The sequence below is a fragment of the Herbaspirillum sp. CF444 genome, assembly GCF_000282135.1.
GTDB lineage: Bacteria > Pseudomonadota > Gammaproteobacteria > Burkholderiales > Burkholderiaceae_D > Herbaspirillum.
Genome location: NZ_AKJW01000007.1, coordinates 1 through 57,671, shown reverse-complemented (window position 1 = coordinate 57,671; position 57,671 = coordinate 1). Strand labels below are relative to the sequence as shown.

46 protein-coding genes (1 of these 46 running past the window's edge) are annotated in these 57,671 nt (G+C 60.4%); 30 read left to right on the top strand and 16 right to left on the bottom strand.

Annotated elements, in window-relative coordinates; genetic code table 11:
* The 5 genes from PMI16_RS00905 to PMI16_RS25120 form a co-directional block, all read left to right on the top strand.
* Window positions 1-135: the 3' portion of an aKG-HExxH-type peptide beta-hydroxylase gene (locus PMI16_RS00905; protein WP_007875443.1), read on the top strand. It extends 768 nt beyond the left edge of the window; the window shows 135 of its 903 coding nt (coding positions 769-903); the start codon falls outside the window, past its left edge; its stop codon occupies window positions 133-135.
* Window positions 136-185: 50 nt separating this feature from the next.
* Entirely contained in the window at window positions 186-1,544 is a 1,359-nt protein-coding gene (locus PMI16_RS00900) for an ATP-binding cassette domain-containing protein (protein WP_007875440.1), read from the top strand.
* A gap of 11 nt (window positions 1,545-1,555) precedes the next feature.
* Window positions 1,556-2,731: a Cupin superfamily protein gene (locus tag PMI16_RS24915; RefSeq protein WP_007875438.1), complete on the top strand. Its 1,176-nt coding sequence runs from the start codon at window positions 1,556-1,558 to the stop codon at window positions 2,729-2,731.
* Between the two features lie 173 nt (window positions 2,732-2,904).
* Window positions 2,905-3,798: a response regulator transcription factor gene (locus tag PMI16_RS25125; protein ID WP_081493341.1), complete on the top strand. Its 894-nt coding sequence runs from the start codon at window positions 2,905-2,907 to the stop codon at window positions 3,796-3,798.
* A 15-nt stretch (window positions 3,799-3,813) separates the two neighbouring features.
* Window positions 3,814-4,401: a thiamine phosphate synthase gene (locus tag PMI16_RS25120; RefSeq protein ID WP_007875434.1), complete on the top strand. Its 588-nt coding sequence runs from the start codon at window positions 3,814-3,816 to the stop codon at window positions 4,399-4,401.
* 18 nt (window positions 4,402-4,419) lie between these two features.
* Here PMI16_RS25120 and PMI16_RS00890 read toward each other — a convergent pair whose 3' ends face one another.
* Window positions 4,420-5,355 carry a LysR family transcriptional regulator gene (locus PMI16_RS00890; protein ID WP_007875431.1) on the bottom strand — a complete coding sequence of 312 codons (936 nt, stop codon included), beginning with the start codon at window positions 5,353-5,355 and terminating at the stop codon, window positions 4,420-4,422.
* A 136-nt stretch (window positions 5,356-5,491) separates the two neighbouring features.
* Here PMI16_RS00890 and PMI16_RS00885 point away from each other — a divergent pair, with 136 nt between their 5' ends.
* Window positions 5,492-6,088, top strand: coding sequence for an NADPH-dependent F420 reductase (locus PMI16_RS00885; protein ID WP_007875430.1), 597 nt, complete (start codon window positions 5,492-5,494; stop codon window positions 6,086-6,088).
* A gap of 180 nt (window positions 6,089-6,268) precedes the next feature.
* Window positions 6,269-6,676, top strand: coding sequence for an OsmC family protein (locus PMI16_RS00880; protein ID WP_007875429.1), 408 nt, complete (start codon window positions 6,269-6,271; stop codon window positions 6,674-6,676).
* A 6-nt stretch (window positions 6,677-6,682) separates the two neighbouring features.
* On the opposite strand, the gene PMI16_RS00875 is transcribed toward PMI16_RS00880, so the two are convergent.
* Window positions 6,683-7,591: a LysR family transcriptional regulator gene (locus PMI16_RS00875; protein ID WP_007875428.1), complete on the bottom strand. Its 909-nt coding sequence runs from the start codon at window positions 7,589-7,591 to the stop codon at window positions 6,683-6,685.
* A gap of 145 nt (window positions 7,592-7,736) precedes the next feature.
* Between PMI16_RS00875 and PMI16_RS00870 the strand changes: the two genes are divergently transcribed.
* Window positions 7,737-8,666, top strand: coding sequence for a DMT family transporter (locus PMI16_RS00870; RefSeq protein WP_007875427.1), 930 nt, complete (start codon window positions 7,737-7,739; stop codon window positions 8,664-8,666).
* A gap of 11 nt (window positions 8,667-8,677) precedes the next feature.
* Here PMI16_RS00870 and PMI16_RS00865 read toward each other — a convergent pair whose 3' ends face one another.
* Complete coding sequence (locus PMI16_RS00865) at window positions 8,678-9,538, bottom strand: NmrA family NAD(P)-binding protein (RefSeq protein ID WP_007875425.1); 861 nt, start codon at window positions 9,536-9,538, stop codon at window positions 8,678-8,680.
* Window positions 9,539-9,720: 182 nt separating this feature from the next.
* Here PMI16_RS00865 and PMI16_RS00860 point away from each other — a divergent pair, with 182 nt between their 5' ends.
* The 3 genes from PMI16_RS00860 to PMI16_RS00845 all read left to right on the top strand — a co-directional run bounded on the left by PMI16_RS00860 (window position 9,721) and on the right by PMI16_RS00845 (window position 14,180).
* Entirely contained in the window at window positions 9,721-10,677 is a 957-nt protein-coding gene (locus PMI16_RS00860; RefSeq protein WP_007875423.1) for a LysR family transcriptional regulator, read from the top strand.
* A 252-nt stretch (window positions 10,678-10,929) separates the two neighbouring features.
* Complete coding sequence (locus PMI16_RS00855) at window positions 10,930-12,558, top strand: EAL domain-containing protein (protein WP_007875421.1); 1,629 nt, start codon at window positions 10,930-10,932, stop codon at window positions 12,556-12,558.
* 257 nt (window positions 12,559-12,815) lie between these two features.
* On the top strand, window positions 12,816-14,180 hold the full coding sequence (locus tag PMI16_RS00845; RefSeq protein ID WP_007875419.1) for an MFS transporter: 1,365 nt from the start codon (window positions 12,816-12,818) through the stop codon (window positions 14,178-14,180).
* Window positions 14,181-14,537: 357 nt separating this feature from the next.
* On the opposite strand, the gene PMI16_RS00840 is transcribed toward PMI16_RS00845, so the two are convergent.
* Window positions 14,538-15,413 carry a DUF6216 family protein gene (locus tag PMI16_RS00840; RefSeq protein WP_007875418.1) on the bottom strand — a complete coding sequence of 292 codons (876 nt, stop codon included), beginning with the start codon at window positions 15,411-15,413 and terminating at the stop codon, window positions 14,538-14,540.
* A gap of 39 nt (window positions 15,414-15,452) precedes the next feature.
* Window positions 15,453-16,358, bottom strand: a complete 906-nt coding sequence (locus tag PMI16_RS00835; protein WP_007875416.1) for a LysR family transcriptional regulator — start codon at window positions 16,356-16,358, stop codon at window positions 15,453-15,455.
* A gap of 135 nt (window positions 16,359-16,493) precedes the next feature.
* On the opposite strand from PMI16_RS00835, the gene mdlC reads away from it, so the two are divergent.
* Together mdlC and PMI16_RS00825 are read left to right on the top strand one after the other, a co-directional pair.
* Entirely contained in the window at window positions 16,494-18,158 is a 1,665-nt protein-coding gene (mdlC, locus tag PMI16_RS00830) for a benzoylformate decarboxylase (RefSeq protein ID WP_007875415.1), read from the top strand.
* Window positions 18,159-18,178: 20 nt separating this feature from the next.
* Window positions 18,179-19,630 carry an aldehyde dehydrogenase gene (locus PMI16_RS00825; RefSeq protein ID WP_007875414.1) on the top strand — a complete coding sequence of 484 codons (1,452 nt, stop codon included), beginning with the start codon at window positions 18,179-18,181 and terminating at the stop codon, window positions 19,628-19,630.
* Between the two features lie 120 nt (window positions 19,631-19,750).
* Here the strand turns inward: PMI16_RS00825 and PMI16_RS00820 are convergent, their stop codons facing one another.
* The 5 genes from PMI16_RS00820 to PMI16_RS00800 all read right to left on the bottom strand — a co-directional run bounded on the left by PMI16_RS00820 (window position 19,751) and on the right by PMI16_RS00800 (window position 31,428).
* Complete coding sequence (locus PMI16_RS00820; protein WP_007875413.1) at window positions 19,751-26,572, bottom strand: LamG-like jellyroll fold domain-containing protein; 6,822 nt, start codon at window positions 26,570-26,572, stop codon at window positions 19,751-19,753.
* 124 nt (window positions 26,573-26,696) lie between these two features.
* A complete protein-coding gene (locus PMI16_RS00815; protein ID WP_007875412.1) occupies window positions 26,697-29,174 on the bottom strand; it encodes a hypothetical protein in 2,478 nt (825 codons plus the stop codon).
* Between the two features lie 521 nt (window positions 29,175-29,695).
* The gene (locus PMI16_RS00810) at window positions 29,696-30,259 is read right to left on the bottom strand and encodes a phage tail protein (protein WP_007875411.1); all 564 of its coding nucleotides are present in this window, start codon (window positions 30,257-30,259) and stop codon (window positions 29,696-29,698) included.
* A gap of 35 nt (window positions 30,260-30,294) precedes the next feature.
* Complete coding sequence (locus PMI16_RS00805; protein ID WP_007875410.1) at window positions 30,295-30,840, bottom strand: phage tail protein; 546 nt, start codon at window positions 30,838-30,840, stop codon at window positions 30,295-30,297.
* Window positions 30,841-30,882: 42 nt separating this feature from the next.
* Window positions 30,883-31,428, bottom strand: a complete 546-nt coding sequence (locus PMI16_RS00800) for a phage tail protein (protein ID WP_007875409.1) — start codon at window positions 31,426-31,428, stop codon at window positions 30,883-30,885.
* Here PMI16_RS00800 and PMI16_RS26230 point away from each other — a divergent pair.
* The 9 genes from PMI16_RS26230 (at window position 31,321) to PMI16_RS00760 (ending at window position 43,423) form a co-directional block, all read left to right on the top strand.
* Window positions 31,321-31,857, top strand: coding sequence for a hypothetical protein (locus PMI16_RS26230; protein ID WP_162131113.1), 537 nt, complete (start codon window positions 31,321-31,323; stop codon window positions 31,855-31,857). The two genes, PMI16_RS00800 and PMI16_RS26230, sit on opposite strands and share 108 nt — an antisense overlap.
* A gap of 132 nt (window positions 31,858-31,989) precedes the next feature.
* On the top strand, window positions 31,990-37,182 hold the full coding sequence (locus tag PMI16_RS00795; protein ID WP_007875408.1) for a putative Ig domain-containing protein: 5,193 nt from the start codon (window positions 31,990-31,992) through the stop codon (window positions 37,180-37,182).
* A 439-nt stretch (window positions 37,183-37,621) separates the two neighbouring features.
* The gene (locus PMI16_RS00790; RefSeq protein ID WP_007875407.1) at window positions 37,622-38,425 is read left to right on the top strand and encodes an ABC transporter ATP-binding protein; all 804 of its coding nucleotides are present in this window, start codon (window positions 37,622-37,624) and stop codon (window positions 38,423-38,425) included.
* A gap of 22 nt (window positions 38,426-38,447) precedes the next feature.
* Window positions 38,448-39,209, top strand: a complete 762-nt coding sequence (locus PMI16_RS00785) for an ABC transporter permease (RefSeq protein ID WP_007875406.1) — start codon at window positions 38,448-38,450, stop codon at window positions 39,207-39,209.
* Window positions 39,191-40,174: an ABC transporter substrate-binding protein gene (locus PMI16_RS00780; RefSeq protein ID WP_007875405.1), complete on the top strand. Its 984-nt coding sequence runs from the start codon at window positions 39,191-39,193 to the stop codon at window positions 40,172-40,174. Before PMI16_RS00785 ends, PMI16_RS00780 begins: the two co-directional genes overlap by 19 nt.
* Window positions 40,175-40,259: 85 nt before the next feature.
* The gene (locus tag PMI16_RS00775; RefSeq protein WP_034378700.1) at window positions 40,260-41,519 is read left to right on the top strand and encodes an amidase; all 1,260 of its coding nucleotides are present in this window, start codon (window positions 40,260-40,262) and stop codon (window positions 41,517-41,519) included.
* 66 nt (window positions 41,520-41,585) lie between these two features.
* Window positions 41,586-42,272, top strand: coding sequence for a GntR family transcriptional regulator (locus PMI16_RS00770; RefSeq protein ID WP_007875403.1), 687 nt, complete (start codon window positions 41,586-41,588; stop codon window positions 42,270-42,272).
* Window positions 42,273-42,546: 274 nt separating this feature from the next.
* Complete coding sequence (locus PMI16_RS00765; RefSeq protein ID WP_007875402.1) at window positions 42,547-42,978, top strand: YeeE/YedE family protein; 432 nt, start codon at window positions 42,547-42,549, stop codon at window positions 42,976-42,978.
* 10 nt (window positions 42,979-42,988) lie between these two features.
* Entirely contained in the window at window positions 42,989-43,423 is a 435-nt protein-coding gene (locus tag PMI16_RS00760) for a YeeE/YedE family protein (RefSeq protein WP_007875401.1), read from the top strand.
* 51 nt (window positions 43,424-43,474) lie between these two features.
* Here PMI16_RS00760 and PMI16_RS00755 read toward each other — a convergent pair whose 3' ends face one another.
* Complete coding sequence (locus PMI16_RS00755; protein WP_007875400.1) at window positions 43,475-44,446, bottom strand: LysR family transcriptional regulator; 972 nt, start codon at window positions 44,444-44,446, stop codon at window positions 43,475-43,477.
* Between the two features lie 149 nt (window positions 44,447-44,595).
* Between PMI16_RS00755 and PMI16_RS00750 the strand changes: the two genes are divergently transcribed.
* The 6 genes from PMI16_RS00750 (at window position 44,596) to PMI16_RS00725 (ending at window position 50,934) form a co-directional block, all read left to right on the top strand.
* The gene (locus PMI16_RS00750) at window positions 44,596-46,011 is read left to right on the top strand and encodes an MmgE/PrpD family protein (RefSeq protein ID WP_007875399.1); all 1,416 of its coding nucleotides are present in this window, start codon (window positions 44,596-44,598) and stop codon (window positions 46,009-46,011) included.
* An 83-nt stretch (window positions 46,012-46,094) separates the two neighbouring features.
* Window positions 46,095-47,471, top strand: coding sequence for an MFS transporter (locus PMI16_RS00745; protein WP_007875398.1), 1,377 nt, complete (start codon window positions 46,095-46,097; stop codon window positions 47,469-47,471).
* Between the two features lie 24 nt (window positions 47,472-47,495).
* Window positions 47,496-48,296 carry a methyltransferase domain-containing protein gene (locus PMI16_RS00740; protein WP_007875397.1) on the top strand — a complete coding sequence of 267 codons (801 nt, stop codon included), beginning with the start codon at window positions 47,496-47,498 and terminating at the stop codon, window positions 48,294-48,296.
* A gap of 185 nt (window positions 48,297-48,481) precedes the next feature.
* Window positions 48,482-49,204, top strand: coding sequence for a DUF4088 family protein (locus PMI16_RS00735; RefSeq protein WP_007875395.1), 723 nt, complete (start codon window positions 48,482-48,484; stop codon window positions 49,202-49,204).
* A gap of 197 nt (window positions 49,205-49,401) precedes the next feature.
* Entirely contained in the window at window positions 49,402-50,163 is a 762-nt protein-coding gene (locus PMI16_RS00730; RefSeq protein WP_051994553.1) for an ABC transporter substrate-binding protein, read from the top strand.
* A gap of 246 nt (window positions 50,164-50,409) precedes the next feature.
* Window positions 50,410-50,934 (top strand): GNAT family N-acetyltransferase, encoded by a 525-nt coding sequence (locus PMI16_RS00725; RefSeq protein ID WP_237719760.1) that lies wholly within the window; start codon window positions 50,410-50,412, stop codon window positions 50,932-50,934.
* Window positions 50,935-51,054: 120 nt separating this feature from the next.
* On the opposite strand, the gene PMI16_RS00720 is transcribed toward PMI16_RS00725, so the two are convergent.
* Window positions 51,055-51,858: a substrate-binding periplasmic protein gene (locus tag PMI16_RS00720; RefSeq protein WP_007875392.1), complete on the bottom strand. Its 804-nt coding sequence runs from the start codon at window positions 51,856-51,858 to the stop codon at window positions 51,055-51,057.
* Window positions 51,859-52,028: 170 nt separating this feature from the next.
* Window positions 52,029-52,379, bottom strand: coding sequence for a hypothetical protein (locus PMI16_RS00715; RefSeq protein WP_007875391.1), 351 nt, complete (start codon window positions 52,377-52,379; stop codon window positions 52,029-52,031).
* Between the two features lie 203 nt (window positions 52,380-52,582).
* Here PMI16_RS00715 and PMI16_RS00710 point away from each other — a divergent pair, with 203 nt between their 5' ends.
* Window positions 52,583-53,053, top strand: a complete 471-nt coding sequence (locus PMI16_RS00710; protein WP_007875390.1) for a cupin domain-containing protein — start codon at window positions 52,583-52,585, stop codon at window positions 53,051-53,053.
* A 96-nt stretch (window positions 53,054-53,149) separates the two neighbouring features.
* Here PMI16_RS00710 and PMI16_RS00705 read toward each other — a convergent pair whose 3' ends face one another.
* Complete coding sequence (locus PMI16_RS00705) at window positions 53,150-54,073, bottom strand: LysR family transcriptional regulator (RefSeq protein WP_007875389.1); 924 nt, start codon at window positions 54,071-54,073, stop codon at window positions 53,150-53,152.
* A gap of 121 nt (window positions 54,074-54,194) precedes the next feature.
* On the opposite strand from PMI16_RS00705, the gene metE reads away from it, so the two are divergent.
* Window positions 54,195-56,489: a 5-methyltetrahydropteroyltriglutamate--homocysteine S-methyltransferase gene (metE, locus tag PMI16_RS00700; protein ID WP_007875388.1), complete on the top strand. Its 2,295-nt coding sequence runs from the start codon at window positions 54,195-54,197 to the stop codon at window positions 56,487-56,489.
* 84 nt (window positions 56,490-56,573) lie between these two features.
* Here metE and PMI16_RS00695 read toward each other — a convergent pair whose 3' ends face one another.
* Together PMI16_RS00695 and PMI16_RS00690 are read right to left on the bottom strand one after the other, a co-directional pair.
* The gene (locus PMI16_RS00695) at window positions 56,574-56,864 is read right to left on the bottom strand and encodes a putative quinol monooxygenase (protein WP_007875387.1); all 291 of its coding nucleotides are present in this window, start codon (window positions 56,862-56,864) and stop codon (window positions 56,574-56,576) included.
* A gap of 139 nt (window positions 56,865-57,003) precedes the next feature.
* Window positions 57,004-57,669, bottom strand: coding sequence for an SDR family oxidoreductase (locus tag PMI16_RS00690; RefSeq protein ID WP_007875386.1), 666 nt, complete (start codon window positions 57,667-57,669; stop codon window positions 57,004-57,006).
* Window positions 57,670-57,671: the final 2 nt, after the last annotated feature.

Sequence of the window (57,671 nt, the reverse complement as noted above, 5' to 3'; positions counted from 1 at the left end):
AGCGCCATCTCATCCAATGATTTTATCTTTCATGAACGAGCTGCAGATTTGTTGAGGAATGCTCGCCAAATACTCGAAAACGAGTTTCTTCCCTTGCACAGGAATCTAACTCGCAACTTCAAACGTGTTAGCTGAAATAGCCTCTCGGCAAAGAGACGCGCCACGTAGACAACAACGGAGATCTTGTGAGCTTGAGAAAATGGAAATGGCAAATTTTATATGTCCATCCCAGCGCCTGGGTTGCCTTGGCACTCGTCCTTGTCCATCAATCAATTGTTGCCGGATCAACGGTTTTTTTGACCAAAATCATCGAGAGATTCCAGGCACATGAAGCATTTTCTGCTTATCTCTATTTGTATCTTCTTTCAATGACCGTTCCTTATATTCCCGGGACCATGTCGTTCGTCTTTCTCCAAAAATGGATCAATAGCGCGCATGCAAGTTTTGCTCGGAAATTGATTTTTTCAGTGTCGGGAAATGTTGAGCGGTATCGCAATCCAGAATTACGCGAGCGAACAAAGTCTGTTCTTGCTCGCAGTTCATATTTAATGATCAGAGATTATGTCTCTGCGGTACATGACCTCGCGAGTTTTTCGCTAAATAGTGCATTGAGCATGATCGTCATCGGCCTCCTTCTCCCGCCTCAACTACTATTCGGTTACGGTCTAAGTTTAGTACTTTGCTTTTTGATCGTTTTAGGATTGCGGCACCTTGTATCGACCGCATCCTCAATATATGAAAACAACTATGTCAGCTTCTCCGGAGTGTTGGATAAATGCTGGGAAAATCTCGCTCTAGGCAATAAACATAGCCAGCTTCTATGGCAAGAAAAAACTGCCAACGCAAGCAGAGATTTCTATTCCTCATCGAGTCGATTGCAATTGCTGAAGCAGGCCGGGAATATTCTTCTGGCAACGGCGTCATTGGGTCCAACCATATTCCTTATCGTATCGATCGTCAGAGACGGTCATTCAGCGCCTGCGATTCTTGCCGCCGTCATTGTTAGCTTGACTCGTGTATTTCTCATCCTGAATTCACTCAGCGCACTGGTGTATAAGGCGCTTGATTTTTTCTCCATGCAAGCAAGGCTGGCTGTTTTGTTTGAAGCCGAGATGATGATGTCGGACGAAAACACCATCCGTCGCGGAGAGATTAAAACAATAATCATGAACGGAGAGTCCGTGAATGACGCCACGGTCGCAGTGGAGATGGTTTCTCTCGCAAAAAACGGGCGATTCAAGATTAGTGGTGCGAATGGTAGTGGAAAATCTACCGTCCTATTGGCATTGAAAAACCGATACAAAGACGACAGCTTTCTCTTGCCCGCGAATCACGCCGATCTCACTTGGAAGACAAATGACGAGAGTATGTCTACTGGTCAGAAAACGGCCTCGTTAATTGCAGAGATACTGCAAATTGACGATATCAAATACTTACTGCTAGATGAGTGGGACGCCAACATAGATGCCAAAAATACTCAGTGCATCGATCTGATATTGGATGAAGTCAGCAAGACAAAAGTGGTGGTTGAAATACGTCATTAATGGAGGTAGCGATGAATGGAAGTAATTTTGCACAGCTCTTGTTGCGACGTAGTGATTTTCGAGATAGCCATGCTCAAAAAACATTCTGGAGTGGGCGTTTTGAAAAAGAGGAATTGGAGCAAGTATTTTCGTGGAGAGAATTAAACTCATGCTTGTCGTGCAATCGAATTACGAATGACAGATTTCGAATGTCTACCGCAAGTGAGCACGAAGAAGTTAACAGAAGAGCATTTCGACATGCCCGGGACCGATTTGGCCGTACGACGGATCATCTTCTAATTAACGAACTCCATGTCTTGATGAGGGAGGGTGTTACAGGAGTTCTTGAGGCTGTGAACGAATTAGTTCCCAGCGTAGGAAATCTAACTGAAACGCTGGGTGGAACGCTTGGCGCTCAGTCAACCGCGAATGCCTACGTCTCTTTTGGCAGCATCTCCGGCTTCGGTATCCACAATGATGATCATGACGTAATCGTCATTCAGCTTGAGGGACGAAAGAGATGGCAGTTCTTTGCTTCGTCTGTCGACGCAAAAAGAAAGGCGACTGTGAAAGACATCCAAGCGCCGTCAGCCTCAGATCGAGGTGTTGAACTGGTAATTTCGTCCGGAGATGTGATGTTTGTCCCGAAAGGAACATGGCACGATGTAATTGCATTAAATGAAAAGAGTCTTCACCTGACGATTAGTCTGGTCTATCCCACGATGATGGATTTTGTTCAATGGGGACTAGCGAGAGAGAAATATGGGCTCTCGTATCACGATATTCGCCAGTCCTGCACGAATCGAGAAGAACTACTAAAGGTTTGTGAAAATCATTTTCAGAGATTAATCACTTCCGAAAATCTAGAAAAATTTTCCAAAACATTCTATGCGGGCCACGCAAGCTCTCGCATCAGAGCAAACTTTCCTTCTCTGAATTTGGCTGGCGAGGAGGATAGCTTTCGTCGGATATCGTTCGATATAGCATCACTGGATACAACAACAAATACAAACGAAATTGACGTCTATGCGTTGGGACAGATCCACAGATTGACTGCAGTCGAATACAAGATTCTCTCTCAGCTCTCTTCTCAAACAATGACACGCGGCGCACAACTGATAACAAGCGAAAATCTGTGGGCAGATATTTCAAGAGCTTTAACAAGTTTGATGGATAAAGGCCTTGTCGGTAAACAGGCGTTCGTCTGAGACCAGGTAGCTATTCCGTTTGTGTAGCACAACAGACAATCATCGATACTTTTATTCAATAGAAATAAAAGTATTCCGAGAAATTGCTTCTTTTAGTTTTTCCGTAATCAGAAAGGAAGAAAAACATCAAATTCATTCAGTCTGCAAACTAATCTAGTGATGTCGCCATAACCATGGCGATCGAGAGGCGTTTCCGTTACCAGCGCCCCCATAGAGAAAAGGAAGCGGAAATTATGTCTTGCCTGAATATCTCATTCATTGCAGCAAACGACGTTACTTCAATTTGCCAGGATTTTTTCAGGAGATCTGGAATCAATTGTTTTTCTTACTCGCGCGTATATAAAGATGGATCACGATCTGAATTGTGGTCGGATGCACGTGCGCTAAATCATACCTTCTTCGAAAAAAAATACATTGTCGGTTCGTATACTCCTGATTATTACGGCCATAAAGAGCGCTATGCAATTCTTGAACACAAGGTCTGCTCATTTACCACCGAAACGCGAAATAGATATATTGCGCAAATTAATGATCAGCGAAATCTCTTTGATCACGCATTCCCATTCAAGATAATTAATTTTACCGATGAATATTGTGAGTATTTTCTTTTCTATTCGTCAGTATCGAATGTAAATGCCGTTGGCTTTTATTTGAACAATCTGGACATGTTGGAGAGTTTCGTCGCCTTCTTCAAGGTCGCTGCTTCCAAACTAATTGCCCAAGCAGATAAAGAACGTTTGATATCTGGGACAAGGCCTCATTCCGGCATGCCAGGAACGCCTGTTTCAACTAAAAATGTCCACCTTGGATCGTTAACAAACGAATGTGAACTCACTCCACGACAAACCCAGATCGCCCAATATGTCATTGCAGGGAAGACCGCGCGTGAAATTGCGACATTACTGATTGTCTCGCCTCGTACCATTGAGACTCATATTGATAATATGAAGTCGCGACTAGGCTGCATGAACAAAACAGAGCTGATCCTCAGACTATCGAATACCCACAAACGATCTGACTGTGACAGACCCCGTACGACGCAAGCGAAAACTCTCGATAACCTCTAAACATGTGCGGCCAAAATGACATTTGAAGAACCGGAACTCTACCTGATCACTCCAGAACCAGAAGCCCTTCCGTTCTTTTTGGAAGTACTGGGAAGGTCATTATCTAGCGGCGTGAAAATGGTTCAACTGCGATCCAAGAAATTGGATAAAGAAGTCTATTCAGAACTGGCGCAAAGCGCTCTCAAAGTCTGTCGCGAGTATGGAGCCCGGTTGATTTTAAATGGCCCGTTGCATGACTTGGAATGCGTAGATGCCGACGGAATACATCTCGACAGCTGCCGCCTGCTCGGTACTCAGACACATCCGCCTGGATACAACAAGTTGATCTCCGCATCGTGTCATTCTTTAGAAGAACTTATGCATGCCAAGCATATTGGCGTAGATTTTGTCACGCTTTCCCCAGTATTGGCGACAAAGTCCCATCCTGACGCAACGCCCATTGGTTGGAGGAAATTTTCAGAGATGGCCAATTCAGTCAGTCTTCCTGTATACGCCCTTGGCGGGATGACCCGTTTGCATGTTTCATTGGCAAAGTCTTTCGGAGCATGTGGAGTGGCAGCCATCCGTGGGCTCTGGGCAGATTTTGATGAGTTTGATTCTTGAACAACCTAACCTGGTCTTTTATTCAGGCAGGTTCACGGCGGAAAGCTGGTGCGCCAGTTTTTGTTCACGGAAGGCTTCGGTGACGAAATCGACGAAAGCGCGCGTCTTGCCCGGCAACAGTTTCTGGCTGGCGAAGTAAAGCGAGAGCGGACCGACGTCGCCATGCCAGTCCGGCAGCAGGCGCACCAGTGCGCCGCTGCGCAGATGCGGCAATGCATGCAGCACGCCGACCAGGCCGATGCCGACGCCCAGCAACGCGGCATGGCAGACCGCATCGGGATCGTTGAACAGCATCACCGGTTTTTGCACGGCCGCCATTTCGACGCCCTTGCCGTTGCGCATGATCAGCGTGCGCACCCGGCTGTTCAAGGGCGAACGCATGGCGACACCGTCGAATTCTCCCAAACCGGCAGGATCTTTCGGCAAGCGTTTGCCGCGCAAGAACGCCGGCGAGGCCGCCGCGATAACGTGCACCGGCGCCAGCTCGCGCGCGACCATGCCGGGCGGCAGATCGAAACCGCCGCCGATCGCCGCATCGAAGCCGCCGGCGATCAGGTCCAGCGGACGGTTGTCGAAAAACCAGTCGGGCGTCACCGCCGGGTAGCGTGCCAGGAACGCCGGCATGAGCGGCAGCAGATAGTCCATCCCCAACGCCTGCGAGGTGCTCAACTTGAGCACGCCGGCGGGTTGCCCCGCATTGACGGTGATGTCGGCAATGGCGCCCTGGATGCTGTCCAGACCGCCCTGCACCGATTGCAGGAAACGCGCGCCGGCTTCGCTCAGCGTCAGTCCGCGCGTGCTGCGCTGGAACAATCGCACACCCAGATTGCGCTCCAGCTGCGCCACGTTGCGGCTCACCGCCGCCGGCGTCAGCGCCAGCCGCCGCGCCGCCGACGAGAAGCTGCCGGTCTCGGCGCTGCGGACAAAGGATTCAAGATTGGCGAGGGTTTCCATGAGGTTTCACCTGCAAGCGACTTTCAAGCATTACTTGAAAGTGATTCTATCCGATCATGACTAACGCTAGGGAAATGAAAAGCCTAGAGTGGAACGCGACAAACCTTGCTTTTCAACCGTCCCGAAAGGAAACATCATGAACATCGCCATCATCGGCGCCGGCGCCATCGGCACTGCCATCGCCCGCCAATTCGCCCGCAACGGCATCGCAGCATCCATCGCCAACAGCCGCGGCCCGCAATCGCTGCAAGCGCTGACCGACGAACTCGGCCCGCACATCAAGGCCGTCAGCGTCAAGGAAGCGGCGCAAGCCGACCTGGTCTTCCTCGCCGTGAACTGGGGACGCATTCCCGACGCGCTCAAGGACGCCGGTCCATGGAACAAGCGCATCCTGATCGACGCCAACAACGCCATCGACGGCGCCACGTTCAAGGCGGTCGACCTGCGCGGCCGCGCTTCCAGCGAAGTGGTGGCGGAATTTGCGCCCGGCGCGCGCGTGGTCAAGTCCTTCAACCATTTGCTGGCCGCCGTGCTCGCCGGCGATCCGCAGGCCGAAGGCGGCCGTCGCGTGCTGTTCCTGTCCGGCGACGATGCCGACGCCAAGAAGACGGTCGGCGACCTGATCACGCGCCTGGGCTTTGCGCCCATCGACCTGGGCGGCGTCAACGAAGGCCGGGCGGCGCAATTCCCCGGCGGTCCGCTGCCGGCGCTGAATCTGGTGAAGTTTGGTTGATCCCGGATCACGCGGCGCTCGATCCGGAAATGGTCGGCGAGGTTTTGCAAGTGATGAAACAGCTTGCCCGCGCGCGCAAAAATTCCTGTCGGAGCTGCGTGCGCACTGATCCGCAGACGCACAGACGCGCACGGCAAAACGCGCTACATTGAGCGTTCTTTTCCACTGCAAGGAACGCTCATGTCCAGTCCAGCCATCGAAGTCAAGCGCGACCAGTCGCTCGCCATGCGTCACATCGTCCACGTGCGCAATCACCTGATCTCCGTCGACGGTTCGGTGGAAGAAGGCGGCGTCGACGCCGGCCCCAATCCGCATGACCTGTACGACGCCGCGCTCGGCGCCTGCAAGGCGCTGACGCTGGTGTGGTACGCCCAGCGCAAGAACATCCCGGTGGAAGACATCCAGGTCAGCATCACGCGCGACAACAGCGAAGAACGTCAGGGTACCTATCGCCTGGCGGCAGCGATCAGCCTCACCGGCGATCTCACCGAAGCGCAGCGCCTGGAGTTGTTGGCCGTCGCTGAAAAGTGCCCGGTGCAAAAACTCATGACCAGCGTCAAGACCGAAGTCACCACCACGCTGGCCTGAGCGTTCTCAATCCGGGCTGCTGCACAACTCCCGCACCAGCCCGCGCAACCATTTGTGCACCGGATCGGCGTGGCGGCGCGGGTGCCAGCTTTGCGAGACTTCCACCTCCGGCGTCGCCAGCGGCAGCGTGAAGATGTGCAAGTCCAGATGCTCTTTGGCCCAGCGCGCGAATGTTTCGGGGGCGGCGGCGATCATGTCGGAAGAAGCCGCCATCATCATGGCCGACTGAAATCCCGGCGCCACCAGCCTGACCTTGCGCTGCATGCCGCGCGCCGCCAGCGCATCGTCGATGGGGCCGCTGTGGTTGCCGTTGCGCGACGCTGAAATATGCGGCCAGGCGGTGAAGGCGGCGAGACTGACTTTCTTGCGCGCCAGCGGATGATCCGCGCGCACCACACCGACGAACGGCGTCCTGAACAAAACCTGGCTGTGCAGCTCTTCGGCCATGCTGTCGTCGCCCGGATGCAAAGCCCCCACCTCCAGATCCACCACGCCGTCGCGCAAGGCCCCGACGTATTTGTCGGTGCGCGGCGAAAAGCGCAGCGAGATGCCGGGCGCTTCCTGCGCGACGCGTTGCCCCAGCCGCGCGGCCCAGGCGCCGGCAAAGCCGTCATTGGTCCGCAACACCAGCGTGCGTTCCACCGTCGACAAATCGACCTGATCGGTCATGAAGACCTTGCGCATCTGTTCGGCCAGGGCGTCGATCTTTTCGCGCAACTCCAGCGCGCGCTGGGTCGGCACCAGGCCCCGGCCGGCCGGGACGAACAAGGGATCGCCGACCGCATTGCGCAGGTTGGCCAGGCGGCGGCTCATGGCCGGCGCGCTCAGGTGCAGTCGTTTGGCCGCGCCGACGACGCTGCCTTCGCGCAGCAACGCCTCCAGGTCGAGCACCATGTTGAAGTCGAGATCGCGCATGACGGCTTGCTCCTGCGGTGGGTTGTGGATGGATGAATGCTTCCTGAATTAATGCTGCATTAGTTGCATTGATGAATTGCAACAATATCACTTTATGCACGCATGAGAATACCGCAGGATAGCTGCAACACATCAAGGAGCGATCATGTCGAACACCACTTCTTCCCTTGCACAGCCTGCCGCCTCCGCACAAGGCGGTGCGGCCGACATCAGGTTCTATCTCTTTCCCGTACTCGCCGTCTGCATCTGGAGCGGCAACACCATCATCACCAAAGCCGCCTCCGGCGCCATCGAGCCGGCGGCGATCGCCTTCTATCGCTGGGTGCTGGCGGTGCTGGTGATGACGCCTTTCCTCGGGCGCGAAGCATGGCGGCAGCGCGCGGTCATCGCCGCCAACTGGCCGCGCCTGATGTTGCTCGGCGCGCTGGGCATGGCGATGTATCAGGGATTGGCCTACGAGGCGGCGCACACCACCTCGGCCGTCAACATGGGCGTGACGGTGGCGCTGATGCCGCTGATGTCGGCGTGCCTGAGCAGCCTGTTCGCCGGCGAGCGGCTGACGACGACGCGCATCGCCTGCGGCGTGCTGTCGCTGCTGGGACTGGTGGTGATCAGCGCGCGCGGCGACCTGGGCAAGCTGCTCGACGGCGGCCTGCACATCGGCGATGCGCTCATGCTGATTGCCGTCACGTCCAACGCCTTGTACGGCGTGCTGCTGAAGCGTTGGGCGCTGCCGCTGTCGACCTGGGCGCAGCTGTATGTGCAGGCGGCGTTCGGCAGCCTGATCCTGTTGCCGTTCTGGCTGGCGGCGCCGGCCTCGCCGTTGACGGCGCAGAACCTGCCGATGGTGATGTATGCCGGCCTGCTGGCCTCGATCGGCGCGCCCTTCCTGTGGATGAACGCCATCAAGCATCTGGGCGCCCCGCGCAGCGCCTTGTTCGCCAACCTGATCCCCTTGCTGGTGGCGCTGGCGGCATGGGCGCTGCTGGGCGAACAGCTGCATGCCTATCATGCGCTGGGCGGCGCGCTGGTCCTGACCGGCGTGGTGTGGGGCCAGCGCAGCGGGCGCAAGTAAAGATAAATGAATCAAGCCCGGCTGATCAGTCCCTGCAACACGGTTTCCAAACCGACCACGCCCTTGCGCGTGCCGTCGCGACCCGATTCGAAATTGATCCAGCCTTCGTTGAAGCCATCCAGCATCTGCATGCGCGGCAAGGGATTGCGCATGCCGTGCGAACGGAACACATCAGCCCAGGTGAAGCGCGGCACCGCTTCCGTCTTCACCTCGCGGCCGAGCAGCTTGCCGAAGCAGGCGGCGATGTCCAGCGGCGTGACGCGCTGCGGGCCTTCCAGTTCGACCACGCGCACGCCGCTCCATTCTTCCAGCAACAGTTCCGCCGCCACGCTGCCGACGTCGGCGGTCGCCACCATCGGCACCGGCTTGTCCAGCGGCTGCAGGTAGCTGGGGATCATGCCGTCGCGCGCCGGCGCCACATCCCAGATCGCGTTTTCCATGAACCAGCCGGCGCGCAGGAAGGCTACCGGCATGGGCAAATCGCTCAATGCTTCTTCCAGCAGGCCGAGCTGGTTGAGCAAATTGGCCTGCGTGGCGCGCGCGCCGATGGTCGACAGGCACACGACCTTGCCCGGTTTGGCGGCGAGCAAGGCGGTCCTGATGGACGCGATGGCGGCGCGTGCTTCCGGATAGCCGGCGCTGGGGTCGAAGGTCGGCGGCAGCAGGATGAATACGCCTTCCATGCCGGTGAAGGCGCGCTCCAGCGCGGCGCCGTCTTCCATCGTCGCCAGCGCCAGGTCGCATCCCTGCGCCGCCCACAAGGCGCCCTTGGCGGCGTCGCGCACGACGGCGCGCACCGATTTTTTCCGACCCAATAATTGACGGGCGACGACACCCCCGACCTGACCGGTAATTCCTGTGATGGCAAACATGGCTTTCTCCAGATGATTTCAGTGAAATGAGGACGCAGCAAAAAGCTGGCTGGAGTGGATTTTCGGCGTTGGCGGCAGGTTTTGCGATAGCATGAATGGCATTTCATTCATGCCGAAATATCATTAATGGCATCATCATGCATCGCCGACAATGACGGCTGGACATCAGGAGGAGAACCCGCATGAGCTTCGACGAACGCAGTCTGAACGGCATGAGCGTGCTGGTCGCCATCGTCGACGGCGGCAGCTTTGCCGCGGCGGCCGAGATCCTCAACATGTCGCCGCCGGGCGTGAGCCGCGCCGTGGCCCGGCTGGAGACGCGGCTCGGCATCCGCCTGTTCGACCGCACCACGCGCTCGGTGACCTTGACCGACGAAGGCCGCCGCTTTTACGAGCAGGTGCAGCCGCTGCTGGCCGGACTGGAAGACGCCGCCACCAGCGCCGCCGAAGGCGTCAAGACCGTGCGCGGGCGCTTGCGCATCAACATCGATCCCTTCTTTTCGCGGCTGTTGCTGGGACCGCAGCTGGGCAACTTCCTCGAACGCCATCCGCAGCTGGAACTCGACCTGGTCACGCGCGACCGCCTCGGCGACATGATCGGCGACGGCTTCGACCTGGCGCTGCGCTTCGGCCATCCAAAGCCGTCGACGCTGGTGGCGCGCAAGCTGTTCGACTCGCGCATCATCACGGTGGCCGCGCCGTCCTACCTCAAACGCCACGGCCGCCCGGCCGCGCCGCAGGATCTGGAAAACGGCCACGTCTGCATCCTGTTCCGCGAACCGGAAAGCGGCCGGCCGTTTTCCTGGGAATTCCACCGCGGCCGCAAGAAGATCGAACTGCACCCCGGCGGCCAGCTCACGCTCAACGACGCCGGCACGCTATGGAGCACCTGCCTGGCCGGCTACGGCATCGCGCAGATGATGGCGCTGGGATCGGAAGGTTTCCTCGCCGACGGCAGCATGGTCGACCTCTTCCCGGACTGGCCGGACGAGCGCTATCCGCTGTACGCGCTGTACCCGTCGCGCCATCACGTGCCGGCCAAGACGCGGGCGTTTCTGGAATTTTTGACGGAAATCGGCGCGGCGGAGACGACCTCTGTGCCCGCAAAGTCTGTGGCAAAATACCGCCGCGGCATGTAAAAACCGGACCCAGGCGCTAATGCCGTTCATTTAAGCCTATGTTCCTCAAGCAGTCGTCCCGGCGAACGCTGGAACCCGGTGTCGTGAAGACGGCCGATACGCCACTGGGTCCTGACTTTCGTCAGGACGACAGTCATAGCGAGTTGAGATTTTTAAGCTTGACTGAGCTGCATCAGGGCCCGATCGCGGCGTTTTTCATTACACTTGGCAGTACTGCATTTCCTCCAGACTATAAGAACAAGGAGAAGCAACATGAGCCGGTCCCGCGTCATCTTCGTCACCGTCCTGCTGGCCCTGGTCGGCGCCGCGCTGCCGCTGATCATCATGTTGTATTTCTCGTGGACGCGCGCGGTCAGCGAAGAGCAGAACCGCCTTGCCCTGTACGCCCAGCAAGCCATCCTGCGCGCCAATATTTCCTTCAGTGAAATCCGCTCGGCGCTGCACGCCATCGAGCCGCTCAACCTCAAGCCCTGTTCCGACGCCCACATCGCGCGCATGCGGCAGCTGACCGTCAACACGCGCTCCATCGAAGAGATCGGCTATTTCCGCAACGGCAAGCTGCAGTGCACCTCGTGGGGCCGCTCCGACAAATACATCGAGCAGACGCCGGTCGATTTCACGACGCCCGACGGACTCCAGGTCACCCTGCGCATGACGCCGGCCATCAGCCTGGGCAATTCCATGGTGGCGGTACAGTACGGCGCGCACAATGTCCTGACGATGCCGTCGCGCTTTGTCGACGTCATCGTCGACGCCGGCATCCAGATGGCGACGGCGACCGAACAAGGCTACGTGCTGGGCGACCAGAATGCGCCCGATCCCCTGCTGGTGCGCGACATCGTCGCCAACCCGGTCAACAGCGTCGACGAGAATTACCTGGTCGCCACCGTGCGCGCCTCGGGCCTGATCGCCACCGCCATCGAACCGCGCAGCTATCTGTTCAAGCGGCTGCGGCAGGAGCAACTGGTGCTGCTGCCGATCGGCGCCGTGATCGCCGCGCTCATCGTCGCCGCGATGGTCTGGGGCATGCGGCGACGGCTATCGTCGCTGGGCGAACTCAACGTCGCCATCAAGCGGCGCGAGTTCGTGGTGCACTACCAGCCCATCGTCGAGCTGCGCACCGGCCTGTGCATCGGCGCCGAGGCGCTGGTGCGCTGGCAACGCGCGGACGGCAGCATGGTGCGGCCCGACCTGTTCATCCCGCTGGCGGAAGAAAGCGGCCTGATCCTGCCCATCACCGACCAGGTCATCGACAACGTCGTCAAGGACCTCAAGCAGTTGCTGGCGTCCGACCGCAACCTGCACATCGCCATCAACCTCAGCGCCGACGACATCAAGACCGGGCGCGCGCTGACCTCGGTGCAGGCCGCCCTCAAGGGCAGCGGCATCGAAGCGCAGCAGATCTGGCTGGAAGCCACCGAGCGCGGCTTCATGGACGTCAACTCCGCGCGCGTGACGCTGACCAGGGCCCGCGTCGCGGGACACGCGGTCGCCATCGACGACTTCGGCACCGGCTATTCCAGCCTGTCCTACCTGCAAAGCCTGCCGCTGGATGCGCTCAAGATCGACAAGTCCTTCATCGACACCATCGGCACCGATTCCGCCACCAGCAGCGTGACGCCGCACATCATCGGCATGGCCAAGACGCTCAGGCTCAAGATCGTCGCCGAAGGCGTCGAAACGCAAGAGCAGGCCGACTACCTGCTCAGACACGAAGTCGAGTTCGTGCAGGGCTGGCTCTACGCCAAGGCCATGCCGGCGGCGGAGTTCATCGCCTACTGCCGGCACAACCTTGCCCTGCATCAAGGCATCGCTCCGGCCCACGCCATGCAGCCGGCGACGCCGGTATCGATCGACGACGACCCGCCGACGTCGGCCTGAACCGCCGGCCGGCGCCGGCAAGCAAGTCATGCATCGCGGTAATGCCTTTTACCCCAAAAGGTAATTCCAAATCGGGCCACCCTCTTCCATACTTGGCCGCACAAAAATCGCGTCGGCACGGTCTGCACGCGCGATGTCAGATACGTATAAAAATACCGACAAGCAATTCAAGGAGACAAGGCCATGCTGCAAGACAGAATGGAAACACCCGGCGCTGCCGGCGCATTCCTTCATCATCCCCATCCGGAGACGGCGGCATGAGCGCCTCCATCGACATCGGCAAGACCCTCGACGACGGCGTCTTCACCGCGATGCAAAAGTTCGTGGTCTGCCTGGCCGCGCTGTCCATCGTCATGGACGGCTTCGACGGCCAGCTGATCGGCTTCGCGATCCCGGTGCTGATCAAGGAATGGGGCATCACCCGCAGCGCCTTCGCGCCCGCGGTCGCCGCCGGGCTGATCGGCATGGGCCTGGGCAGCGCCTGCGCCGGCTTGTTCGCCGATCGCTTCGGCCGCCGCTGGGCCATCATCGGCAGCGTATTGATTTTCGGCGCGGCCACCTGCGCCATCGGCCTGGCGCCCGACGTGCCGACCATCGCCATCCTGCGCCTGATCGCCGGCTTCGGCATCGGCGGCGCCCTGCCCAGCTCCACCACCATGACCGCGGAATTCACACCCGCCAAACACCGCACCGTCGCCGTCACCGCCACCATCGTCTGCGTGCCGCTGGGCGGCATGCTGGCAGGTTTGTTCGCCGGCGCGGTGATGCCGTTGTACGGCTGGCGCGGCCTGTTCTTCATCGGCGGCGCGCTGCCGCTGGTGCTGGCCGTGCTGCTGATCCTCGCGCTGCCCGAATCGCCGCGCTACCTGGCCCGCCGCGAACAGCGCTGGCCCGAACTGCGCAAGCTGCTCGCGCGCATGGCCCGCAACGTCAACGCCGCCACCGGCTTCACCGACATGAGCGAACAGAAGGCAGAGCAGCGCCTGGGCTTCCGCGCTCTCTTCAGCGACGGCCGCGCACGCGACACCATCGCCATCTGGTGCGCCTTCTTCATGTGTCTGCTCGCGGTGTACAGCGCCTTCAGCTGGCTGCCCACCATGCTCGCCGCCGAAGGCCTCAACGTCGCCATCGCCGGCGCCGGACTGACAGCCTACAATCTGGGCGGCGTCATCGGTGCCCTGGTCTGCGCCGTCGCCATCACCCGCTACGGCTCACGCGGCCCGCTGCTCCTGTGCAGTATCGGCGGCGTCGCCAGCGCCTTGCTGCTGTTGGGTGTGGATGCCTCGCACGCCACCGGCCTCTTCATCTTCGGATTGGGTCTGCATGGCCTGTTCGTCAACGCGGTGCAATCCACCATGTTCGCGCTGTGCGCCTACATCTACCCCACCGGAGTGCGCGCCACCGGCACCGCATCCGCCCTGGCCTTCGGTCGGCTCGGTGCGATTCTCAGTGCATTTGCGGGAGCGATAGTGATTACCGGCGCGGGCGCCAATGGTTATCTGGTGATGCTCGGGACGGCGATGGTGTTCGTGTTGGGGGCGTTGCTGGTGGTGCGGGGGCATATTCCGAGGTTGGTTAGGTCCGGAAGTCCAGTAACCAAGGAAATATTATCTAAAGGATAAAAATTGAATTGAAGAGGACCACTGCCTTGGGCCAAGTGGCCCTCAGATAAACCTAGCAAGTCAGTGCGTTGATGAGATAAATCTGTATTGGATCCGTCAATTTGTAATAGACCACATGAGCAAGTAAAAATCCGATTATCAGGATTATAGAAACTATTTCTAACGGCAACCTATCTGATGTAATAGGCGCTTCTCAAGAAATAAATAGACATCCTCGAACCGGGAAGCTACATCTTTGTATTTTTTTATTTGATCATGCTGCATACGTTGTCTGCATCTAACGCAGACAACGTATGCCCTCGAGTCTATGGGATGTCCAGCCTCATTTAATAACAGGAGCTAGAGTTTAAATGCACATCAAAGATCAAGCTCTAGTTGCATGAATGCTCCTTCTGCATCCAGTTGAGCTAGTAGTTTCAACATATCGCGCGCGGCAATACTTCTAGTGAATAATGTGATGGAGATATAGGTTAAGACTAGAAAAAGCACCGCAAAAACAGAGGATGCCGCTCGCTGCCCAATCAACATATCAGCCACATCTTTATCCAAACTAGGATCTTTGAGAATCTCGCACATGGTTTTTATATCTTCACTGTTCCACCCCGATTTGACTGAAATATCGTTCTGATTTTTTGCGCAATCGGAGATCGTAAAGCGACTATCCTTAGTAAGGGTCTTTACCGCCCCTTTTTCGCTTATAAAAAACCAACGCTGTTCGCCTGTTTTGAGCTGAACAAGCACGTTCGGGGCAAGAGCCAATATTCCAAGTCCAATGCAGCCATAGCCAAGAACAATCCCTATTAGCAACGCTATTATTTGCTGGTATGAGCGCCATATTTTCTCTTTTCTAATTTCCAATTTTCTTAAATCGAAAAAATGGCCGCATTTTCGGATCTCGCGCATGGGTATCTCTCTTTTGTCTGCCCATTGGATTATTCGATGCACATTAGCTAGAGTTGGCATAGGGAGCGTTGTATGAAATGTGAATTTCATCAAGGCATCCCTATCTGCAAAATAGGAATTCACAGCTTGATCTGTGATCGGGCGCTTACCTTGCAAAAGCCTCCATATTCTGGCCATCAGCAAATGATCAGACTGCGTACGAAAGCAGCCAAACAATACTATGGCTCCGATCAATACCGTCGGATAGACAATAACCCACAGCGCCGCTGGAGTTATTCCGAAGAAACTGAATACTTGCTGCACCACCTGAACTGGACTCGAAAACTCCATCACCTATCCTTTTAATATTTTTCGAATAATCACCAAGCGCTAACCTCGCACCGTCAACACCCTCAACTCCTCCAACAACCTAACCGCCGGCCCCGGCAAAATCCCATGCCGGCGACGAAACGCAGTCAGCGTTCTCGTCCCCGTCGCGCCTTCGATCTCCAGCGCGGTAATCAGCTGCGCCTTGCGGTCCACTTCGAACATCGGGGCGGGCATCCAGCTCAGGAATCCTGAGCGTGTCACCAGGCTTTTCAACACCATGACCGAGCGCGTTTCTACCGCGCTGTCGGGCATGGGCAGGCCGTGGTCGTGGAAGACTTGTTGCATCTGCTCATAGGGGCCGGTGCCTTGCGGCGGCAGCGCCCAGGGTTGCGACAAGGTGTCGCTGAGGCTGAGGTTTTTCTTCTGGTGCAGCGGGTGGTCGGCGGCGGCGACGACGTAGCTGGTGTCTTCCCAGCGGCAGTCGCCGATGGCGCAAATATCCTCGGTATCGTCGACGGCCATGCCGAGGGCGAGGTCGACTTCGTGGGTGATGAGGGCGTCAGTGAGTCGATCCCACACGCCTTCGATAACTTGCACTTGCAGGGTTGGATGCTTCTTGAGGACTTCGCCGATGGCCAGCGGCAGGACCATGCTGGCGATGCTGCCGACGGCGCCGACGCGGATGGTGCCTTTGACGAGGCCGCGCATGGCGTCGATCTCTTCGGCGGCGTGTTGGGCTTCGCGCAGCAAGAGCGTGGCGTGCGGCAACAGGGCCTTGCCGATGGCGGTGAGCTGCATGCCTTTGGAGTGGCGTTCGAAGAGCGGCGCGCCGACTTGTTCTTCGAGGCGCTTGATGGTGCGGCTCAGCGCCGGTTGCGTCACGTGCAGGGCATCGGCGCTGCGGCCGAGACTGCCGGTGGCGACGATGGTGGTGAAAGCGGTGAGCTGGCGCAGGTCGAAAGTCATGCGAAAGAGTAATGTCTTTTATCCCAAAAGGCAATTTCAAAACAAGGCTTGCGCTTTCATACTTGTGCAACTGTCGTGCGGCCAGGCCTCGCCACGCTGCACTGCAATCCCCACATTGAATACAGGAGAACCAGGGTGAGCATTTCCCAATCCACGCAGGCCTGTTCGGCCGCCTCGGCTGCCTCGGCTGCATCAAGCACATCGTCTTCAACCATCACCGTGCGCGATGCCGTACTGGACTTCATGCGGAGGGTCGGCATGACCTCGGTGTTCGGCAATCCGGGGTCGACCGAGCTGCCGATGTTCCGCGATTTCCCCGAGGACTTTCGCTATGTGCTGGGCTTGCAGGAGGCTGTGGTGGTGGGCATGGCCGACGGCTACGCGCAGGCCACGCGCAATGCGGCGATGGTGAACCTGCATTCGGCGGCGGGCGTGGGCAATGCGATGGGCAACATCTTCACGGCCTTCAAGAACCGCACGCCGATGGTGATCACGGCGGGCCAGCAGGCGCGTTCGATTCTGCCGTTCGATCCTTTCCTCTTTTCTGCGCAGGCGACCGAGTTGCCCAAGCCCTACGTGAAGTGGAGCGTGGAGCCGGCGCGCGCGGCCGACGTGCCGCTGGCGATTGCGCGCGCGTATTACATCGCGATGATGCCGCCGCGCGGGCCGGTGCTGGTGTCGATTCCGGCGGACGACTGGGATCAGCCGGCGGAGTTGCTGGCGCCGCGCACGGTGAGCACCGAGCTGCGCGCCGAGCCGTTGGTGCTGGATCAGATCGGCGCGATGCTGGACGCGAGCCGGCGCCCTGTTTTCGTGGTCGGCGCGGCGGTGGATCGCGACAATGCCTGGGACACGGTGGTGCAACTGGCCGAGCGCCACAACGCGCGCGTGTTTGCGGCGCCGATGTCGGGGCGTTGCAGCTTTCCGGAAGACCATCGCTTGTTCGCCGGTTTCTTGCCGGCGATGCGCGAAAAGATCGTCGGCCTGCTCGACGGTCACGATTGCATCTTCGCACTCGGTGCGCCGGCGTTCACGTATCACGTGGAAGGCACGGGTCCGCATCTGCCGCCCGGCGCGGTGCTGTGCCAGCTGACCGACGATCCGACCACGGCGGCGTGGACGCCGTCGGGTACGGCCGCAGTCGGCAGCATCCGCCTGAGCGTGCTGGATCTGCTGGCGCGCGCAGCGCCGCCGGCGCGTGCGCTGCCTGCGCCGCGCGCGCCGCGTCCGCGGGCGGAGCCGACCTCGCCGTTGTCGGTGGCGTATGTGATGCAGACGCTGACGGAATTGCGCAAGCCGTCCGACATCATCGTGGAAGAAGCGCCGAGCGCGCGCTCGGTGATGCAGAACTATCTGCCGATCACGCAGAGCGAGGGATTTTTTACGATGGACAGCGGCGGGCTGGGCTACGGCATGCCGGCGGCATTGGGTGTCGCCCTCGGGGTCGCATCCACTAAGCCGGATGCTCGACTCATTGGCATCTTCGGCGACGGCTCCAGCATGTATTCGATCCAATCGCTGTGGAGCGCGGCGCAGATGCAGTTACCGATCACCTTCGTGATCCTCAACAACGGCCGCTATGCGGCGCTGCAGGATTTTGCGCCGGTGTTCGGCTTCAGCGCGACGGATGTGGTGCAAGGCACGGAGTTGCCGGCGATCGACTTTGTCGGGCTGGCGCAGGCCCAGGGCTGCACCGCGTTGCGCGTGGCCGATGCGTCGGCCTTGCGCGATGCCTTGCAACTGGCGCTGAGCCGCAAGGACACGCACCAGCCGATGCTGATCGATGTCGAAGTCGCATAACTATTTTCAATGGAGACAACATGAACACAATCTCGATGCTGGTAGGCGGCGAACAAACCCAGGCCAAGAACGGCGCGACCTTTGAGCGGCGCAACCCGCTCGACGGCACAGTCGCCACCGTCGCACCGGCAGCCGGCGTGGCCGATGCGGTGCAGGCGGTGGAAGCTGCTGCAGCGGCTTTCCCGGCATGGGCGGCGACCGGTCCCGGCGAACGCCGCGCCTTGCTGATGAAGGCGGCGCATGCGCTGGAGGCGAAGGCCGATGCCTTCGTCCAGGCGATGGCGAGTGAGACCGGGGCGTCGGCGATCTGGGCCGGCTTCAACGTCCATCTGGCGGCCAACACCTTGCTCGAAGCCGCCGCGCTGACGACGCAGATCGGCGGCGAAGTGATTCCTTCCGACCTGCCCGGCAACCTGGCGATGGCCGTGCGCCAGCCGGCCGGCGTGGTGCTGGGCATGGCGCCGTGGAACGCGCCGGTCATCCTCGGCGTGCGCGCGATCGCGGCGCCGCTGGCTTGCGGCAATACGGTGGTGCTCAAGGGATCGGAGTTGTGCCCGGCGACGCACGGCCTGATCATCGAGGCCTTGCAGGAAGCCGGCCTGCCCAGGGGCGTGGTCAACTTCGTCACCAACGCGCCGGCCGATGCCGCCGCCGTGGTGGAAGCGATGGTCGCGCACAAGGCGGTGCGCCGCGTCAACTTCACCGGCTCGACGCACGTCGGCAAGATCATCGCGATGCTGTGCGCAACATATCTCAAACCCGTGGTGCTGGAGTTGGGCGGCAAGGCGCCGGCGCTGGTGCTGGACGACGCCGACCTGGAGGTCGCGGTCAACGGCGTGGCCTTCGGCGCCTTCGCCAACTCGGGCCAGATCTGCATGTCGACCGAACGCATCATCGTCGATCACAAGATCGCCGATGATTTCGTCGCGCGTCTGGCGGCAAAAGCGAAGAACCTGCCGCTGGGCGATCCGCGCCAGGGGCCGGTGGTGCTCGGATCGGTGGTGGACCGGAAAACCGTCGATCGCTGCAATGCGCTGATCGACGACGCGCTGGCCAAGGGCGCAACATTGGTGTGCGGCGGCAAGGCCGACTCGACGCTGATCCCGGCGACGCTGCTGGACCACGTGACGCCGGCGATGGACATCTACAGCGAAGAATCCTTCGGCCCGGTCAAGGGCATCGTGCGGGTGGACGGCGAAGATGCGGCGATCGCCTGCGCCAACGACAACGACTACGGCTTGTCGTCGGCGGTGTTCAGCAAGGACACGGCGCGCGCCCTGCGCGTGGCGGCGCGGATTGAATCGGGCATCTGCCACATCAACGGCGCGACCGTGCATGACGAACCGCAGATGCCTTTCGGCGGCGTCAAGAGCAGCGGCATCGGCCGCTTCGGCGGCAAGGCGGGGATCGAGGCGTTTACCGATTTGCGCTGGGTGACGCTGCAGACGTCGGCGCGGGCTTATCCGTTTTAATCCGTTTTAATCCGTTTTAATCCGTATCAGCCGGGATGCCGGGATGCCGCTTGCACATTGCGGCGTCCAATAAAAAAAGGCCCCGCTGCAAATACGCGGGGCCGGCATCAGGCGTCGTCTTCAGTCCATATCGCCGTAACCGTACACCGCCGCGCAATGCAGGCCCAATGCGGACGCATTGGCGGCGCCCCGGACCACTGCGAGAACCATATACATGCCGGAAGCTGCTTCGATGCCGGGAGCCTGTGGCTGGATGGCGTTCATTCCCATGTCCGTGTACATCCATTCCGCCAGCAAGGGCACCATTCCCATAATGTCGCGGATGGCAAAAAGCTCATACTCCTTGGTGACGTTGTAGTTGCCCTTTTCCTCCAGCTTTGCCTTCAGTTCAAGCAATTGCATGATCTGTATGACGATGAGCCAGAGGCTGGCGTAGGACACGATCCGCGATACAAGATATTCGCACTTGTCCAGTTTGCTGAACTTGGTTCCGGAAAACTCTCCCGGACTGACCAAGCCGTAGACGCCTGCGCCGATTTTTACCAGCCGCAACAGCGCCTGGATGGAGAACACGGCATACGGCACCCATTCAAATGGCGGCAGGAACTTCGCGGCATCGGGGCCGGCGACATGTTTTATCCGCTCCCAATAACGCATCTGCGAACCGAACAGTTGCAGCGCGCATGCGGTGACGCCGAAGATGCCCTGGAATATCTTCACGACGGAGAGTATCTTTTTGTATTTCATGGACTCCGTCGTGCGGTATTCGTAGTAGACGATGTCGGCGATGACATCGCTGACGATAGTCAACGTCCGGAACACGCAAAGCAGCGTCTCGAGTGCTCTTGATGTCTCCGGCAAACCGTCGTCCGCTGCCAGCTTGCCGGCGTGATAGGCCGGCTCCAGGCCGCTCGCCCTGCGCAGCTGCGCCGGCAGGCCCTTGGCATCGTCGGCGAAGGATCGGACGTCTCCGGTCAGCAGCGTCGCGACGGCATAGGCGATATTGACCATCACGGCCAGGCCGAGGCAGAGCAAACTGAGAATGGACAGTTCTTCACCAGTGACCCATTTGTACAGCTCGCTGACAAACGGGATGTTGATGGTCGTATCCAGCAGTGCAAGAAAGGTATCGGTGACGCTGGAGAAATCGGCCGCCAGAGTACTCACACCGGACAGCAGGGACGACAAATCTCCCGAACCGGCTTTCTTCAGCATTGCCTCGATCTGAGAAACCATGGTGGCAGGCGTCAGATCCAGCAAATTCCCGATCATTGCCGGAATCCCCTGCAAGGCGCTGTCGTTCAGATTGAGAGAATTTTTCGGATCCGGAACCGGACCGACATTTCCGCCGCTTGCGGCCGTATTCGTCGAGGTTCCGCCCGACTTCTGCAGAATGGACTTCGACTGCACGCTATCGGCACTGGAAACGATCTGAGACTTGTTGTCCCCGGATTTTTTCGACACCTGGTTGAAGCTCTCGTGCGGGGAAACTGCGCCACGCGGCGCGGCATCCAAGGCCTTGAGCACTTTCCCGAGTTTAGCCTGGTCGCGTATCGCCTTGCGACTGCTCTCAAAAACCGTGCGCATGATCTGGTGCAGGATTCTTTGGGTTTCGATGATCTTGCCCCAGTCGAACAAGGCGCGCAGGAAAGCGATCACTTTCATGATGCCCACCATCAATTGCTTGAAGAAACCTGCGACGGCATCGAGCGCATCGGCAATGCTGTCGACCACTTTGTGAATGACGCCGTCGATGGTGCTGATGGCGAGGTTCACCGTATCGGTGATGGTAATGACGATCTTGGTGGCGGCATCGTAGATGTCGTTGGCGGTGTCGACGACGGCGTCCCACGCATCCTCCCAGAACCATCCCAGCAGCGGTGTGCGCAAGACTGGCGTGGCGACGCCGCGTGCTTCATCGACTTCTGCCTGGGTATGCAAGGATCGGTACACCGGCGCACCGTTGCCTGTGTGTTCAAACACGAAGCCAAGCGCGCCGTCATCCAGCGCTTCCAGGAAAGCATCCGGATTGACGGCGGCATTGCAGGTCATGCCGTGCAAGGTACGTCGTGCGGTAACCCGGTCGCTCGGCACCACCACCTGCGGTTGTCGCATGGCTCTGATGGTCGGCATGTAGGACGCATTGTTGCCGGCGGCAAGCAGCTTCCCGCATTCCGGATCGCCCTGCTCCGCGCGCATGGCAATGAGCCGGCGGCGGGCCGGCGACATGCGGCCGGCGCGCAGCAAGGCCCTTTTGTCCGAAGGCTTGGCCACGGCGGTGACCTGTCTGACCGCCTTGGCGATGTTCGGCGCGTGCGTTGCGTACCCCGGTTCCAGCATTGCCGCTTTTTCTTCTTTTTCTCCGGGCTTGTTCTTTTTCCAATTGGTGACGCGGGGCGTGGTCAGATCGCTCTCTTTCAGATCCGTCAATTGCGCATGGGTGTCTTCGTCGGCGTTGATGACAACACGGTCGTTGCGATGCATGAAGCCGGCACGCGCGTACAGCACCGGCGCAGTCAGCTCTTCGGCCGCCATGACGACCGTCAGTTCGCCATTGAAATCAGCCGGCAACGTGGTGAAATTCTCGCTGTTGATGCGGTAGCTCACGTGGTCCACTTCTATGGTGACCGGCTCCGCTGACCATAAAGTGATCGGTTCCCTGATGCGCGGCGTGCCGTCGGCGGTACGGGCACGCAATACGACACGCCAGGTAGATCGGTCCCGCGTGTGGTCAACGACGTTGCCGGTCTTGTAATGGTAGTCCTGGATCAGCTTGGCCTGCGCGGTGAGGCTGGGCGGCGCCGGCTTGGCAAGTTTCTGGTTGTCGATCAGTACGTTGACATGGAAGCGTTCGTTGACCGGCATGAACTGCGTCCACATGTCCAGCGACGGACCATGTCCCGACTGCGGCGACATCACCGTCAGATGAAGTACGCCGTCGCTGCCGGTGATCGCCTCGAATACTTTGGCGGCGTCTTTGAGCAATTTGACCGGATCCGGCTCCTGACCGGACTCGACGCATTGCACTTCGGTATTGTTGATGGAGATGTGGGCTGGGTCGTCCTTGTGCCGCCGGATATACCACAGGTTGACACGTTCGCCGGCGATGCCGGTGCCGTCGGCGGCGCATACTTTCAGATCGAGACTGTAGGTCGTCATGCCTTCGGTCTGCGACTTAATTGCGGCGGTATTGGTGATGTAGGCATAGGACGGCCGCGTGAACGGCAAATCCACCAGCCACCAGACCGGGGCTTTCTTGTCGGGCGCCTGGGCAAGCACGCCTTCATGTCCCTGCAGCGCCGAATCGTGAATGGAGCTGTAGTCGAAATTCCAATAGGCCAGCAGGTCAGGCTCGTCGCCGCGCAGTTTGACGCCGCGACGCTCGGTGATTTCACTGGCGATCAGATAGGTGTCCCATACCCGCACTTCCGCGATCATGCCGCAAAATGGGCGCGTTGCCGCCAGCTCATCATCCATCGTCGCGCCGATGTAGGCCTTGAGTCCGGAAATCGATTTTTTGGGCGCGGCCGGCGCTGTTTCGGATTGCGTGGCGATCGCCACGCCATCGACGTAGATGACAACCCGGTCAGGGGATCCAGCCGAGGCCGTTCTCTGCGCGGGGCTGCGCGAGGCGGCGATATGATGCCACTTGCCGTCCACCAGCCCGGTGGCAGCCGAGACGTGCAGTCCGCTCCAGACATCCCCATCGCGCGCGCGCGAGGAATAATGCAGGGTGCCGTCGGCGTCGAGCCACATATTGATATCAAAGCCGGACTCGACGGTCGGGGCGATCCCGAGAATACCGCCGCCGACGCGGGCCGACGATGCCGTTTTAATCGACGGCACGTTGATCCAGGCTTCGACGCAACTTTCATGCACTTCCAGCAAATGCAAGGTTGCGGCTTCATCGCTCGCTTCAACAACCGCGTGCTGCTTGCCGGCGGCAATGGGAGCGCCGGCAAGGTCCAGATTCAGACGCAACGCCATGGTCTCGCCAACGACGATGCTATGCAAGGCGCCGTCGAGGTCATAGTCGAGAGCACTGCTGCGCAACATGGCGTTGGCATAGGAGATGGTGTCCTTGCAGCCGGTATAGAGCGTCCCATGTGACATCAACGGAGCGCCGATGGCGCCGTTCTCCAAAAGATAGTGGCCCAGCAAGGCGCCGCTGTCGCCGTCGAGAATGGCGACGACGCCGTCGGCAGTCGTGCACATGAGGTGGCCGTCGGGATGGAGCGTCGGCGGATTGACGGCGCGGCTGCCTTTGGCCTTGCCGGCCGGCAGCGTGGTGTTCCAGTTCAGACTGAGCGTGCTCAAGGTCATGCCATACACATTGCCGTCGGCGGTGACGGCGATCAGCAAATCTTCGTTCCCCAATGCCACCATGCCCGTGACGCCGCCGGCAATCGCGGCGGATGTCGCCAGTGGCGCGGCGGTGATATTGAGGCCGTCGAGTTTGATCACGCGACCGTCGCTGACGGCAAAGACCCAGTTGCCCGCCGGGCAGCAGGCCGCCGTGGCGACCGGCCGGGAGCCGCGCAGCTTATGTGCGGCTGCGTCAATCAGATGCAATGTATGACCGGCATCGCCCTCGGTCATCACCATCAGCCCGGCATCGCCAAACGCCAAATGCAGCGGCGTTCCCGGCAAGGTCAGGGCACGCGCCTGCGGTGCGGCATGATCCCAGAGCATGACCTCGGACTTGCCGGCTCCGCCGGCGACTGCCATGTGGCTGATGCTGACGGCGGGCGCCGCCAACGCAGCGCCATGATCATGCCGCATGTCGGAAAATGCCGGCAACTGCACTTTGGCGCCGCTGCGCGCGTCGATATATACCAAGGATTCGTCTTCCGTCAGGACAAGGAATCCTTCTCCGTGAGGCACCGGATCCGAGGCACGGCCCGCGACATCCATCGACCAGATGCGCTTGCCATCGTGAGCATCTACCGCATAGATGGCATTGGGCGTGCCGAAGGCGATCACATTGTCGCTGCTGATGGCCGGCGAACCGACGACGTGCGATTCGCCGCGCGCCGCCCAGGTTCCGGCATACGGCCATTGCGTCGTGGTTTCGTGCAACAGATAGGGAAACGCCGAGCGGTCCATGGTGAGATCGGTCGGTTGCCAGCCTGCATGCTTGAAATCCGCCTGTACACGATGGCCGCTTGCGGCGTTGTGAGGCTTGTCGGCGGCGCCGTCGTCCAGACGCCACAATCCGCGCAGGCGCGGTTCGGCGCCGGCCAGCGTCGCACGCAGATTGTTGTTGATGCTGCCGGTGTCGAGCACACGGTCCCAGATCCGGATTTCACGCATCAATCCACGAAAGAAATCCGTCGGCGCGATGGCCGCGGCAGGCACGAAAGCGCCGATCGTCAATGCAGAATGACCGCCGATGGGCAACTCTGCGGCCCGGTCTCCCGGCGGCAGGAAGACCTCCAGCCATTCGCCGTCGAGCAGCACCTTGAATCCCTTCTTGTCGCGCGTCAATGCGATGTGATGCCACTGACCGTCGGCGGCTCTGGTGGCGGCGGTGCGGCCGAGATGCAGGCTATGGGTTTTCTCGTTGAAGATCGCTACCCGGATTTGCCCTTCCGAGGTGAGATTGAGGCGGAATCCGTAAGCCTCGTCGTCGCTGGTCGGATGGCTGGACAGAATCTCGCCGCCGGTGCTGCTGCGTATCCACGCCTCTATCGTAAATTCATCGAAGTCGAACTGCGCGCCGTCCGCCTTGACGCAGATCATGGCGTCGCTGCCGTTGAAATGCGCTGCGGATTGTTTCGCAAACGGCCGGGATACGATACTGCCGTCGTCGCCGGCCAGAAACAGGGCGCCGTTAGCGATCACCGCAGGCTGGGACGGCGCCAGGTTCGGCAGCGAATAAGGAGCACCCAGCGGCGTCCCGCTGGCATAGTCGAAACGCATCAGCCGGGCACAGTCGTCGATCGTCACGTACACCACGCCGTCAATGATTACCGGCGCCCCCGGTGCGTGCACTTTATGGCGCCAGCTGACGCTGCCGTCAGCCAGCGAAAAACAAACGATGTCGCCAACCGAATTGGTGGCGACCGCGGTGCCGGCTTTCGCCGCGGCGGCGGTCGGCTGCGCGGATTGCAGGAGCTGCGACGCACCGGCGTGCGGTCGCGTCGCTTTCAGGTTGACGGTCTTCGTGGCGGCATGGACCGTCGTCGGAATATCAGCCGCCGGCAAATGCCATTGCACGTCCCCGGCCGTGGCGCTGATTTTGAACAGTTGTTTGCCGAGGGTCAGGCTGACGCCATACAGCGCCTGCCCGCATACGAGCACGGTGTCGCCTGCGACCAGCGGCGCAGCCAGTTCCTCCAGTGTTTCCATCGCCTCGCCTGCGGCCGGGAACCTCCAGCGTGGATCGCCGTGCGATACGTTGATGGCGTTCAATACGCCATCGGCCACGAAGAAAACGGCATCGTCGCCATAACCTACCGGGCCCGGACTGCTTTGAGACACCTTGAGCGGACCGAATTTCTGCGCCCCGGTCGCAGCCGCAAATCCCGACACTTGCGTCGCTCCGCTCTGCCGTTCAATGCTCACCGCGATAAGATCGTCGCCCTTCGCCAACAATGCACTGACCTGATGCAACTGCGGCGTTTTCCATTTGGCCAACGGTGCGGCATCCGCCAGCCGCAGCGCCACCAGTTTTTTGCCATCCATCAGATAAACCACGCCGCCGGCAGAGGCGATCTGTGGACTGGCGCTGCTCGATGCCAGCTCATACCGCCAATCGCCATCGGTACCCGATGCCGGTTCGCCGGTATAGATATCGACTGCGAAAACGATACTGTCGACCACGCCGATGAGTTTATCGCCGGCGACGACAAGAGACTCGGATAGGCGGCCATAAGAACCCGGATAAGTCCAGGCCGATGCCAGTACTTTTGCTTCTAATGTTTCCAGGAATGTGCTCATGTTGGTTTCCTATGATGGTCTGAACAACGAACGAAGATGCAGCGCCGGCAAGAGGCAATACCGACATGATCGACAGTGGTCTTATCGCAGCATGAATGCGCAATGAAGATGGGGAAAGCGGTGATCAGTCGAGCCAGGTGGCGTTTCTGCTGGTCGTGTGCGTGACGATGTTTTTACCCGGTTCCAAGCGAATTTCGCCGAGAAATCCCTCGTCTTTGAGAGTGAAGGACATGTTGCATCCATCCAGTCCGGATGCGACCCTGACGATGCCGTTGCCATCGATGTTTTTTTCGACAGGAGCGCCGTCGGGCATGAGTTTCAATACAATGGGTTTACCTCTGATGAGATCGCGCGTTTCTCTCACCTCGGCACGCCAGTTGTACGGCGGCATCCTGATACGCTCGACGGAATGGACTTCGATCTCGATCTCTTTCATGTTGGCCTTGAGCGCTTTGACCTCAGCGGCCAGTTTTCCTGCCAGCGTGGCCAGCATCGTGCTCAAAGAAAACGTGGCAAGGCCGGCATTGTCTGCGCTCAGGGACCAGCCGATAGCCGGCTTTCCGCTGTTAAGTCCGGCTTTTTCCAGCTCTTTCAGCAACTTTTCCGAACTTGCCGGCGTGCCCGAGAACAAGGCTCCGATGCGGCCTGTCGGCGACTTGCCGTGGGCGATGCAATACAAAACCTGTCCGGCAAAATGCGGCCGGCCATGTAACCAGGCCATCGGCGTTTTCTCCAGCCAGGGACTTGCCCGGCAACTATGGATGACATTGGTGAGCGGTGGATAACTGCTGCGGGCGGTCAACTCGGGAGGATTGATCTCGTTGGGCAGCAGCATGCGCAGTTCGGCTGAAGGGGTCGTCTTTTCAGCGTGCAAAGACACAAGTTTTATCTGAAAGACAGCAGAGATGTCGGCGCCCTGCGCCGTGGTAACGCTTGCATCAGCGCCGGCGCGCACGCCGAGGCAGGACGACTTGTTTCGCGGCCGCAGCATCACGTTGTCGCCGTGCGCGATCACCGTTCCTGCGGCAACGGAGCCGCCCTCCTTGAGCAAGGTAAACACCTCGGCGCCAGCCGCCTGGACATGTGCGGCGGGAACAAGCTGTAGCCCCTGGCCGTCCTGAGACATCGCAGCGAAAGATGCACCCGCAGAGGAACGCAAGAGTACGCTGGCGCCGTGGCGCAGTATCCGGCTTCCATCGCAATTGACCACGCGTATCCTCTCGGAAGCACCTTCCGGCGCGTTGGCAACGGCTCTGGCGAGTACGCCCTTTTGCGGGTCGAAGACGAGACATCGGTCTCCCGCAAGCAGATGTACGTCATTGTCACGCGCCACGTCCATCTCCATGGCCGCCAGCGATAGTCCCGTATCTTTCCCGTTCTTCCAGTGCAGGAACAAGGAGCAGGATGAATCGGGCGCCATACGCAATCGCCAGCGATCCAGTTTGATCATGTTGAGATCGTAGGAGGCCAGACGACTTGCCAACCCGTTCGACAACAACACCAGCTTCCTATCCTTGGCGACCTCATAGTTCCGCCAGCCGCCATCAGGTGCTGCAACCGTCGTGACAAATCCTCCGCTGAGATTTGGGCGCATCACAAAGAAATCGGCACCGTGTATGCCTCCGCCCATCAGCAGGTCGCCATGAAATTTCAGCGGCAGCACCTTCTCCAACGCGATGGCGTCATCCTTGCCGTCCAAAGAGAAAGCGGAGACCGGCGGCCAGGCTTTGACATTGAATCCCTTGATGCCGCCACGCTCGGTGATGTAGTACATGTGGCAGTCATACTCCTCGCCGACAAGCTCTTGTTCGTATATCGCCATCTCTGCGCGCAACGGAGCAAACGAATGATGCACGCTGCTTTTCTCCGTCAAGCCCTGATCCAGGCCATAGAAAGTGCCGTCCTGCCTGAGCGAAAAGATTTGTGCGGTCGCCTTGGCGCCTTTCAGATGTGCTCTCGCTGCCGGCGCCGAATAAATCGTTTTCCGGCCGCCGGCGGTGGCGTCGGCCAATGCCTTCTCGGCGGTCGCAAGCAAGGTTTTCTGCGCTGCCGGCGGGATGATTGCAGCCATCAGGACGCGTGCACGTTGTGCAAAGTCTGCGGCCTTCTCGCGCAGGGCTTGCGGCAGCAAAGGCAATTCGAAGTCGACGGTTTCCAGCAGCGAAGCCCAGGCGTGCTGATAGCGCGCCCGCATCAAGGCGGCGAAGGCCTGCGTCGTGTCGGTGCTTTCCCAGACGTAGGTGGCAGGATCTTTCAACAGACGAAGATTCTTTGCCTGGTCCTCCGGCTCTTCGACAGCGACCCCGGTACTCAGATTGATGAAACCAAAACAGGTGTGTTCCTGGATATGCCACCCCGAGAGAACGGGACCATCCTGTACGTAAAGATGCTGTTGCCGCACGCAGAATCCCGTGATCCATGTTTGCGCCGGAATGGTAAACACATGCTTGTTGAGAATATTGACCAGGCAGACTGCGAGCGGACCGCCAACAACGACCAATGAGTCGTCGTCCATCACCACCGGCGTGAACATGGCGCTTCCCGGCGGCGCGCATTCTATTCCCAGATTTGCGAATGTTTTCGGTTTGACGTCTTCCGACATGTCTCGTCCTTGGTTGCGAAACACGATTCCACAGGCAAAAATCCATCTTCGCCGGCGTAGTCAGCGATACGCGTTTCGTTAAAAATCGGTGTGAACTTCCTGATGCGAACGCCGAGAGTTTCAGCCGTCTTTTATCGACGTTGCTGCGTGCGATTATGGAGGAACAAAAAAACCGGTCTTGACCATGCGTCTCATTTTTTGAAAATAAAATCAACCTCCTCAGGCCGCCGGAAATGCGCATGCGTAGGCGGTTGCGCGTGATCGAACGAAGGGCGAAGACCGACCGTACACGGCAGGAAATCAGGGCATCCGCTGGAGGTACTGTCCGATATTTGCGCGGACAACATCCAGGGTGCCGACGACGACCGGGTGATGTGGAGAAGAGGCACTGCATAAAAAGAAAACGCCTGATTTCCAATGGAAATCAGGCGGCTGCGTTGCTTGCGAAGCGGGGCGTCCGACTTGTTTCATGCCGGTCGTGTTTGACCGTTTGTCCGGCCACATGAACGACTGCCGGAGAACTATTCGAAAATCGGAAACATGCCGTCGCCGGCAACAGTGCGAGTCATGATGTAGTACGCCAACGCTCCGAACGGCTGGCGATTTTCGTGCGCATCGGTTCCTCCTTCGAGCTTGCCGAGCGTGTTGGTCATCTTGGCGTCACTGGTCCCGCTGGAGAAGATCTTGGAATCCGGCAGCGCCAGACTGTAGCCCTCGGCCGGCTCGTTCGAGCGGTTGTCGGTGATGACGCCGGTAACGGGGTCGGTCGTCTTGGGGATGTTGAAGAAGGTCAGGCCATGGCCGTGCGCGGGGATGTTCTCGGCTGCCAGCACTGCCGTGTTGGCGCCGAATGTGTCGCCGGTCCGGCGTGCCGACAATCCGTTGCCCTGGCCCTGGCCGCAAGCCGCGCGCCCCATCAGATTGGGCAACTGAAATTGCCTGGCGCCGTCGCCGCCATAGCTGGTGCCGATCAGGGAAAACAAGGCCGTAAAGCCGCTGATCGGGAGCGATGCCCCGTTGCACAAGGCCCAGCCCGGCGGTGCATAGCCGAATCCGAAAATCTGAATTTCACCGATGAATGCCATATCGCGATGCTCCTGTATTGATGGTCTTGCCGGTCTTAGGCTCGGGAAGGGAAATATCCCCTGGCGCAGATGCAATACGACAGCGTCAAGGTCGGCATCGTATTTTCGTGCGGCGTGGATGCCCCTGTGATGGACGTCGTCGCATCGGCGGTCGAGAGCGGCGCAGCAGTCTTGATGTTTTCCGGCTTGACGTAAATGTTGTCGCCGACCGGTTTGGCGAGGAGCGCCCCATCGGGTTTCACGTTGTTGGCCTGGTCGCCGCTGACTTCGAACGCATGGGTATGGGCAGGAATGTGAGCGACTTGCAGCGTCACTGTTTCGCTGCCGCCTTTGACGCCCAGGTAACGGTTGGTCATGGCGCCGGATCCGCTCACCCCTTGTCCCTGATGAACCGGTACGCGGCCGCGCATGTCCGGCAAGGCGAAGGTGGTCACACCGTCGCCGCCGTACGTCGTGCCGAGCACCGTGAACAAGAGGTCATAGTCGTTGATTTGCTTAATGCTGCCGTCGCACAAAAGCCAGTCGATCGGCGCGCGACCGAAGGCGAACATGCGAACTTCTCCAATCATGGGGCTAGGCATGGTAGGTAGTCCTGTCTGAAAATTGGTTGGGGCGAAACTGCATCAGGAACGCGACGGGAAAATGCCTTGTATCGCGATGCAGAAGCTGAGCACCTGAAACGGTTGCATGTTGTCGTGACCTGCACCGCCGCCGCGACTGTTGACAGCGTTTGTGGCGAGCTTCACTTTCGTGGCAGGCGTGCCGGTGACATAGATCTGTTTGTCGGAACTGACGCCCAGCAGGTTGTTGACGGGCGTACGCAAATCGCCGGTGCCGGTTTTGATCGCATTGAGGCTGTCGTGCGTGTGGGCAGGAACCTGAGCGGCGGTCAGCGCCACCGTTTCGGCGCCATCGAGCGCGCCGATGTCGTAAGGCGATGGTTGCCACGCGGCGTCGACCGATGCACCCGCGCCGACCGGCGTTCTGCCGCGCAGATCAGGCAGAGCGAAATTATGGACGCCATCGCCGCCGTAACGCGTGCCGAGAAGCGAAAACAACCCTTGATAGATGTTGATCGGCATGAGCTGTCCATTGCAAAGAGCAAAGTCTTTCGGTACGAAACCGAAAGCAGTCGTGATGATTTGCCCCAGATAGTATTCGCCATCCATTTTCTTCTTCTCCCTGAGCTGCGCAATTGCAATGTCGCCGACATGCCGTCAGGCGTGTCGGAATTCACCGATCACAAAATAAAAATTCTCGGTAGGATCAAAAACCTGCCGTCGCAGCACCGAACTTCTCATTCTGGTTTTCCTGATGCTGCGTTTCCGATTTTTTTGCAAAGCATATGGATCGCGTATGGCGGCGTCAAGCCTAATTCCACCAGATATTTTTTTCTTTTCGATATCTCAAAAAGTGAGACGCCCGGTCAAGTCCCTAGAAAAAAATGCACTACACTCGCGTGCGGAAACTGGATTGCCTGCAAACAAAGACAAGGCCGCCAGAGCACAACCCGCAAGGGTTTTCGGAGAATGATGTCATGCGCCCGTCACATTCTCTGCGTCATCCGGCAATGCCTGCGCAGCACAAAAGCAGATTAAAAGATTGAGAGCGCATCAAGGCCTCTCCGGTGTATTCACGCATGCCGTTTTCACCGACAACAACCCGGCGACAGCGACATCAGATTGCGAAGACCGGCTTCAGAACACTCGCACGATCATCCAGGGGGATGCATGTTTCAAGCCAGCTCTAACGGCGTCGCAAGTCGCATTTTTTCATCGTCATTGATGTCGCCATGGCGGCGTGCATGGATTGCCACAAGCACGACATGGACAAAAAAGACAAGCACGATTGCACTGGCGACGGCGCCGCTGCTGACAGTGGCGTTGATGCTGCTGGGAAGCTGGGCCAATCCGGTTTATGCTGCCGTTTCGCCTTGCGGGACAATCACCGGTACAGTCGCCTCCGGCCAGCAAATTCAGCTTCACTTTGACACGTGTTCACAGACCGGATGGAACGGCATCCTGACGAATCCGACAAATGGCAGCATCGTCGCAGCAACCCCTGCGACGGGCGACACCAATACCTACATTACCTACTCCAACAACGGCAACGGCCAACTCTCGGATACGTTCACCGCCAAGGACGAAAGCAACAACACCATCACCTTCAATATCACCGTGAGTGCGCCGACTTCGCCGCTGACGTTGTCTCCGGCCGCATCCAGCAATCCGACCGTCGGTCAAAGCTTCACACAGCAGATGAGCACCACCGGCGGCACCGCGCCCTATACGTACGCGCTGGTCGCAGGATCGCTGCCGCCCGGCATCACCTTCAATTCATCCGGCACGTTCGGCGGTTCTGCGACCGCCTCCGGCGGCTATAACTTTTCGGTGAAGGTCACGGACTCGGCAGCGACGCCCAATACCTTCACCAAGGCCTATCAGATGAATGTCGGCGCGGCGACGCTGAGCATCTCGCCGGGGACGCTGCCGAATGGCATGGTGAGCGTCGCCTACTCCCAGCAAATGAGCACCAGCGGCGGTATTGCGCCGTATAGCTATACGATGGACACTGTCTCCTTTCCGGGAGGCGGCACGCCCTTGAGCATCAGCTCCACCGGTCTGATTTCCGGCACCCCGACCACCGCCGGCACCGCCACCTTCCGCATCGTGGTGCAGGACAGCACTTCCGGCACGCCCGCAATCGCCACGGCCAACTACAGCATGACGATCGATCCGATGCCGCCGCCGGTGGCCGGCGCCGTCAGCCTGCCCGTCGCTTACAACAGCAGTCTCAACCCGGTAACACTCTCGCTCAGCGGCGGCACGGCAACGTCGGTGGCTATCGGCACCGCGCCGTTGCACGGCTCCACCAGCGTCAGCGGCACGACGATCAAGTACACGCCGACCACCGGCTATAACGGCGCGGATTCGTTCACCTATACCGCGACCAATGCCGGCGGTACTTCCAGCCCGGCGACGGTGAGCGTCACGGTGGCGGCGCCGACAGTCGTGGTGTCGCCGAGCGGCGCCACGCTCAGTGCAACGGGAGGATCGGCATTCAGCCAGACCTTCAGCGCCAGCGGCGGCGCCACCCCTTACACCTATAGTCAGACCGGCACGCTGCCCACCGGCCTGAGCTTTAATGCCGGCACGGCAACGCTGTCGGGAACGCCAACGCAGAGCGGCAGTTTTGCCATCACGGTGAGCGCGACCGACAGTTCCACCGGCACCGCGGCCACCGGTTCGAACAACTACACGCTGAATGTGACGGCGCCGACAATTACGGTGTCGATCGGTGCGGCCACGCTGCAACGTGGTGTCGCCGCCAGCCTGCAGGCGACTGCCAGCGGCGGCAATGGCACGTACACGTATGCGGTCACCAGCGGTGCGTTGCCGGCCGGTCTGAACCTGACCGCCGCCACGGGCGCCATTACCGGCACGCCTTCCGCCGCCGGCGCGTATTCCTTCACGCTCACTGCCACCGACGGCAATAACTTCACCGGCGCGCAAGGATTCGCCGGCAGCGTCGGCGCGGGCGCACCGATCGTTTCTTCCAGCAGCGCGACGGTCGCCTACAATGCCGGCAGCAGCAGTTACACGATTCCCATCTCCACCAGCGGCGGCACGCCGTCTTCGCTGACGGTAACCGGCGCGGCGACACACGGCACGGTCAGCGTGCTGAGCACTTCATCGTTCAGCTATACACCGACCACCGGTTATGCCGGCTCCGATTCGTTCACCTATACCGCGACCAATGCGGTCGGGACATCTGGAACGGCGACCGTGGCGATCACGGTCAATGCGCCCACGCTGACGCTGTCACCCGTTTCCGGCGCGCTGACCGCCGCGGTCGGGACGTCGTATTCGCAAACATTCTCCGCCAGCGGCGGCGTGCCGACTTATGTCTATGCCCAGACCGGTTCCTTGCCCACCGGCCTGACTTTCAACGCCGGCACCGCCGTCCTGTCCGGTACGCCGACGCAGGCCGGCACGTTCAACTTCACCATCAGCGTGCTCAACGACGGTTCCACCGGCACGGGCATTCCCTTCACCACTTCGAACAACTACACATTGACGATCGGCGCACCGACGCTGGGCATCTCGCCGTCTTCGCTGACCCAGCCTCAGGTGGGCATCAGCTTCTCTCAGCAGTTGTCGACGTCCGGCGGCACCTCGCCTTACACCTACACCGTGACGGGAGGCACGACACCGGGTGGATTGAACGTAACGTCCGGCGGCCTGATCAGCGGTACGCCGACGACTGCCGGAGCATATAGTTTCTCGGTAACGTCCACGGACAACTTCGGCTTCAATACGACGGCCAGTTATACCGGCACCGTCGGCGCCGGCAAGCCGGTGACCGCCAACAGCAGCGCCACGGTCGGCTACAGCAGCAGCAACAACAGCATCGCGGCATCGATCACCGGCGGCACGCCGACCGCCCTGAGCATCACCACGGCGGCGGCGCACGGTACGGCGGCGACCTCCGGCGTCACAGGATTCACCTATACGCCGACAGCCGGCTACAGCGGCACGGATACGTTCAGCTATACGGCAACCAATGCAGTCGGCACCTCCGCGGTGGCAACCGTGACTGTGACGATCAACGCGCCGACGGTGATCATTACGCCATCCACGACATGGGGCGCCACACAAGGAAGCAACTACTCCCAGACACTGACCTGGAGCGGCGGCACCGCGCCCTACAGCGCGATCACGGTAACCGGCTTGCCGACCGGGCTGACCTACAGCACCAGCACCACCGGGGCAACCATCTCCGGCATCCCGACGCAGAACGGATCTTTCTCCGTGACGGCGTCGGCCACCGACAGCAGCACGCCCACGCCTGTCACCAAGTCGCAAACCTTCACGCTGTCCGTGGGCCAGGCGATCCCGGTGGCCGCAGCCGATAACGCCACCACCAATGCCAATCAGGCGGTGACGATTCCGGTCACGACCAACGATACCGGCACCATCACCAGCATTGCCGTCGCCGGCAGTCCCGCACACGGCACCGCCGTGGTCAGCGGCCTGAGCGTTATCTATACGCCGGCCGCCAATTACTTCGGCAGCGACAGCTTCACGTATACCGCGACCGGCCCCGGCGGCACCTCGTCGGCAGCCACCGTCACCGTCGCGGTGGCGGCGCTGGCGGTGCCCACCTCGCCGCCGCAAAGCGCCAGCGTGCAACCGGGCCAATCGGTAACGCTGCATGTCGGCGCTGCTGCCGCCAATGGTCCGATTACGGCAGTGACGATCGTCGCTGCACCGGCTTCCGGCGGCGTGGTGGTCAGCGGTACCGATATCGTCTATACCGCAGCGGCCAGCTTCAGCGGCAACGTGCAGTTCTCGTACACACTGTCCAATGTGTTCGGCGCGTCGGCGTCCGTCGTCGCCACCATCAGCGTCGGCGCCGTACCGGTCGCATCGAACCAGAGCGTCGCCGTCGCTGCCGGCGCCACGGCCACGGTTGATCTGATGAGCGGCGCCACCGGCGGTCCGTTCACTGCCGCGACCATCGGCGCGATCAATCCCGCGACCGCCGGCACCGCCACCATCGTCAATGCGGCCAGTTCAGGCAGTCCGTCCTATCGCCTGAGCTTCACGCCGACGGCGGCGTTCTCCGGCGTCGCCACGGTGACCTATACGCTGAGCAACGCATCGGGGTCGTCCGTCGCCGCGACCGTCACGATCACCGTCGGCGCACGTACCAATGCCGCCACCGATACGCAGGTCAAGGGACTGCTTGCCGCTCACAGCCAGACGGCAAGCCGCTTCGCCACCGCGCAGCTGGGCAACTTCAGCCGTCGTCTGGAAAGCCTGCATGGCACAGGCTGGGCGCAGTCCAGTTTCGGACTGGTATTCGCACAGCCGGCCGCGCCGGCCAAACCGCTGCTGGCGCAATGGAGTGAAGACGAAGTCGATCGCGTGGTCGGTTCGCCGTTGCAGGCGGGCATGCGTAAAGTGGGTTGGCCGCTGCCGAGCCGGGAGAGCAAGCCGGATGCAACCTCGGTGGCGGCAGACAGCAAGGAGCTCGCCGCCTTGCCTGAACTACCGAACAAGACCACCAATAACACCAGACAAGCGTTGTCGCTGTGGATCGCGGGGACCGTCGACTTCGGTCAACGCAACGCCAACGGCCAGCAGGAAGGATTCCGCTTCACCACCAACGGCGTCAGCATGGGCGCCGACTATCGCCTGAGCGATCAGTTCACGATCGGCGTGGGCACCGGCTACAGCCGTGATCGCAGCGATATCGGCGACAACGGCAGCAAGACCATCGGACAGGCCGTGGTCGCAACCGTCTACGGCAGTGTGCGGCCGACGCCGAATATTTTCGTCGACGGCATGCTCGGATACGGCACGCTCAATTTCGACTCGACGCGCTATGTGACCGGCGACGGCAGCTTCGCCACCGGGCAGCGCGGCGGCAATCAGCTGTTCGCGGCACTGTCGGGCGGCTATGAATTCCGCGGCGAAAGCTGGATGTGGTCGCCGTACGGCAAGCTTGATCTGACATCGACCACGCTGGCGCAATACACCGAAGCCGCCGCCGGCAACAACGCGCTGACCTACTTCAAGCAACGGGTGCGCACGAGCAGCGGCACCTTCGGCCTGCGCACCGAAAGCCAATATCTGAGCCGCTTCGGCATGTGGACGCCGCGCGCGCGCCTTGAATACCGCCGGCAATTTTCCGGCGCGGGCGAGGCGGGAATTTCCTATGCCGATTTGGCGTCCTCAGGTCCCGCCTACGTGATCCGCTCTGACGACAGCTTCACCGGCAACTGGACCGCCGGACTTGGCATGCGCTTGCTGATGTCCAACGGCATGTCGCTGATCGTTGACTACAGCAGCAATCTGAATGTCGGCCAGGGACGGTATTCTTCCATCCTGCTCGGGATCAATGTGCCGTTGCGTTAACTGGAAACGCGGCGGCGGGCGCGATCTGCCCGCCGCCGGTTGCCTGAAGTTCTCCTCCCCCGTCAGCTCGACGGCTCGACGGCCCCCCAAGATACATGGCTATTTCGCAGCACCGGGGACGCGCCATCTTTGGGATTGCATGCCTGTCTTTACATCTCCGCGCACAATCCGTGCGCATTTCCCCGCCATTCCGGCAACTGCGGCGATCACCGTTTTCGCGCTTTTCTCTTTATCTATCCGGCGGTCTGAAAGACAGATCCCGCGCCGCTTCTACGCCTCCCGCCGGTTCGATTTTCACCTGCCCAGTTGAGATGATTCTCTGGCACGTCTTCTGCTTACGACAAGCAATTATGCATTATGCATAGTTATCCTCAGGAAACATTCGGCAACACTTTTGACTCATCCGCCGCGGCGACGCCGGCACATTTTTGTGGAGCAAATGTTGGAGAACCGCCTCGAAGTCCAGAATCTGAGTCACGCCTTCATCAAGGCCAATGGCGAAGAGATTCGTATTTTCCAGAACCTTAATTTCAGCGTCGGCAAGGCCGAGATCGTGGCGATCGTCGGCCGCAGCGGCGCGGGCAAGAGCACGCTGTTCAACCTGATCTCAGGACTGCTCACGCCCAGCGCCGGCAAGATCGCACTGGGTGAAAAGGCCGACGGCACGCCGGGCAGCATCGCCTATATGTTGCAGAAAGATCTGCTGCTGCCGTGGCGCACGATTCTCGAAAACGCCGTACTGGGCATCGAGCTGCACCGCCCGGTGACCGATGCCGACCGCACGCGCGCCAGGGCGATGCTGGGCCGCTACGGCCTGGAGTCCGTGGCCAACGCCTATCCGCATTCGCTGTCGGGCGGCATGAAACAGCGCGTCGCCCTGACGCGCACGCTGCTGGCCGATCCTTCGGTGGTGCTGCTGGATGAACCGTTCTCGGCGCTCGACTACGAGACGCGGCTGATGCTGGAGAACGATGTGATCAGCCTCACGCGCAGCGAAGGCACCAGCGTGATTCTGGTGACGCACGATATCGACGAAGCCATCGCCATGAGCAACCGCATCGTGGTGCTGGGCGGACGTCCGGTGCAGATCACGCGCGAAGAAAAAATCCTGCTCACCGTCGACGGCGTCACCGATGGCGACCGCGATGCGGTGATGGCGCGCGGTGCGCCGGAGTTTCCCCTGTTTCACAAGGAAATCTGGAATGCGCTGCGTGCGAGCGATGTCGCGCACGCAGCCATCTGAGCTGAGCAAAGGAAAGAATTCCATGAAAAAACGTAATGGCGCGACGATGATCGTCGCCACCATCCTGATTGTGCTGGTGATCCTGTGGCAGATGGCGGCGCAGGCCAGTCTGATCAACGGCCAGTTGCTCGGTTCGCCGCTGGGCATTTATCGCTCGGCGGTGATCGGCTTCACCAGGGGGCAGCTGCTGTACGACACCTGGGTGACGCTGTTCGAAACGCTGTTCGGCCTGGTGATCGGCAGCGGCCTGGGCATCGTGCTGGGGCTGGTGTTGTGGTTTTATCCGCGCACCTCGGACATCGTCGAGCAGTTTTCCATCCTGCTCAACAGCATTCCGAAGATCGCGCTCGGCCCGCTGATCATCATCTGGTTCGGCTCGGGCATGGTGTCGAAGATCTGGCTGGCCGGCATCTCGACCTTTGCGGTGGCGATGATTTCTTCGTGCGCTGCGGCGCAGGAAGTCGACAAGGATTTGCTGAACCTCTTCAAGTCGTTCAAGGCGCAGCGCGCGATGATCTTCAAGAAGCTGATCGTGCCGGCGTCGATCCCGTGGATCTTCTCCATCTTCCGCATCAACATCGGCTTCGCGCTGATCGGCGCGGTGGTGGGCGAGTTCATCGCATCGGAAAACGGATTGGGACATGCGGTGTTCGTGGCCGGCTCGCTGTTCGATCTCAATACTGTCTGGCTGGGCGTCATCATCCTGACGCTGATGGCTGCTGTTCTTACCTGGGTTGTCCAATTAATCGAAGAAAGGATCGTTTCATGGAAAGTCTCACAATGAAGTACTTCCGTACGCTGTTCAGCGCCACAGTGATTGCAGCGGCCTGCGCGGCTGCGCCAAGCAGCTTCGCCGCCGAGAAGGCGGTGATCTATCAGGCCTTCCAGTCGATTCAGTATCTGCCGCTGTATGTGGCGATGAACGAGGGCCTGTTCACCAAGCACGGTCTGGAAGTACAGAAGGTGACCGCCGGCGGCGGTGCGCAAGGCGTGGCGGCGGTGATCGGCGGGCATGCGGATTTCTCGCTGCAGGATCCGATGACGGCGGTGCTGGCCAACCTCAAGGGCGCCTCGCTGGTGAACGTGGCGATGGTGGTGTCGGGCGTGCCGGTATGGATGGTGGCGCCGCCGAATTCGCCGATCAAGTCGATCGCCGACCTCAAGGACCAGACCATCTCGGCCGCGCTGCCGCCGTCGACCAGCACCTACCTGCTGCAAAACCTGCTGAAGGAAAAGGGCTTGTCCAACGTCAAGCTCAACACGGTGTCGATCGGCACCGAGATCTCGCCGGTGACCGCCGGCCGCGCCGCCGCCGCGACGCTGTACCAGCCGCAGGTCGAACAGGCGCTGGCCAACGGCTACAAGATCGTCTACGACTTCGCCAAGCAGTATGACGGCGTGTATGCGTTCTCCACCATCGACACGCTGAAGGCGACCATCCAGAAGCGTCCGCAAATGGTGCAAAGCTTCGTGAGCGCCATCGCCGATGCCGAAAAACTGATGCAGGCCAATCCGCAAGTGGCGTATCGTGTGGCGGTGGCGGAATTCCCGTCGCTCGACAAGAGCGTGGTGGAAGCCGCCGTGAAGCGTTTGCTGGATCAGAAGATCTATCCGGCGACGCCGTCGATTTCCAAACAGGCGTTCCAGGCCGGTCTTGATCTGCAGATTTCCATCGGCAACATCAAGGCGGGCGAAGTCACTTACGATAGCGCTGTGGACAACAGCTTTGCCGAGAAGGCGGGCAAGTAAAACAGGCTGTCCGGTAATCACGCAAGCAGGCCGGAGCATGCCAGCATCTCCGGTTTGCCGCTTTGCCACTTTTGAAGAACAGATCATGACCACACACACGCAAGAGACAAATCACGCTGCGCTCGCACTGGCGGTGGCGACCGCGGACCGCATTGACGACACGCTGAAGGCGTTCACTTATCGTCCCGACGCTTATGCCGATGTACCTCCCGGCAAGACGGGTCCCCTCGCCGGCATCCCGGTGGCGGTCAAGGATCTGATCGACACGGCGGACATGCCGACCACGTACGGTTCGAAGATCTTCCAGGGCTATCGACCGCAAAAGGACGCCTGGATCGTCAGCAAGCTGCGCGCAGCGGGCGCGGTGATCTTCGGCAAGACGGTGACGACGGAATTCGCGTGGCGCGATCCGGGCGCGACCGTCAATCCATGGAATACCGGACACAGCCCGGGCGGCTCATCGAGCGGCTCGGCGGCCGCCGTGGGCGCCGGCATCGTGCCGATCGCACTGGGTACGCAGACGGTCGGCTCGGTGATCCGGCCCGCGTCCTACTGCGGCGCGGTGGGCTACAAACCGACGTACGGACTGATCCCGACCGAGGGCGTGCATGCGCTGGCGCCGACGCTGGATCACCTGGGCTTCATCACGTCCAGCTTCTACTGGGCCGCGGTCTGCCACGCGGTCATCGCGCGCGACAACGCGATCGCGGCGCCGGCATCGGCCAAGGCATTTGCCGCCGGCGTGAAGCCGCGCAAGATCGGCATCTATCGCTCCTCGCAATGGGCGCAGGTGGAAGACGACGTACAGCAAAACTTCGACGCCGTGGTGCGCCGCCTGGAGGCGCTCGGCGTGGAATGCGTCGACGCCGGTCTGGGCATGGATATCCGCGATCTCAACAAGCTGGTCGTCGATGTGCTCGCCTACGAGGCGCACGCCGCCATTGATGACGACATCAAGGATGCCGAGATGCTGGCCGGCCCTTACACGCGGGAACTGGTGAGCCGCGGCGCGACGATTTCCAAAGAAACTTATCAGGGCCTGATCGAACAGGTCGGCGTGCTGCGTGCCGGCCGCGACGTCTTGCTGAAAGATCTCGATGCGATCATGACGATCACCTCGCCGACGACCGCGCTGAAGGGGCTGGAGAAGACCGGCGACGCGTCCTTCTGCGCGCCGGCGACGCTGCTCGGTTTGCCCGCGGTGACGACGCCGTCGGGTTTTTCGACGGACTTCCTGCCGTACGGCGTGCAACTGATCGGACGCGCCGACGGCGATCTGGCGCTGCTGCAAACCGGCCAGTGGCTGAGCACCATCCTGCCGTCGATGAAACCGGCCTCGCTCTGATACTGGCATGGGCCGGTGCAGTACTTGCGCCGGCCTGCCTGCCGAGACACCCAATAGAACCTGCGCATGCCGAAAGCCTTCAAAACCATCGAACAACATGTCCTCAGCCTGCTGAGAAACGACATCCTGTCCGGCAAATATCATCCCGGCGACAAGCTGCGGCAGGATGAAGTCGCCAAACGTTTTGAAGTGAGCACCACGCCGGTACGCGAAGCCTTTCGCGGCCTGCGCTCGGAAGGCCTGGTCCTGATCGACGCCAACAAAGGCGTGGTGGTCAAAGGGCTGACCGTCAAGGACGTCGCGGAAATCTACGAACTGCGCATCGCGCTGGAGCCGCTGCTGGCGAAGAAGGCGGTGAGCTCGATTTCCCCCGCATCGCTGGAAGCGGCGCACGCCATCCACGAAGAGATGTGCGCCGCGACCGACCCGCATCAGTGGTCGGCGCTGAACCGCGAATTCCACATCAAGCTGATGATGAGCGAAGAAGACTCACGGCTCTATGAAATCGTGAAGAATCTGCTGGTCGTCGCCGAACCGTATGTGTCGCTCTCCATCTTCATCCATCCCAAGATCCTGCAGGTGGACAACGAAGAGCACGGCATGATCCTCGAAGGATTCAACAAGAAGAACGGCAAGCTGGTGCAAAAGATCGTCAAGCAGCATCTGGAGCAAACCCTTGCCGCCATCCAGGACTCGGTCAACGAGAAGACGCTGCGGCAGATGAGAGCGCTTGCAAAGGCGCCGGCCAGATAAGACGCGCGGCAGCACTAATGCCGTTCAGTTAAGCCTATTTTCCCAGCCGTCGTCCCAGCGCACGCTGGGACCCGGTGTCGTGAAAACGTCCGATGCGACGCTGGGTCCTGACTTTCGTCAGGACGACAGTTGTGATGGGCTGGCAAGCTTTTACACTTAACTGAACGGCATTGCCACCGCAGCGCCGGACTTATGCCATGATGCTGCTGGTGCTCGGGCCGAGCCGGCCCGATACGCGGCCGCGCGGCACTCCCTATTCAAGAAGGACACACACATGAACATCAACTGGGCGGGCTTTACGCCCTGGACTTCGCTTGCCGGCGGATTGCTGATCGGGCTGGCGGTGGCGCTGCTGATTTTGCTCAATGGCCGGATCGCCGGCATCAGCGGCATCGTCGGCGGACTGTTGCGCCCGTCAAAAGGAGACGTGTTCTGGCGCATCGCATTTGTCGCGGGACTGGTTGCCGCGCCGCTGGCGTATCGCCTGGAGGCGGCGCTGCCCGCGGTCAGCATTGAGGCCGGCGCGCCGACGCTGATCGTCGCCGGCTTGCTGGTGGGACTGGGGACGCGCTACGGCTCGGGCTGCACCAGCGGACACGGCGTGTGCGGTTTGTCGCGACGTTCTTTGCGCTCGCTGGCGGCGACGGCCACGTTCATGACGGCCGGATTCGTCACGGTGTTTGTCGTGCGTCATCTGATCGCCTGAGGAGGACGACATGCATATCGTGACCGCGCTCGTCGCCGGATTGATTTTCGGCATCGGACTGATTGTGTCGGGCATGACCGATCCTGCAAAAGTGACAGGCTTTCTGGATCTGGCCGGCAGCTGGAATCCTTCGCTGGCGTTCGTCATGGGCGGCGCCATTCTGGTCGGGTTCCCGGTATTTCGCTTTATCGGCGCCAAAAAGAAAACGCTGACGGGCGCGCCCCTGCGCCTGCCGACGGACACCCGCATCGACCGCCGCCTGATCGTCGGCGCGCTGCTGTTTGGCGCAGGCTGGGGACTCGCCGGCTATTGTCCCGGTCCGGCCCTGGCCTCGCTGGCCACGGGCGGCATGAAGCCGGTGCTGTTCACGGTCGCCATGCTGGCCGGGATGGCGATCTTTGAGATTCTGGAGCGTGTTGCTGCAGCGAGAAAACGGACGAATTGAACGCTGCATGAAGGTCTCTGTGACGAGACGTTTTCTTGATTTTACCTGTCTCTATTTAGCGCTGGCCAACGACAACTGCGCCAGCCGCTGACTGTACTCGGCACTCTCACGCTCCAACTCGGGCGCCATGCGCCGCACGGTACGCAGGAAATGCTGCGCCACCGGCGTCAGCGTGACGCCGCGCCGGCGCACCAGGCCGATGGTGCGCGCCACCGTGGGATGGACCAGCGGACGGATGGCGATGCGCGAGCGCGGCTCGTCCGGTAGCGCCGACTGCGGCACCACGGAAATCCCCAGGCCGGCTTCGACCAGACCAAGCGACGTGGTGAGATGCTCGATCTCGACCGGGCGCTCGGGCTGCCAGTTCACGTTGTGCAGCGCCTTGTCGAGGATGATGCGGTTGCCGCTGCCGGAGCCCGAGATGATGAGCTGGTAGGGCTTGAGGTCTGCCCACTGCACGGTGCCCAGTTGCGCCAGTGGATGGTCGGTCGGGCAGACCAGGCAATAAGGATCGGTGACCAGCGCGTCGAAGACGAAGTCGGGTTCGGGCAACGTGGGAAAGGTCAGTCCGAGATCGGCCGTGCCGTCGCGCACATTGCGCGCCACCACTTCGACGGTACCGTCGATCATGCGGATACGGACATCCGGACGGCGCAGCCGGTAGTCGCGGATGATGCGCGGCAGCAGTTGCTTGGCGACCGTGGGAATGCAGGCGACGACGATCTGGCCGACGCGGGTATTGCCGGCGTCCTCCACTTGGCGCAGCGCAGTGCTCAGTTCTTGCAGGCTGCGTTGCGCGCCCGGCAGGAACAACTGCCCCGCCGGCGTCAGCGCCACGCGCCGGGTGGTGCGCTCCAGCAGGGGCGTGCCGATGGCCGTCTCCAGCCGCTGGATGCGGCGCGTCAGCGCCGAAGCCGAGATGTTGAGCGACAACGCGGCGTCGGCAAAAGTCTGGCGTTCTGCCACGGCGACAAAGCCGCGCACGCCGTCCAGGTCGACGCCTGCGAATTGTTTCTGACTCATGAATTCCGCCTCTTTCCTCTGGCTTCCTGATCCGCGATTACTTCCTGAAACGCAATAATAAACACGAAACCTGCAATTTACAAACGACAGGCCGGAGACCAATACTAAGTCCACGAACTTGGACCTGTCTTTCATTACGTAGATTGCTTATGAGTCATTCCGACCAGCTTCAAAACCCCTACACCCGCGGCATTGCCGATTTCATCGGCACGCTGCAATACGACGCGATTCCCGCACCGGTGATCGAGCGCATCAAACTGCTGATGCTCGATTCGCTCGGCTGCGCGATCTATGGCTCGCAGTTGCCGTGGAGCCGCATCCTGATGGAAACGCTGGGCGAGGTGGACACGACCGCCGGCGGCTGCACCGTATGGGGCACCAATCAACGCCTGTCGGCGCCGCATGCCGCACTGGTCAACGGCACGCTGGTGCAAAGCTTCGAACTGGACGACGTGCATCGGGTCGGCGTGCTGCACGTCGGCGCGGTGACGCTGCCGTCTTTGTTCGCTGCGGCCGAAATCAATCCCGGCATGAACGGGCGCGACTTCCTCACGGCCTGCGTGGCCGGCTATGAAATCGGCCCGCGCGTAGGCATGTGCATGGGGCAGGAACATATTGCTCAAGGCTGGCATTCTGGCGCCACCGTCGGCGTGTTTTCGGCGGCGGCGGCGGCGGCGGCCGCATTGAAGCTGACGCCGCAGCAAACCGTGCACGCGCTCGGCATCGCCGGCACGCAGGCGTCAGGCCTGATGGCGGCGCAGTTCGGCGCCATGGTCAAGCGCATGCATGCGGGACGGGCAGCACAGAGCGGCCTGTACGGCGCACTGCTGGCGCGCAGGGGCTTCACCGGCATCATGGATGTGTTTGAAAATCCTTACGGCGGTTTCTGCAGCACTTTCTCGCGCTCGACCGACCGCTTCGACATGGCGAAGCTGACCGCCGGCCTCGGCGAACGCTTCGAGACGACGCAGATCGCGCTGAAGTTTTATTCCTGCGTCGGCAGCAACCACACCACGCTCGATGCGATCCGCAACATGCAGGCGCGTCATCCCTTCGGCGTGGCCGATGTCGAAAAAATCCAGGTGCGCGGTTCGCGCGTCACGGTGGATCACGTCGGCTGGAAGTATGTGCCGCAGGGCCTGACCTCGGCGCAGCTGAACCTGCCGTATTGCGTGGCCACGCTGCTGCTGGACGGCGACGCCTTCGTCGAGCAGTTCACCGAAGAAAAGGTGACCGATCCGGAACGCATCCGCGTCTCCAACCTGGTCGAGGTGATCGAAGACCCGGCCATCACGGCGCGCGGCTCGGTGTATCGCCACATGGTGCACGTCAAGGCGGTGCTGCGCGACGGCACGGTGCTCAACGAAACCGTCGAGACGCCGCGCGGCAGCGAATATTCCTTCGCCTCGCCCGAACAGGTGATCGCCAAATTCCGCAAGCTGACCTCGCACCGGCTGTCGGCGGTGCACAGCGAACGCATCATTGAACAAGTCATGCAGGCAGAAAAGATGAGCAGCGCCGGCGATCTGGCGAAGTTGCTGGCGTTGCCGGCGGCGCCGCAATAAGCAAAAGGTCCTTCGGGTCCGCCAAGCTCACGCATTCACAAGACGGGACGCGAAAGTCCCGCCTGCCCCACACAGGAGACAACATGAACGCAACATCGCAAGTACAGGACGGACCGGCGGATGCCGCGGCGCGTCCGCAATCCACCACCTCCTCCACGCCCGGCCGCCTGCGCTCCATCATCGGCGGCAGCGCCGGCAACGTGATCGAGTGGTACGACTTCCTCGCCTATTCGATCTTTTCGATTTACTTCAGCAAGGCGTTTTTCCCGGGCGGGAACATGACGGTGCAGTTGCTCAATGCGGCCGCCATCGCCTCGGTCGGCTACGTCGTGCGGCCGCTCGGCAGCTGGCTGATCGGCACGCTGGCCGACCGCTACGGCCGCCGCCTGGCGCTGAGCCTGTCGGTGGCGATGATGAGCGCCGGTTCGCTGATCATCGCGCTCACGCCGACCTACGCCAGCATCGGCATCGCCGCGCCGGCGATCCTGGTGTTTGCGCGCCTGCTGCAGGGTTTCAGCATGGGCGGCGAAGCCGGCACCAGCGCCACCTACCTGAGCGAAATGGCGCCGCCGGGACGACGCGGCTTCTTCGTCGGCTTCGTGCAGGTGACCGTGGTGATGGGCCAGTTGCTGGCGCTGGGCCTGATGCTGTTGCTGCAGCGCGCGCTGCTGACGCCGGAACAGCTGGAAGCCTGGGGCTGGCGCATTCCCTTCTTCATCGGCGGCCTGCTGGCGGTGTTTGCCATGTATCTGCGTCGCGGCATCGCCGAGACCGATTCCTTCATCAAGCACGGTCACGGCAGTCACGATGGCAAGCGTTCCGGCGAGAGCCTGCTGAAAGTCTTGCTGCGCCATCGCCGCGAAGTGATCTGGAGCGTCGGCATCAGCGTCGGCGGCACGGTGGCGTTCTACACCTTCACCATTTATCTGCAGAAGTACATGGTCAACACCAGCGGCTTCAGCCGCGACCAGGCGACGCTGATCGCGACCATCGCGCTGCTGATCTACATGGTGTTCCAACCGCTCTACGGCTTGCTGTCGGATGTGATCGGCCGCCGCAAGGTGATGATGATCTTCGGCTTCGGCGGCACTTTCCTGACGATCCCGATCATGCATGCGCTGGGCACGACCAAGAGCACCGGCACGGCCTTCCTGCTCAACCTGGCGGCGCTCGGGATCCTCAGCGGCTTCAGCTCGATCCACTGGCTGGTGAAGTCGGAACTGTTCCCGGCCAAGGTGCGTGCACTGGGCGTGGGCCTGCCCTTCGCCATCGTCACGGCGGTGATGGGCGGCACCACCGAATTCGTCGCGTTGCGCCTGAAAGCATCGGGACACGAACCCTGGTTCTTCTACTACGCCAGCCTGTGTGCGGCGATCTCGCTGGTGACGTATATTGTGATGCCGGAGACGCGCCACAGCTCGACCATCGACCGCGAAGCGGCGGACTCGCACCCTGTCTGAAACTGCTTGCGATAGGAAGACACCATGCTTGCCAACGATATTGCCAATACCCTCAATCACGACTTGTGGGACGCTTCGCAATACCTGCGCTTCGGCGATGAGCGCCTGCGCCCGGCCATCGATTTGCTGACGCACGTCCCCCCGCTGTCGCCTGCGCGCATTCTCGACCTGGGCTGCGGCGCCGGCAACCTGACGGCGATACTCAAACAGCGCTGGCCCGATGCCGACGTAGTTGGCGTGGACGGCTCCGACAGCATGCTGGAAAAAGCCCGCAGCGAAGCACCCGGCTGCACCTTCCTGCAGGTCGACATCGGCGCATGGGCGCCGGACGCCCCCTTCGATCTGATCTACACCAACTCCACCTTGCAATGGCTGCCGGACCACCAGCAGTTGTTCGGGCGGCTGCTCTCTTTCCTGCGTCCCGGCGGCTGCCTGGCGGTGCAGATGCCGGTCATGCACGACGCGCCCTTGCGCCTGGCGCAGGTGCAACTGGCGCGCTCGCCCGCTTATAGGGAGGTGCTCGGCAATGTGTCGGAACGACGCTCGGTGCTGACGGCGCAGGGTTATTACGATCTGCTGCGTCCGTTGGCGGCGACCGTCGATATCTGGCAGACCACTTACCTGCATGTGCTCAAAGGCGACGATCCGGTGGTGCAGTGGGCCAGCGGCAGCAGCCTGCGCCCTTATCTGGAGAAATTGCAGGGCGAACGCCTCGCGGCTTTCCGCGGCGAGTATGCGCAGCTGATGCGGCAGGCTTATCCGCCAAGCGCGGACGGCGCGACCTTGTTGCCGTTTCAACGTTTGTTTTTAGTCATCACTATTTGAACGGGACGATTTTTTTACCCGGAAAAAATTTCCTGAGATAAAGTTCTTCTTCATTCTTGCCGTTAACAAACGTCCACTGCGAAACATCCGCTGTCATCGACTCTCCTCCACCGGAAGAAGAATTGACATTGCCTGATTCGCTACTAAAGTCTTAACGTGCACGGCAAGTACCCCCGGGAGAAAACATGAAAAAGATCAACATGAACGTCAAGGACGAGGTGTACGACACGCTCGACCGCGAATTCAAGAACTTCATCCGCTTGTCGTTGAAGTGCGATTCGGGATTCGTCTCGCCTTCCTTCGACAATTTTTTGTTGGCAAAATTATCAGACAACACGACCTTCCTGACCGAAGAAGCCGTGCAGCATCTGATGATGTCGGGCCAATACGCCTGGGCCAAGCGCGCGCTCGACAAGGATTTCCCGGACGTGGTGGCGATCCTGATTTCGCAGGCGTCGACCTACGGTTTCCATATCGCGGTGCGCCAGGACTGGGGTTCCGACGACCTGACGACGGCGGCCAAGGCGTGGGCCGCCGCCATCGTCAAACAGGCCAAGGGCGACGAATCGCAGATCGACATCCTCGCCGCGCAGATCAAATCGGCGGCGGTCAGCATCGCCCACGTGGAAGAGAAACTGAAGACACCGGCATGGCGACTTGCCGCGTCGCTGGCGCAACAGCTGCATGATGCAAAGATCGCCGTCGAGCACGCCCGGGGCAGCGTCGCGCATGAAAAACTGGGCGCCCTGCGCAGCCTGCTGAAACTGGGCATTGCCCACGGCTCGGTCAAGGAAAAGGACGAGAAGGAAATCCTGGAACGCCTGCGCGTGAAGAAGCCTTATCTCTTCGAGGAAGAAGAAGGCTTCCTGGCCCGCGCGATTGCCTGGTGGCGCAGCGTGTTTGCCTGACTGACTGTCGGCCTGCGTCGCCGGCAGTGTTGTGCCATCATCCCGAGTTGCGTATCAGACAAGATAAATAAGCGGAAAGTAACGCCAAGATGAAGACATTCACGACACTGAAGTACCGGACGGCGCTACTGTCGGCGCTGGCGGTTCTTCTGACATGCAACGCCGCCGCACAGGCGCAGACTTCGGGAACCACGATCATGCAGGCAACTTCTTCCACCGCACAACCCGCAGATAAATCCATGGCGGCGTTGTTTGCACCGCATGGCGCCTTGCGCGCCTCGATCAACCTCGGCAATCCGGTGTTGGCCAACCTGGATCCCAAGACCGGCGCGCCGGTCGGCGTATCCGTCGATCTGGCCACGGAACTGGCGAAGCGGCTCGGCGTGCCGCTGCAACTGGTGGCGGTCAAGTCGGCCGGCAATTCGGTGGAGAACATCGAACAGGACAAGGCCGACATCGGCTTTTTTGCGGTCGATCCCAAGCGCGCGCAAGAAATCAGTTTCACCGGACCGTATGTGCTGATCGAAGGCTTCTACGCCGTGCGCAACGAGTCGCCGATCACCGGCAATGAACAGGTCGACAAGCCGGGCATTACCGTCGCCGTCGGCAAGGGCAGCGCCTACGACCTGTTCCTCACGCGCGAACTGCGCCAGGCCACCATCGTGCGCATCCCGACTTCACCCGCCGTGGTGCAGGGCTTCCTCGATCAGCACCTGAGCGTGGCTGCCGGCGTCAAGCAGCAGCTTGAACAGGATGCAGCCAAGGTCGGCGGCATGCGGATTCTGCCGCAACGCTTCATGGTGATCCGCCAGGCGATGGGCGTACCCAAGGCCAGGGGAGATGCGGCTGCGGCCTATCTGGCGAGTTTTGTCGAAGAGATGAAGGCATCCGGCTTTGTCGCCGCCTCGCTGGCGAAGAACGGCATCGAAGGCGCGATCGTCGCCAGGGCGAATGACTGACGGTTGAATGAAGCACTCTTTGCTTCAGCGGCCGAGACAGCATCTGCGCCCTGGCAGATGGGGCGGTGATATGGTGGTGCCGGTATGTTTCCCGACCGCCGGCTCCGGTAGGTGCAATACTGAATTGCGCGTTTGCCGTGATTTTAAAGCTGCTTTTTGACAGACGTGTGACGTCAAAGGTTGATAGAACGCATTTCATCAATAGCCGTGAGATGCGTTCCTCCCGGAAAGGGTGCTGGCAAGGTGATGAAATGCGTTATAGACAGGTATGGAATGATTGATATCCGAAATGCCTTGCCGGATGATGCAGAAGCGCTCTGCCTGGCGGAGCAGGAGACGAGCAAGACCGCCGGTCTGCTGGTGTCGCTGCCGCATGAGTTTTCTGAAGCGGACTTCAGAGCAAAGATTGCGGCGCTTGCAAGCGCCGCAATTTATCTCGTTGCGGAGAAGGACGGCCAGACGGCCGGCCATGCGCTGCTCGAACCGATGCCCTTGCGTTCGATGTCCCATGTCTTTTCGCTGACCATCGTCGTGCATCCGGGACATGCGGGATGCGGCGTCGGAACGCGTCTGATGCGCGCATTGCTGGATTGGGCCGAACATCATCCCGGCGTTGAGAAAATTGAACTGCGGGTGCGCGAGAGCAATGCCGTCGCCAGACATCTGTATCGGCGTTTCGATTTTATTGAAGAAGGCCGTTTCGAGAAGCGTATCAAGCTTCCGGACGGCAGGTATCTGGCGGATATCTCGATGGCCAGATTTTTCAATTGACGTAGCAGATCATGAAAAAGCCCGCGATCGGCGCGGGCCGACGGCGGGCGAATCAGTCTTTCGACCGAGAGGAGACGACATGATGTCAGGTGTTACTTTACTGGTCGCGTCGTCGCCGGGCTATCGGGCAATTCCTGATCCCTGGATCAAGGTTCCTCGCTTTTGCAGGAGTGCGATGTGCTTGTCCAGGATGGATTTAAGTTTTCCTTCGCGACGCATGCCGTCCAATTGCTGGTTCAGGCTTTTCAGATATTTGACGCACGGACTGGCTTGCGAGATGGCAATGAAATTATCGGACTCCGAGACATAGGGCTTCAGGGCGACGAACTTGTCGGTTTGTCCGGACTCCGCCAGGTAGATCAATCCCGAGTAGTACCCGGTGATCAGGTAGTCGATGCGCCGCAATTCGAGCTTCTTGAAATTCATGTAGGCCTTCTGCTCTGACGTCACATCGAGATTCTTTCGCAAGAATTCATCGAAGCCGTTGCCAAATTGATTGCCGAGCGTCACGCCGCCTTTCTTGCCGATCAGATCGTTCCATCCGGCGTAATGGAAATTCCGGTCCTTGGCGACGAAGATGGCAATCGGATTGGAAAACAGCGGGACGTTTGTATAGCTTAAATATTCCCGCCGTTCCGGCGTGTCTTTGAGCGACGAGATCATGTCTATCTCGCCCTCGCGCGCGCTTTTGAGCACCCGGTGGAAAGGACCGACATATCGTACTTCGTAAGGAATGCCGAGCGTCGACAACGCCGTCGTGGCGATCTCGATACTTGCGCCGGTAAGGTGCTTGCCGTCGTACCAATGCAGCGGCGCATAATCCGAATCGGCGGAAATCACGACTTTGCTGCACTCTTTCTCTTGCGAAAAAGCCGCAAGAGGAACGAGAACGAGGAACAAGACACATCGGACCAAGATTGTCATGCGTGGCCTCCCAACGAATTTTTCATTTTTTTGTTGCCATATTGTCCTTGCACTATAGCGCGAATGGCGGCGCGATGGAGAAGCGCTTAAATAATAATCGGACTCCTGCCGCGCGCGACGGCTTTAAAAAAACCCGACAAACGATCTCCCGGCGCCGGCATGCCGGCGCGTCAGTCGCGCTCTGCCGCATTCCCGGCCATCCGGAAGCAGCATGCCGACAAGATGACGGCAACGATCGCCAGCAGATACGCCAGGTTTTCTCCCTGCAACAGATTGTGCAGTTTGCGCTTGTAGGCGGCGACGATGACGGCGACGTTGCCGCCGTATTTCTGCAGTCCGTCGGCGTCCTGCTTCGAGTCGTCGCTTTCGGACAGATAGGCCTGGCCGCCGACGATGCGGTACTGCGCTCCGGCTTCGAATGTCCGGGTCTTGACAAGGTAGGCGACGCTGAAGCCCGCGATCAAAATGGCGATTCCCAGCGCGGTGAACCAGAACCTGGACGACGATGAACGTCTTTGCATGCTTGCTTCCCTTTTCATTCGGCGCCCGGCTTCAGCCGGGCCGTTGCTCAGGAGATGAATTTATCATTGATCGGGACGGCGCACGCGGGACGGGCTCCCCGCGGTATCGATGCCGCATTGCCGCCAACGGCAGTGCTATGATCAACGCGGCCTGCATGGGCCGGCCATGCCATCCGATACCACCTGAAAAAAAAGGACTTCATATGCGACAAAACATCACGGTTCTCTCACTTGCCGTTGTCGGCGCGTTCATCGCAGGCATCACGGTGTCGCCGCTGGCGCAACGGATGATGTCCGACGCGCATGCGGAGCAGGCTCCCCTGGCGCCGGCCGTGATCGATCTGACCGCGATCACGCATGCCATGCTCCCTGCCACGCCCTTTCCCGAATTGAAGTCGAGGACATTGGTCAATACCGACAACGCCACGATCAATCTTCAGTCGGGCAACGTGAACAAGCACATCCATGCCAAGACGGACGAGATCCAATACATCATCGAAGGCAGCGGTTCCATGTGGCTGGGCGGCGAACGCAAGGAATTCAAACCGGGCACGCTGATCATCATCCCCAAGGGAACCGCGCACGCGGGCGCGGTCGTCGCCAACGGGCCGGTCAAAGCCATCGCGATCAAGATTCCGCCTCAAGGCAAGGAAGACATTGTCTTTGTCGACTGAGCGCCGACCCGGATGCGGACCCGGCAAGGGCCTGATGCAGAACCTGCCGGCGTCCTTCATTGACAAGCCGGTTGGCATGGCGCAGCAGCATTGGCGTCATTGCCTGACGGCAGATGCGGCAGGCGCGACAGACGCCATCGGCGGACGGCGCGCCAGTTCCACAAAAGCCTTCAGATAGTCGACGTCGACATCCGCTTCGCGCGCGCCTAAAAAGATCTGCTTGGCAATGCCCTGGCGCCCGAGGCGCACCGCCACGACGTCCATCTTTTCGGCGTACTCTTGCGCGAGCCAGCGCGGCAAGGCGGCGACGCCGCGGCCGCTTTCCACCATCTGCAGCATGATGTCGGTGGTTTCGATGGTTTTGTGGCGCTGCGGCGCGATGCCGGCGGGCATGAGGAACTGGTTGTAGATGTCGAGGCGGTCGATTGCCACGGGGTAAGTGATGAGCACCTCGTTGCCCAGTTGCGCCGGACGGATATACGAAGCCGTCGCCAGCGGATGCTTTTTGCTCACGACCAGCACCTGTTCATAGTCGAACACCGGCTCGAAATGCAAGCCCGGCTTGTACAGGGGATCGGGCGTCACCAGCAGGTCAATCTCGTAACCGAACAAGGCGCCGATGCCGCCGAACTGGAATTTCTGCTTCACGTCGACATCGACGTCGGGCCAGCCGGCGAGGTAAGGCGACACCACTTTCAGCAGCCATTGGTAGCAGGGATGGCATTCCATGCCGATGCGCAGGGTGCCGCGTTCGCCGGAGGCATACTGGCTCATGCGCTCCTCCGCCATCGCCAGTTGCGGCAGCACGCGGTTGGCCACGGCCAGCAGGTATTCGCCCGCTTGCGTCAGGCGCAAGCTGCGGCCTTCGCGCAGCCAGATGTCGGTGCCGAGCTGCTGCTCCAGCTTCTTGATGGCGTGGCTGAGCGCCGACTGCGTCAGGAACAAGACGTCTGCGGCAGCAGTCAGCGAACCCTGTTTATCGACTTCCCGAATGATGGCGAGATGGATGCGTTCGAGCATGGCGGCCTTTTTAATCCATGAGCAGGATTAATTGATTAATGAGAAAACACCATTTTACTTCATGGATTGCCAAGACTAAGCTTCGCCTACCGGACAACTCAAGCAGGATGAAGAAGACATCATGGTCACCACACATAATCTGGGCTTTCCCCGCATCGGCGCCAAACGCGAACTGAAGTTCGCGCTCGAATCCTATTGGAAAGGCGAATCCTCGCGCGAAGAACTGAAGGCGTTGGGCGCGCAATTGCGCCGGCGCCACTGGGCGCATCAGGCGGCGCTCGATTTCGCGCCGGTCGGCGACTTTGCTTTCTATGACCAGATGCTCGACATGAGCTTCACGCTGGGCAACCTGCCCGAGCGCGTGCGCGGCTTCCATGGCGATGCGTTGGACAATTACTTCCGCGTGGCGCGCGGCCGTTCGGCCAAAGGCCTGGAAGACCATGCCGCGTGCTGCGGCGGTGTGGCTGCCGGTGAAATGACCAAATGGTTCGACACCAACTACCATTACATCGTCCCGGAATTCACCGCCGGCACCGCCTTCAAGCTCGACGCCTCGCGCCTGCTGGAACAACTGGGCGAAGCCAAGGCGGCGGGCGTGAAAGCCAAGCCGGTGATCGTTGGTCCGGTCACGTATCTGGCGCTGGGCAAGGCCAAGGACGACGCCGACAAGCTGGCGCTGCTGCCGCGTCTGTTGCCGTTGTATGCCGAGCTGCTGGCACGACTCGCCGCGCAAGGCGTGGAATGGGTGCAGATCGACGAGCCTATCCTGGTAACCGAGCTGTCTCCTCAATGGCAAAAGGCATTCACGACCGCCTATGCTGAACTGGGCGCCGGCAAGGTCAAGCTGTTGCTGGCGACCTACTTCGGCCAGTTGCAGGACAACCTGCCGCTGGTCTGCCGGTTGCCGGTGCAAGGCCTGCATCTGGATGCGATCAACGCGCGTGCCGAAGTCGACGCCGTCATCGCACAACTGCCGCAAGACCGCGTGCTGTCGCTGGGCGTGATTAACGGTCGCAACATCTGGAAATCCGATCTCAACGCCGCGCTGGAATGGCTGGCGCCGGTGGCCGCGCGTCTGGGCGACCGTCTCTGGATCGCGCCGACCTGCTCCTTGCTGCACGTGCCGGTCGACCTGGACAGCGAACAGAAGCTCGACGGCGACATCCGCTCCTGGCTGGCGTTTGCGATTCAGAAATTGGACGAATTGAAAGTGCTTGCCACCGCGTTGAACCAGGGTCGCGACGCCGTCAAGGCCGAACTCGACGCCAACCTGGCCGCCGTCACTGCGCGCCGTACTTCGCCGCGCGTCAACAATCCCGCCGTCAAAGCCGCCGTTGCCGGCATCACCAAAGCCATGGGCGAACGCCGGAGCGCCTATGCCTTGCGCGCAAACAAGCAAGCTGCCTTGCTGAAGCTGCCTGCTTATCCGACCACGACGATCGGCTCCTTCCCGCAGACCGCCGGGATCCGCCATGCGCGCAGCGAATTCAAGGCCGGCAAGCTGAACGAAGCCGACTACAAGGTCGCCATGCAAGCCGAGATCGCCCGCAGCGTGCGCGAACAGGAAGCGCTGGGCCTGGACGTGCTGGTGCACGGCGAAGCCGAGCGCAACGACATGGTCGAATACTTCGGCGAGCAGCTCGACGGCTACGCCTTCAGCCAGTTCGGCTGGGTGCAGTCTTACGGTTCGCGCTGCGTGAAGCCGCCTATCCTGTTCGGCGACATCGCGCGTCCGAAGGCGATGACGGTGGCATGGAGCCAGTATGCGCAATCGCTCACCGCCAAACCGATGAAAGGCATGCTGACCGGCCCGGTCACGATCCTGAACTGGTCCTTCGTGCGCGACGACCAGCCGCGTTCGGTGTCGTGCTACCAGCTGGCGCTGGCGATTCGCGCAGAAGTGCTCGATCTCGAAAAAGCCGGCGTGCGCGTGATCCAGATCGACGAAGCGGCGCTGCGCGAAGGTCTTCCGCTGCGCAAGTCGCAATGGAAGCAGTATCTCGACTGGGCGGTCGAATCCTTCCGCATCACCGCCAACGGCGCGCAGGACGAGACCCAGATCCACACCCACATGTGCTATTCGGAGTTCAACGACATCATCGCGTCGATCGCCGACATGGATGCCGACGTCATCACCATCGAGACCTCGCGCTCGGACATGGAACTGCTCGACGCCTTCGACAACTTCAACTATCCGAATGAAATCGGACCCGGCGTGTACGACATCCACTCGCCGAACATTCCGACGCAGGAACACATGGTGCAGTTGATGAAGAAGGCGGCCGAACGCATCCCTGCGGAACGCTTGTGGGTGAACCCGGATTGCGGCCTGAAGACGCGCGCCTGGGAAGAGGTGATCCCGGCGCTGACCAATATGGTTGCCGCCGCCAGGGAACTGCGCGCGGCACGTCGATAAGAAGCGAAGCGGCGCTGCATCCTGTCGATGCGGCGCCGCTTCGGCAATTCCGTCCTGAAGACGATTTTTTGCGGTCCTGACGCGTCAGTTCACCGGAATCAGTTTGCTGACCTGCAGATCGGCCCGATCCTTCAAGGCGCGACCGAGCGTTTCCAATGCCGCGCCCTGCTCGTGCGCCTCCAGGTCCGCCATGCTGCTCCAGCGCTCGATCATGATCAGCCGGTTCGGCTGATCCACGTCCTCGTGCAAGACATATTGTTCGCAACCCGGTTCCAGGCGTACTGCGGCGACGGCGGTGCGCAAGGCGTCGATGACCGCCTGGCGATGTCCGGGGTGCGCGGTGATGGTGGCGACGACGGCGATGGGTTGGGTCATTTCAGTTTTCCTTGCGTGGTGAGAACGTCCAGCCATTGTCGCTGATATTGCCGCCTGGCGTAGCCGCGTCCGGTTTGTTTCAGTTTCAATGAAAAATGAAAAATCGCCGCCCGCGGCAGGCGGCGATCCGACAGCCGTTTCAGACCGGAATCGGATTGTCGATCAGCGACAGGTTGAAACCGTTGAACAAGGCATGTTCACCAGGGCCCGGATTGGCGCGCAGCGGACGCACCGCCTCGACGATCACTTCCTCGGCGTCGCTCTCCAGCGCGACCATGGTTTCGGCGATGAAGGCGTCGAGCGGCATGGCGCGCGGATCCCCACTCTTCCTGACCAGGTCGGTGTCTACCCATGGCGGTGCGATTTCCTGTACGCGTACGGTGGTGTCGCGCAGCATGAAGCGTTGCGACATCGCGTACGAATGCAGCGCTGCCTTGGAGGCGGAATACACCGCCGTCGTCGCCAGCGGAATATAAGCCAGCACGGACGTGTTGTGAATGATGGTCGCACGCGGCTGGCGCTTGAGCTGATCGATCAGCGCGGAGGTCAGGCGGATCGGGCCGAGCAGGTTGGTGTCGAGGATGCCGCGCGACACCCGGTCGTCCATCCGTGCGCCGGCATCGTCGAACGGCATGGTGCCGGCGTTGTTGATCAGCACGTTCAGTGCCGGGTAACGCGCCGTCAGCGTCTTTGCCGCCGCATCGATACTGGCGGCATCGGCGATGTCGATCTCGATGGAGGCCATGCCGGGATTGGCGGCGACGACTTCATCCAGCAATGCTTTGCGGCGGCCGCCGCAGGAAATGC

Coding starts and splice junctions, on each gene's coding strand:
- metE (WP_007875388.1), top strand. CDS start 54,195: ATGGTCACCACACATAATCTGGGCTTTCCCCGCATCGGCGCCAAACGC.
- PMI16_RS00870 (WP_007875427.1), top strand. CDS start 7,737: ATGTCGAACACCACTTCTTCCCTTGCACAGCCTGCCGCCTCCGCACAA.
- PMI16_RS00825 (WP_007875414.1), top strand. CDS start 18,179: ATGAACACAATCTCGATGCTGGTAGGCGGCGAACAAACCCAGGCCAAG.
- PMI16_RS00725 (WP_237719760.1), top strand. CDS start 50,410: ATGAAATGCGTTATAGACAGGTATGGAATGATTGATATCCGAAATGCC.
- PMI16_RS24915 (WP_007875438.1), top strand. CDS start 1,556: ATGAATGGAAGTAATTTTGCACAGCTCTTGTTGCGACGTAGTGATTTT.
- PMI16_RS00795 (WP_007875408.1), top strand. CDS start 31,990: ATGTTTCAAGCCAGCTCTAACGGCGTCGCAAGTCGCATTTTTTCATCG.
- PMI16_RS00745 (WP_007875398.1), top strand. CDS start 46,095: ATGAACGCAACATCGCAAGTACAGGACGGACCGGCGGATGCCGCGGCG.
- PMI16_RS00750 (WP_007875399.1), top strand. CDS start 44,596: ATGAGTCATTCCGACCAGCTTCAAAACCCCTACACCCGCGGCATTGCC.
- PMI16_RS00815 (WP_007875412.1), bottom strand. CDS start 29,174: ATGTCGGAAGACGTCAAACCGAAAACATTCGCAAATCTGGGAATAGAA.
- PMI16_RS00765 (WP_007875402.1), top strand. CDS start 42,547: ATGAACATCAACTGGGCGGGCTTTACGCCCTGGACTTCGCTTGCCGGC.
- PMI16_RS00790 (WP_007875407.1), top strand. CDS start 37,622: ATGTTGGAGAACCGCCTCGAAGTCCAGAATCTGAGTCACGCCTTCATC.
- PMI16_RS00875 (WP_007875428.1), bottom strand. CDS start 7,591: ATGCGCGATCTCGACTTCAACATGGTGCTCGACCTGGAGGCGTTGCTG.
- PMI16_RS00740 (WP_007875397.1), top strand. CDS start 47,496: ATGCTTGCCAACGATATTGCCAATACCCTCAATCACGACTTGTGGGAC.
- PMI16_RS00710 (WP_007875390.1), top strand. CDS start 52,583: ATGCGACAAAACATCACGGTTCTCTCACTTGCCGTTGTCGGCGCGTTC.
- PMI16_RS00855 (WP_007875421.1), top strand. CDS start 10,930: ATGAGCCGGTCCCGCGTCATCTTCGTCACCGTCCTGCTGGCCCTGGTC.
- PMI16_RS00840 (WP_007875418.1), bottom strand. CDS start 15,413: ATGGAGTTTTCGAGTCCAGTTCAGGTGGTGCAGCAAGTATTCAGTTTC.
- PMI16_RS00705 (WP_007875389.1), bottom strand. CDS start 54,073: ATGCTCGAACGCATCCATCTCGCCATCATTCGGGAAGTCGATAAACAG.
- PMI16_RS00780 (WP_007875405.1), top strand. CDS start 39,191: ATGGAAAGTCTCACAATGAAGTACTTCCGTACGCTGTTCAGCGCCACA.
- PMI16_RS00885 (WP_007875430.1), top strand. CDS start 5,492: ATGAACATCGCCATCATCGGCGCCGGCGCCATCGGCACTGCCATCGCC.
- PMI16_RS00835 (WP_007875416.1), bottom strand. CDS start 16,358: ATGACTTTCGACCTGCGCCAGCTCACCGCTTTCACCACCATCGTCGCC.
- PMI16_RS00720 (WP_007875392.1), bottom strand. CDS start 51,858: ATGACAATCTTGGTCCGATGTGTCTTGTTCCTCGTTCTCGTTCCTCTT.
- PMI16_RS00880 (WP_007875429.1), top strand. CDS start 6,269: ATGTCCAGTCCAGCCATCGAAGTCAAGCGCGACCAGTCGCTCGCCATG.
- PMI16_RS00865 (WP_007875425.1), bottom strand. CDS start 9,538: ATGTTTGCCATCACAGGAATTACCGGTCAGGTCGGGGGTGTCGTCGCC.
- PMI16_RS00735 (WP_007875395.1), top strand. CDS start 48,482: ATGAAAAAGATCAACATGAACGTCAAGGACGAGGTGTACGACACGCTC.
- PMI16_RS00695 (WP_007875387.1), bottom strand. CDS start 56,864: ATGACCCAACCCATCGCCGTCGTCGCCACCATCACCGCGCACCCCGGA.
- PMI16_RS00820 (WP_007875413.1), bottom strand. CDS start 26,572: ATGAGCACATTCCTGGAAACATTAGAAGCAAAAGTACTGGCATCGGCC.
- PMI16_RS00860 (WP_007875423.1), top strand. CDS start 9,721: ATGAGCTTCGACGAACGCAGTCTGAACGGCATGAGCGTGCTGGTCGCC.
- PMI16_RS00715 (WP_007875391.1), bottom strand. CDS start 52,379: ATGCAAAGACGTTCATCGTCGTCCAGGTTCTGGTTCACCGCGCTGGGA.
- PMI16_RS00805 (WP_007875410.1), bottom strand. CDS start 30,840: ATGCCTAGCCCCATGATTGGAGAAGTTCGCATGTTCGCCTTCGGTCGC.
- PMI16_RS00775 (WP_034378700.1), top strand. CDS start 40,260: ATGACCACACACACGCAAGAGACAAATCACGCTGCGCTCGCACTGGCG.
- PMI16_RS00770 (WP_007875403.1), top strand. CDS start 41,586: ATGCCGAAAGCCTTCAAAACCATCGAACAACATGTCCTCAGCCTGCTG.
- PMI16_RS25125 (WP_081493341.1), top strand. CDS start 2,905: ATGGCGATCGAGAGGCGTTTCCGTTACCAGCGCCCCCATAGAGAAAAG.
- PMI16_RS25120 (WP_007875434.1), top strand. CDS start 3,814: ATGACATTTGAAGAACCGGAACTCTACCTGATCACTCCAGAACCAGAA.
- PMI16_RS00890 (WP_007875431.1), bottom strand. CDS start 5,355: ATGGAAACCCTCGCCAATCTTGAATCCTTTGTCCGCAGCGCCGAGACC.
- PMI16_RS00810 (WP_007875411.1), bottom strand. CDS start 30,259: ATGGCATTCATCGGTGAAATTCAGATTTTCGGATTCGGCTATGCACCG.
- PMI16_RS00845 (WP_007875419.1), top strand. CDS start 12,816: ATGAGCGCCTCCATCGACATCGGCAAGACCCTCGACGACGGCGTCTTC.
- PMI16_RS00730 (WP_051994553.1), top strand. CDS start 49,402: ATGCAGGCAACTTCTTCCACCGCACAACCCGCAGATAAATCCATGGCG.
- PMI16_RS00800 (WP_007875409.1), bottom strand. CDS start 31,428: ATGGATGGCGAATACTATCTGGGGCAAATCATCACGACTGCTTTCGGT.
- PMI16_RS00785 (WP_007875406.1), top strand. CDS start 38,448: ATGAAAAAACGTAATGGCGCGACGATGATCGTCGCCACCATCCTGATT.
- PMI16_RS00760 (WP_007875401.1), top strand. CDS start 42,989: ATGCATATCGTGACCGCGCTCGTCGCCGGATTGATTTTCGGCATCGGA.
- PMI16_RS00755 (WP_007875400.1), bottom strand. CDS start 44,446: ATGAGTCAGAAACAATTCGCAGGCGTCGACCTGGACGGCGTGCGCGGC.